Source organism: Streptomyces sp. CB02923 (genome assembly GCF_001905005.1).
Taxonomy (GTDB): domain Bacteria; phylum Actinomycetota; class Actinomycetes; order Streptomycetales; family Streptomycetaceae; genus Streptomyces.
On sequence record NZ_LWKZ01000014.1, the window covers coordinates 1 to 43520 of the forward strand.

Genomic DNA, 43520 nt, shown 5'->3' on the forward strand with positions numbered 1-43520 from the left:
GCTGCCCGCGGTCGCCGTCACCCGCGCCCTCGACGACGTCAACATGAACCCGGACACCCCGATCGTCGTCCGCTTCGCGCGCTGGGCCGGTGACGTCGCCCACGGCGACCTGGGCCGGACCCTCGAAGGCGACTCCGTCAACGACGACTTCGGCCGCCGTGTCGGAGTCAGCACCCGGCTGCTGCTCCTGGCGACCCTCGTCGGCTCGGCCCTCGGCGTCGCCGTCGGCGCGTACGGGGCGATCCGCCAGTACCGGTTCTTCGACCGGTTCTCCACCCTCGCCTCGTTCTTCGTGCTGGCGATGCCGGTGTTCGTGGTCGGCGTCGCGCTGAAGATCGGCGCCACCGCCCTCAACGACGGTACGCAGACCATCAAGGTCCTCGGTGAGTACGACGCGCAGTACGCCGGACGGTGGGACCCCGCCGCCCTCCTCAACCGCGGCCAGCACATGCTGCTGCCCGCCCTCACCCTGATCATCGTGCAGGTGGCCCTCTACAGCCGCTACCAGCGCAACACCATGCTGGACGTGCTCGGCGCCGACTTCCTCCGCACCGCCCGCGCCAAGGGCTTACGCCGCCGGACCGCGCTGGTACGGCACGGACTGCGCACGGCCGTCCTGCCGGTCGTGCCGTTGCTGGTCTACAACGTCGTACTGCTCTTCGCCGGTGCCACCTTCGTCGAGAAGACCTTCGGCTGGCACGGCATGGGCGAACTGCTCGTCGACTCGGTCGCCGGCCAGGACGTCAACGCGGTGGCGGCGGTCGGCCTGTTCACCGCCGTGCTGGTGCTGATCGCGGGACTGCTCTCGGACCTCCTGTACGCGGCCCTGGACCCCCGCGTACGGGTGCGGTGATGCGTACCACGGGCGGCGGCCGCACGCCGGGGAAGAGCCGTACGGCAGACGGTCACACGCCGGGGGAGAGCCGTACGGCGAACGGCCGCACGCCGGGGCAGAGCCGTACGGCAAACGGCCGCACGCCGGGGGAGAGCCGTACGGCGAACCGCCCCCGGACGTCGCGCGCCCGCCTCACCGCCCGCCGCTTCGCGCGCAACCGGCTCGCGCTGGCCGGGCTGGCGCTGCTCCTCCTGCTCTTCCTCGCCGCGTACGCCGGCCCGCTGCTGAGTCCCTGGGACCACCGCACCCACGACTTCCTCAACTTCCTCTCCGGGCCGTCCGCCGACCACTGGTGGGGCACCACCCAGAGCGGCCTGGACCTGTACGCGCTCACCCTGCGCGGACTCCAGAAGTCGCTGGTCATCGGCGTCCTCGTGGGAGTGGTCTCCACCTTCCTGTCGGCCGTGGTGGGCGCCTTCGCCGGTTACTTCGGCGGCTGGACCGACCGTGTGCTGACCGGGCTCGTCGATCTGCTGCTGGTGATGCCCGCCTTCCTGTTCGTCGCCGTCCTGTCGCCGCTCGTCCGCGGCTCCGGCTGGCCGGTCTTCGTCGTGCTGCTGGCCGCCTTCAGCTGGATGATCACCGGCCGGGTGGTCCGCAGCGTGACGCTCACCCTCAAGGAACGCGAGTACGTCAAGGCCGCCCGCTACATGGGCGTACCGGCACCGGTGATCGTCTTCCGGCACATCCTGCCCAACATGGCCTCCCTGCTGATCATCGAGGCGGTCATCCAGGCCGGAGCCGCGGTCATCGGGGAGAGCGGGCTGTCGTACTTCGGGTTCGGCGTGCAGCCGCCGGACGTGTCGCTGGGCACGGTCATCGCCGACAACACCAACATGGCCGCGAGCTACCCGTGGCTGTTCTTCTTCCCCGCCGGATGCCTGGTGCTCATCGGCGTCTCCCTCGCCTTCATCGGCGACGGGCTGCGGGACGCGCTGGACCCCGACGCCGCGGGAGCCCAGGCCCGCGCCGGGCGACGGCCACGCGGGAAGCGCCGGTTCCGTACGGGCGAAAGCACCGGAGCGACGGAAGGCCGCAGGTGACCGGAGAGCACATCAGCCCCGCGGAGACGGCCGGACGCCCCGCGCTCCGAGTGACGGACCTGCACGTCACCTTCCCCGGCGAGACCGGCCCGGTGCACGCCGTACGCGGCCTGAGCTTCGCCGTACGGCCCGGCGAGGTCCTCGGCATCGTCGGGGAGTCCGGTGCGGGCAAGTCAGCCGCCGCGCAGGCCGTCCTGGGGCTGCTGCCGGACGGCGCCGGGGTACGGGGCTCCGTCGAACTGGACGGCCGGGAACTGCTCGGCCTCGGCGACGCCGAGCTGTCCAGGATCCGCGGCAACGGCATCAGCATGGTCTTCCAGGACCCGCTGTCCGCCCTCACACCCGTCTACAGCATCGGCAGCCAGCTCGCCGAAGCGCTCCGCGTCCACCAGGACCTGAGCCGCAAGGCCGCCCGTGCGCGTGCCGTCGAACTCCTCGACCTCGTCGGCATCCCCGACCCGCACCGCCGCGCCGACGCCTTCCCGCACGAGTTCTCCGGCGGTATGCGGCAGCGCGCCGTGATCGCCATGGCCGTCGCCAACGACCCGCGGGTCATCGTCGCGGACGAGCCGACCACCGCCCTCGACGTCACCGTCCAGGCGCAGATCCTGGACGTCCTGAGGACGGCCCGGGAAGCGACCGGCGCCGCGGTCGTCCTGATCACCCACGACCTCGGGGTGGTCGCCGGGGCCGCTGACCGGGTGCAGGTCATGTACGCGGGGCGGCCGGTGGAGGCCGGGACGGTCGACGAGATCTACTACCGGCCCCGGATGCCGTACACGGTCGGCCTGCTGGGCGCGACGCCCCGGCTGGACGGGCCCACGGGGGTGCCGCTGGTGCCCGTACACGGCTCCCCGCCGTCCCTGTCGGCCCTGCCGCCCGGCTGCCCGTTCGCGCCACGCTGCCCTGCCGCCGTGGACCGGTGCCGGGAGGCGGAGCCCGCCCCGGCCCCCGCCGCGGACGACGGGCACTTCGCCGCGTGCCACCGGAGCGAGGAGATCGCGGCGGGGACCTTGCCACGGGCGGAGATCTTCCCTCCCATGGAGGCGAATCGAACGGCCTCGTCCCCCCAGCAGGGGGCTACCCAAGCGGAGCGAGCCGGAACCGCGCCACCCACCCCCACCCCATCCGCCCCAGCACCATCGGCCCCCGCCCCACTCCCACCCCGCCCCTTAGTCCTCGAAGTCGACGGTCTCGTCAAGCACTTCCCGCTCACCCGGGGCACCTTCGTCAAGCGTGCCGTCGGCTCCGTACGGGCCGTGGACGGCATCAGCCTCGCCGTACGGGAAGGGGAGACGCTCGCCCTGGTCGGCGAGTCCGGCTGCGGCAAGACCACCACCCTGATGGAGATCATGGACCTGGCGGCCGGGCAGGCGGGCACCGTCCGCCTCTTCGGCCGGGACGTCCGGGACCTGGACCGCGCCGCGCGCCGGAGCCTGCGCCGCGATCTTCAGATCGTCTTCCAGGACCCGACGGCCGCCCTGGACCCGCGGATGCCGGCCGGCGACATCCTCGCCGAGCCGCTGCGCACCCACCGCTGGACCGCGGACCGCATCGCCGCCCGCGTCCCGGCCCTGCTGGAGACGGTCGGGCTGGCGGCCGCGGACGCGGGCCGCTACCCGCGCGAGTTCAGCGGCGGCCAGCGCCAGCGCATCGCCATCGCGCGCGCCCTGGCCCTGGAGCCGCGCCTGCTGGTGCTGGACGAGCCGGTGTCCGCCCTCGACGTGTCCGTGCAGGCCGGTGTGCTCAACCTGCTGGACGAGCTGAAGGCCCGGCTGGGCCTGAGCTACCTGCTCGTCGCCCACGACCTGTCCGTCGTCCGGCACAGCGCCGACCGGATCGCGGTCATGTACCTGGGCCGCATCGTGGAGTCGGGGGACACCGCGGACGTGTTCGCGGCGCCGTCCCATCCGTACACACAGGCCCTGCTGTCCGCCGTGCCGCTGCCCGATCCGCGCAAGGAGCGGGAACGGAGCCGGACCCGCGTCCTGCTGGGCGGCGACCTGCCGAGCCCCGCGGACGTGCCGTCCGGCTGCCGCTTCCGCGGCCGCTGCCCGCTGTACGCGGCGCTCGGCACCCCGGAGCAGCGACGCTGCCGCGAGGAGGACCCGCAGCCCAGGGCCCTGACGCCCACCCGCGAGGCGGGCCCGCCGTCCAGGGCCCTGATGTCCACCCGTGAGGCGGACCCGCCGTCCAGGGCCCTGACGCCCACCCGGGAGCAGGACCCGCCCCCCACGCCCCTGGCCCCCGCCCACGAGGCGGCCTGCCACTACGCGTCGTACGCCGCGTCCCCGCCAGGAGGAGGCTGAAGAACGCCTCCCGCGCCGCGCCCTCCCTGTGTTTTCGTCAGTCCAGTCGAGAAAGGGAACGTCTCCGCAATGAAGCTCTCCAGAGTTCCGCTCGCCCTCGTCGCCACCGTCGCGGTGTCGGCATCAGCGCTGACCGCTTGCGGCGGGTCGGACGACAACGGCGGCGGCGCCAAGCCGAAGCAGGCACCGAAGACCACCGCGCTGGACATCAACAAGACCGATCCGGGACAGCTGACCCAGGGCGGCACGCTGAACTGGGCGATCGACCAGTTCCCCGTGCAGTTCAACGCGATGGAGGCGGACGGCAACCAGGCCTCCACCAACGTCGTCGTCGAGGCTCTGCTGCCGTCGCTGTGGCACTCGGCGCCGAACGGCGAGCAGGTCCCGAACAAGGCGTTCCTGCTGGACGCCGCCAGCCGTACCGAGGGCGGCAAGCAGGTCGTCACGTACCACCTGAACCCCAAGGCGAAGTGGTCCGACGGCACCCCGGTGACCTACCGGGATCTGGAGGCCAACGTACGGGCGATGAGCAGCAAGGACGAGGCGTACAAGGCCGGTGCTCCGGCCGGGTACGAGGACGTGTCGTCGGTCCGCAGGGGCAAGGACGACCACGAGGCCGTCCTGACCTTCGGCACGCCGTACGCGGACTGGCGCGCACTGTTCGCCGCGCCCAACAACACCCCGCTCTACCCGGCGAAGTACATGGCCGACGCCAAGAGCTTCACCACCGGCTACCTGAACAAGATCCCGGTCACCTCCAACGCGTACAAGCTGGGCGGCATCGACCGGACCGCGCAGACCGTCACCCTCGTCCCCGACCCCGCCTGGTGGGGCGACAAGCCGAAACTCGACAAGATCGTCTTCCATGCGATGACGACCGAGTCGATGCCCGCCGCCTACGCCAACGGCGAGATCGACTACTTCGACCTGAACGCCGGAGTCGCCGCCTACAAGCAGGCGTCCGGCGTCCGGACGGGCGAGATCCGCGAGGCCGGCGGCCCCAACTACCGCCATCTGACCTTCAACGGCAAGAGCCCGAAGCTCAGCGACCCCGCGGTGCGCAAGGCACTGTTCAAGGCCACCGACCGCGAGACGCTCGTGAAGTCCGGCGTCAAGGGCCTCGGCTGGGAGCCCGTACCGCTGAACAACCACTTCCTCGTGCCCAACCAGACGGGCTACCGGAACAACTCCGGAGACCTCGGCACGTACGACCCGAAGGCGGCCGGCCGGATGCTGGACGAGGCCGGATGGAAGCTGGACGGCAAGATCCGCAAGAAGGACGGTGCGGAGCTGAAACTGCGCTTCGTGATCCCCACCGGCCAGCCCGCCTCGAAGAACGAGGCCACCATCCTGACCCAGATGTGGGCCCAGGTCGGCGTCCAGCTGGACATCCGGACGGTGCCCGTCAACGATTTCTTCGACAAGTACCTGATCCCGGGCGAGTTCGACGTGGCGCCCTACAGCTTCTCCCGCACGCCGTTCTCCGCGTCCGGCTCCAAGAACATCTACGCCACCGACGGCGGCAACAACATCTCCAAGACCGGCAGCGCGAAGCAGGACGAACTGCTGGACAAGGCCGGCCGCGCCACCGACCGGACGACGTCCCTGGAGGCCGTCAACGAGGCCGACGCGGAAGTGTGGCGAAGCGCCGGCGTACTGCCCACCTACCAGCTCCCCGAGATCACCGCGGCCAAGAAGAACCTGGCCAACCTCGGCGCCCAGGGCATGGCCGACATCACCTACGAGTGGATCGGCTACACGAAGTAGCCCACCGCGGTGCGCCGCTCTCTCCGCGCGAACCGGCTCACCGCGGAGTCGCACGATGACCGGGCCCGCCGACCGGCCCGGCCGCCGTGCGGGCGGCGGCGCCCGCGTCACCGGGCCCGCCGCCGTCCTCGTCCTCGTCGGAACCGGAGTTGATGCGGGCGAGGACGGCGTCCCGCTCCGGGGTGTCCTCCGGCTTGAGGAAGCCGACCAGGACGTACAGGACCAGCGAGGTGGCCACCGGCGCGACGATCTGCACCTGGAGCTGGACACCGGACAGCCCGTAGTTGGTGAGCCAGAAGGCGAACAGGCCCGCCGCCCAGGACACCAGCGCCGCCGTCGGCCCGGACCTGCGGAAGCGCGGCACCATGCCCAGCAGGAACGGGATGGAGACCGGCCCCACCAGCCCGGCCACCCACTTGATGACGACGGTGATGATGTCCTTGAACGCCGGCGAGTCGACCTGGGTCGCTATGGCCATCGACAGGGCCAGGAAGGCGACGGTGGACAGCCGAGCGGCCAGCAGGCCCGCCCGGTGCGACCAGGTGCGCGCCCGCGCCCCCAGCTTCGGCAGCGCGGGCGCGATGTCACGGGTGAAGACGGCGGAGATGGCGTTGGCGTCGGAAGAGCACATGGCCATCGTGTGCGAGAAGAAGCCGACGATGACCAGGCCCAGCAGGCCGTGCGGCAGCAGGTGTTCGGTGAGCAGCGCGTACGAGTCGGACGCGTCCGGCTTCTCTGCCGTCACCAGGAGCGGCGCCACCCACATGGGGAAGAAGAGCACGGCCGGCCACACGAACCACAGGACGGCGGACAGCCGGGCCGAGCGCCGCGCCTCGCGGGCGTTGCGGGTGGCCATGTAGCGCTGCGCCTGGTTCCACATCCCGCCGCTGTACTCGAAGGTCTTGATGAACAGATACGCCAGCAGGAACGTCAGCGTGTACGGGCCGACCGTGGGCCGGGTGTGGCCGTCGGGCAGCCGGTCCCACACCGTCCACAGCGCGCTGACGCCGCCCAGCTCGGCCAGCACGGTCACCAGCATCGCCACCCCCGCCAGCAGCTGGATGACGAACTGCCCGAGTTCGGTGAGCGCGTCCGCCCACAGGCCGCCGACCGTGCAGTAGACGCCGGTGACCACGCCGGTGATCAGGATGCCCTGGTTGAGGGTGAGGCCGGTGAAGACGGACAGCAGGGTGGCGATGGCCGCCCACTTGGCCCCCACGTCCACGATCTTCAGCAGTACGCCGGACCAGGCGAGCGCCTGCTGGGTGGGCAGGTTGTAGCGGCTCTTGAGGTACTCCAGCGGGGAGGCGACGTGCAGCCGCGAGCGCAGCCGGTTCAGCCGCCCGGCGAACAGGCGGGCCCCGACGGCGATACCGACCGCGATGGGGAAGGACCAGGTGACGTAGGACGTGACGCCGTACTGGTAGGCGATGCCCGCGTACCCGGTGAACATCACGGCGCTGTAGCCCGACATGTGGTGGGAGATGCCGGAGAGCCACCAGGGCATCCGGCCGCCCGCCGTGAAGAAGTCGGAGACGTCGTCCACGCGCTGGTGGGACCACACGCCGATCGCGACCATCACGCCGAAGTAGCCGATGAGCACGGCCCAGTCGAGACTGTTCATGCCCCCTCCAGGGGTCCGCCTTGTGAACGGGGGAACACTTCGCCGTACGTTCCGCGGGGCGGCGCCCCCGTGCGGGAGCGGGGACTTCGGGGATTGAACCGTCCACGGCGAGGGGCGGTCAAGGGTGCCAGCGGTCAAGGATGTGAACCGCTGTCAGCTAAGCGAACGATTTTGCGGCCTCTTGACCCCTGGGGGAGTTGTTGGGCACGTCCGCCGGAACCCAGGATGAGCGCACACTTCGCCGGGGCGGCACGGGTGCGGGAACCCGTGAGGAGGGAGGGGAGGGGGAAAAGGGGAGGGGAGGGGCTGGGGTGGCGGGCCGCTAGCGCATGATCTCGCCGGCGTTCACCAGCAGTGACTGGCCGGTGATCGCCCGCGCCCGGTCGGACGCCAGGAACGCCGCGGTGTGCGCGACATCGGCGTCCGTCGCCATCTCCGGCAGCGCCATCCGCGCGGTGAGCCGGTCCAGCACCTCGCGCTCCGGTACGTCCTCGGTGTGCGCCGCGTACCGTACGTACGCCTCGACCTGCGGGCCCCACATCCAGCCCGGCTGCACGGTGTTGACGCGTATCCGGCGCGGCCCCAGCTCACGCGCGAGCGCGTACATCGCCGAGACCAGCGCGCCCTTGGACGCCGCGTACGCCGCCTGCCGCACCTCCGACGGCGCGGCCACCGACGACTGCGTGCCGATCAGCACGACCGACCCGCCCCCGCCCTCCGTCATCGACGGCAGGCAGGCGCGCGTCATCCGCAGCGTGCCGAAGAGGTTGATGTCCACGACCCGCTGCCAAGCGTCGAAGTCGGCGTCCGCCAGCCCGCCGAAGTGCGAGTCCAGCGCGGCCACCTGGACGACGGCGTCGATACCGCCGAAACGTTCGGCCGCGAGCGCGGCCAGCGCGGCGCACTGCTTCTCGTCCGCGATGTCCGTCACCCGCCAGGCGACGCGTTCGCCCGACGGATCGGCCTGCGCCGCCGTCTCGGCCAGGCGGGACTCCGTACGGGCGCCGAGCACCACCGAAGCGCCGTCCCGTACGCACGCCATCGCCACCTGATGGCCCAGCCCGGCGCCAACGCCCGAAACGACGACGGTCTTGTCCCGCAGTAGCATGCGCGCCTCCAGGCCGGGCCGACCGCCGAGGATATGTGACGGGCCGTCAGGATAGGGGGTGAGGCGGGCGATGACCACCGTTGCGATGGCCGCCGTTGCGATGGCTGCGGCTGCGGTGACTGCGCTACGGCTGCGGTCGCGCGGCCCGCAGAATGCCCGCATGGTGGACGGGCGCGCCGCACCCCTCCTCAACTGACGCCATGTCAGCTACAACCGATGACCATGACCCACGACCCCGGCACGGACGAACATTCCGGCACGGACGACCGCCCCGGCACGGACAACCGCCCCGGCACGGACGACCACCCCGACACCCGCAGCGGGGCCTACGGCGAACTGGCCGCCGTCGGCCCGTACGGCGTACGCCCCGGGCATGCGCTGATCACCATGGTCGAGCCGCACCCCGGCCAGGAGTACGCGTACAACCGCTGGTACGAGGACGACCACTACCTCGCCGGCGCGATGGCGATGCCGTGGATCTTCGCGGGCCGCCGCTGGGTCGCCACCCGCGACCTCCAGCTCCTGCGCTACCCGGCGCGGTCCGCCGTCGCCCGGCCCGTGACCGCTGGCTGCTACCTCTCCACGTACTGGATCACCGAAGGGCGCTACGACGAGCACATGCGATGGACCGTCGCCATCAACCGGCGGCTCAACGCCGACGGCCGCATCCACCACGGCCGTACGCACGTCTTCACGGCCTTCCACGACCACCGGGCCACCGTCTACCGGGACGGCACCCGGGGCCCGCGGGACCTGCACGCCCTGGACCATCCGTACGCCGGGCTGGTCGTCGAGATCATCGACGCGCCGGACGCGCCGGGCCGTGACGCGCTGCTGCGGTGGCTGACCGGCGGGTGGCTGCCGCGCCGGCTGGCGGGCTCGCCCGCGGCCATGGTGACGGTCTTCCGGCCGACGCCGCTGCCGGGCGACCGGATGGCGTACGTGCGGCAGGTGGAGGGCGTGGACACCCGGCTGACGCTGCTGTGGTTCCTCCAGGAGGACCCGCGCGCGTGCTGGGAGCCGTGGTTCACGGGGCTGGACGAGGAGACCGCCGCTTCGGGGCTGGGGAGGGTGGAACTGGTCGCACCGTTCGTCCCCACGGTGCCCGGGACCGACCGGTACGTGGACGAGCTGCGCTGAGGCCCGGGAACGGACGGACCGCCGTCCCGGGGCGCCCGCGGGCAGGGCCGAGCCCCCTCGGCCGGGACGGCGATCCAGTCGAGAGGGCTCTGGGTGCTGCTCTTCATGCGGTCTGCGGATTGCGTTTCGTGCTGTGCGGTCGACCGGACCAGAAGGAGGACCCGGAACGGTGTCCGTACCCCCGGCCGGACCGGAGCCGTCGGGCTCAGGTCAGGTCGTACGCGCCTTTGCCCACGTCCGCCACGAAGGTGCTCCAGGCGGAGGTGTCGAAGGTCAGGCGCGGGCCGTCGGGGTTCTTGGAGTCACGGACCGCGATGGCGGTGGTCGCCGGCACGGCGACCTCGACGCAGGCGCCATTGCCACCGGAGTACGAGGACTTCGTCCAGGAAAATGCGGAATTGGGCTGAATGGCCATGTTCACTCCGACTCACTCTGAGTTGCACCGCGCTGCCGCGGATTCGGTAATCCAGACGCTACGCGCCAACATCACGGAGGGCAGGAGTAGTTCACTCATCCGTATGGCATATTCCTTGATCTCTTTCCAAGTGGGTGGGCCTCGGTGTACGGTGCCGGGCTTCCTTCCGGAATCCTGAATTCGGCCCGGGAATCCGTCATCGGGGGCGTGGCGATCAGGCCATGGTGTCCGCGTGCTTCTTCGCCGCCGCCGCGATGAACTCCCGGCTCTGGTCCGCGCTCAGCGCCTGGGCTCGCAGATGCTCGTACATGATCGTGTACTTGTGTACGTCGTTGGTCTTCTCCAGGTACAGATCGCTGGTGACGCCTTCGATGTAGACCACGCTCGAATCGGCCGCGTCGTCGAACTCCAGGATCGAGAACGTGCCCGACATGCCCGCGTGCGCGCCGGTGTCGTACGGCAGCACCTGCACCGTCACATGCGGCAGGTTGCTGACCTCCACCAGGTGGTCGAGCTGCTCGCGCATGATCAGGTGGCTGCCCACGACCCGGCGCAGCGCGCTCTCGTCCAGGACGGCCCACAACCGCAGCGGACTGTCCGGGTGGTTGACCCGCTCCTGGCGGCGCATGCGCACCTGGATCCGTTTCTCCAGCTGCTCCTGGGTCAGCTCCGGGACGGTGCCGGGAATGACGGCCTCGGCGTACCCGGGCGTCTGCAGCAGGCCCGGTACGAGCAGCGACTCGTACACCCGCAGCGACGCCGCCTCGGTCTCCAGACCGATGTAGACGCTGTACGGGATGTCGCCGAACGCGTGCCACCAGCCCTGCTGGCGGGAATCCTTGGCCATCTGCATCAGCGAATCGACGACCCGGTGGTCGTCGACCTCGTACACCCCGCACAGATCCCGGACGTCGCGCTGGCTGATGCTGCGGCGGCCGTTCTCCAGGCGGCTGATCTTCGACTGCGACACGAGCAGGCGCTCGGCGACCTCCTCGGCCGTCATGCCCTTCAGCTCGCGGAGCCTGCGCAGCTCCTGGCCCAGCCGACGCCGCCGGACGGTGGGATTGATGTTGGACGCCACGGGACGTGCACCTCCGGCTCCGTACTGCTGATTTCTCCTGCTCAGCAGATTGCCATCCCAGGTCCGCACAGCGCAGTGGAATGGACACACAAGGCGAGCGGACGTGCGCGCGGGGTGGCGGGCCCGGCCGTCGTCCGGAACGGCCGGTCCGCCACCCCGCGCTTGCTGCGGCTCCCGAACGGGACTGTGGGGACGGTGGTGCTGTGGTGCGTGCCGTGCGGTGCTGCGGGTGGTGCTCCGGTCCGGATGGTGCTCCGGTACGCGTCGCGCGGTGGTGTCGTGCTGCCCGCGCGCCGGTCGTGGGGTGCGCCGGGTGCACGTGGTGCGCCTGACGCGCACCTCGCGTGGGTGATGCGTGGTGTGTTCGCGCTCTACATGAACTGCCGGTGGTGCGGTGCCGTGCTCCTCGTCAACGCGCGCCGACGCAACGCGTCATCGCGCGCCGACGCGGGCCATGGACCCGTGGTGCCGCGGCTGTGCCGGTACGCCCGCCGGCTCCGCCGCGACGCGGGTCGCGGGCTGTCGGCCCGCTCCCGGCCCGGAGACCGGTCCGGCCGCCGTCACCTGCGCGCGCCTCGGCTGCGCCGCGACGCCGTTCTGCACATCCATGACGGCATGTGCGACCAGCCCGCCCATCGGGTCGTGCCGGATCAGGTCCCGGAGGCGGGAGCGCGAGGAGCGCCCCTCGTTCCCGGGGTACAGGTGCTTGCCGAGGCCGACCGCGTGGGCCAGTGCGGCGAGCGCCGCGGTCCGCGGGTCCGGCGGTACGCCGGTGCGGATCGCACTGTCCAGCCGGTTCTTGATCTCCCGGCTGATGGCCGTGTCCGTCGCCTGGTAGCGAGTCGTCGGCAGCACTCCGCACATCTGGCCCGCCACGGCATGGACCATGCCGCACCGCTCCAGATGCGTGAGATACGTCTGGCGCAGCCCCAGCCGGGGCCCGCCGATCCAGTGGACGGCGCGCACCGGGCTGCCGCGGCGTCGCAGCAACTCGAGCGCGGAGTCCAGAGTCGGATCTCCGGTCGGCCGTGGCAGCACCACGGCGATACGATCCCCGTCAGGGGCTATCCGTCCGGCCAGAGCCAGCTCTACTAGCTGGGCCCCGGCCAGGCCGAGGTCGAGCGACTGCGGCTGCGCTGTGGTTCCCGTTGCCGGGTCCAAAGCGAGCAGCAGAAGCTCCTCCGGAATTGTTCTGCGGCTCCTGCCCATCCATGCCTCCCCGCGTGGATGAATGACAGGGTGACCCCTCTCACATTCATCTGTCGAGAGTGCGTGGGGGGTTAGGCAGGGAACCTGTAGGTATGTCGTTCTCGTCTAGCTCCTTGGCAACGCCTTCTGTGGGGCGGGGCGCCCAGCGTTTCGCGTGGCGGTGCGGACGTGCTTCGTGAACACAGGACACTTGGCAACACTGGGCAAGGCAGAGCGCGACGTATCGCGAACGTGTGAAGGAGACATAGGTGGCGGGCGAGTCCCCCGGCAAGCCGGAGCAGAAGCAGTCGTCGGGGGAGACGGCGGAGAGCGAACGCGATCCGCGACTCGCAGTCTTCCGTGAATCACCGGCCGGCCCGGCGGAGCCTGCCGACAAGGCGGGTAAGACGGGCAAGGCGGAAAAGGCGGGTAAGGCGGGCAAGGCCGATACGGGCGGTAAGACCGACCAGGCTGATACGGCCGACAAGGCCGACCAGGCTGATACGGCCGGTGGGGCCGATGAGGCGGGTAGGGCCGCCGGGTCCGGTGAATCCGGTGAATCCGGCGAGGCCGCTGACGGCGGCAAGGCCGGGGCGAACGGCGAGGGCCGTGACGAACGGCTGCGGGAAGCGGTCGCCGCGTGGGTGGCGGCCGGGGACGACGAGGGCGCGTCCGGCGAGGGTGCGTCCGCCGAGGGCGCGAACGGCGCCTCCGGGGCCGACGCCGACGCCGCGAAGGACACGCGTGCGAAGGATGAGGCGGGTGAGGCGCCGGTGACGAAGGCGTCGGCCGATGCCGGTTCCGACGCCGATGCCGGTTCCGAAGCCGCGGTCAAGGGTGCGGCGTCCGGGAGTGGCTCCGAGGGGGCTGCGAAGAAGGCCCCCAAGAGCGCCGCGAAGGGGGCTCCCAAGGGCGGCGGCAAGAGTTCCGCGGCCAAGGGTGAGGACGCTTCCGGCGGCGGCTCCGAGGGCGCGCCGGAGGCCGTCGACCAGCCGACGGCGATCTTCAAGGCTCCGGCCTTCGAGGAGGGCGGGGACGAGCCCGCCGACGAGTCCACGCGAGTGTTCTCGATCGCAAAGCAGAAGGCTTCGGACGGCGCCGGGAAGGGCGCTGAGAACGGCGCCGAGGCTGACGCGAAGCCTGACGCGAAGGCTGACGTGAAGGCCGACGCGAAGACTGGGAAGCCGGGCGCCGAGTCCGATGCTGAGCCGGAGGCCAAGCCCGACGCCAAGCCTGATTCCAAGCCCGACGCCAAGTCCGGAAAGTCCGACTCCAAGCCGGAAGGCAAGGGTCAGAGCAAGGGTCAAGGCAAGGGCCAGAGCGAGGGCCAGGGCAAGGGCAAGCCGTCGGTCGACCAGCCGACCACCGCGATCAAGGCCGTACGGCCGCCCGGTGCTGCCGAGTCGGACGGTGAGCGCACCAGCCAGTTCGTGGCGCTGAAGTCCACCGACCCGCAGCCGATCAAGCCGCCGCGGCCGGTCGGGGACGATAAGTCCGACAAGCCGGGCAAGGCCGACAAGTCGAGCAAGACCGGTAAGGCGGCGGCAGCCAAGGACGCCGCGAAGACCGACGACGAGCCGGACACCAAGCCGGGCGCTAAGCCGGGTACCCGGGCGGGCGCTAAGCCGGGCACCAAGGCGGCCGCCGAGCCGGACGTCGCCCCGGGCACGAAGTGGGGCGCGAAGGCCGCCGCCGGGTCCGGTGCCGCTTCCGCCACCGCCGCCGGTGCCGCTTCCGGTGCGCAGCCGGACGCGAAGGACCCGGACGCGAAGGGCGGTGCCGCCGAGGCGCCCGCCGCGACCCCGGCCGGTGCCACCGCGCAGCCGGGCGCACAGCCGGGCGCGCTGCCCGACTCCGAGCAGACCAAGCAGCAGCCGCTGCCGCCGCTGGACCTGCTGGCGCAGCTGACCAACACCCCGCCGCCGCCCGAGACCCCGATGCGCACCGTCGCGCGCCGGTTCAAGATCTGGACCCCGCTGGTCATCCTGCTGGCGATCATCTTCATCGTCGTCCAGCAGGTGCGGCCGCTGCCCGATCCGACGCTGGCGGTGGGCGCGAAGTCCTCGTACACCTTCGGGGGCGGCGCGTTCCAGATGCCGTGGCCGGGTGAGGGCCAGGCCGCGTCGCGGGTCGTCGGCGTGGGTGACGTCGGTACGTACGGGCCGCAGAAGCCGGTGCCGACGGCGAGTGTCGCGAAGGTGATGACCGCGCACCTGATCCTCAAGAACCACCCGCTCAAGCCGGGCGAACAGGGCCCCAAGATCACGGTGGACGCCACGGCCGTCAAGGAGTCGGGCGCCGAGGACGAGTCGCGGGTCAAGGTCAAGGAAGGGCAGTCGTTCACGGAGTACCAGATGCTCCAGATGCTGCTGATCCCCTCCGGCAACAACATCGCCCGGCAGCTGGCGCGCTGGGACTCGCCGCAGGACGAGCAGGCGTTCATCGGCAAGATGAACGCCGAAGCCAAGGCCCTGGGCATGACGAACACCACGTACACCGATTCCAGCGGATTCAAGGACTCCACGAAGAGCACGGCGGTCGACCAGCTCAAGCTGGCCGAGGTCGTGATGAACAACGAGGTCATCCGCAAGATCGTCGCCATGCCGAACGCCGACGTACCCGGTCTCGACCAGCGGCTGGAGAACAACAACAGCCGCCTGCTGATCAAGGGCACGGGCGTCCTGGGCATCAAGACGGGGTCGAGCAGCCCGGCCGGCGGAGCGCTGATGTGGGCCGCCCGGCGGACCATCGACGGCAAGCCGCACACGATCGTCGGCGTGACCATGGACCAGCACTTCAAGGGCCTGGACCCGAACGCCGAGAACAGCCTGCAGCTCGTGCTCGACCGGAGCTACAAGATGCTCAGGGCCGTACAGGACGCCATGACGTCCGCGACCGTGGTCAAGAAGGGGGACGTGGTCGGCTACGTCGACGACGGCCTCGGCGGGCAGACGCCCGTGGTCGCCACCAAGAGCCTGAAGGCGGTCGGCTGGCCCGGCTTCAAGGCGCCGTTCGCGATCGACGGCGGCCGGGCTCCGGTGCCGCACGAGGCGAAGGCCGGCACGGTCGTCGGGCAGCTGAGCGTCGGCAGCGGGGACGGCCGGATGACGGTTCCCGTGGCGCTCCAGAAGGACCTGACCGAGCCGACGTTCGGGTCGAAGCTGACGCGGATCGGCTGAGCCGCTCCACCCGCTGCGTCGAGGCCCCGGCAAGCCACCGCTTGCCGGGGCCTCGGCCTTTGGGGCCGGACGCGGGTCTGGATGCGGGGCCGGACGCGGGGCGCACGGGGCCTGTTCGGGGCCTGCTCGGTGCCGGGCGTTACGTCGTGACCTGCCGGAGTTGTTCCCGGGTGTGGGCGCGGGCCGGGTGGTTGGCGCGCACATGACCGTAAGCGGTCGAAAATGGGTATTCGTGATGATCACCGGTGGTGGCGGCAGCATCGACACCGCGGGCTCGTACAACAGCGGCTGGAGCCACTGCGGCTGAACCCGCAGCCCGGCACCGGGTACGGCCGCCCGGCATCGCGTACCGCTGAGCCACCGGGTCACGCTGAGCCACCGCGTACCGCTGAGCCACCGCGTACCGGTGGACCCGCGCCTGCCGGTGGACCCGCGCCTGCCGGTGTGCGGCGGCTGTCGTACGGTCTCAGTGTCCGCACTGTCCCGACAGTCCCGCCCGGCCCGGTGAAGCGGAGTCCGCCATCGACGTAGCGCAGACCGCATATGCGTCCCCCGCGCGCGCCCGGAGCCTCTGGGTGTCGCGGGGGGCTGTCGCGCTGTTCCCGGCCGCGCTGATGCTCGTCCTGGGCCTGTGGGGCATCCGCCGCCAGGACAGCATGTGGCGGGACGAGGCGGTCACGTACGACATGGCACACCGCACCCTGGCGGAGCTGTGGCCCACGCTCCAGACTGTGGACGCGGTGCACGGTCTCTACTACGTGCTCATGCGCGGATGGTTCCTCGTCTTCGACGGGGGCGTGGTGGCCCTGCGGCTGCCGTCCGTGCTTGCGATGGCGGCGGCCGCCGCCGGTGTCACGCTGCTCGGCAGGCAACTGGTGGGCCGGCGGGCGGGGCTCTTCGCGGGCCTCGTCTTCGTGCTGCTGCCGATGGTGCAGCAGTACGCGCAGGAGGGCCGCTCCTACGCACTGGTCTGCGCGCTGGTGGTGTGGTCCACCTACCTGCTGACGCGCGTCACCGCCCGGCCGTGCAAGCGCCTGTGGGCGGGCTACGTGGCGCTGTCGCTGGCCGCCTGCCTGATGCACGAGTTCGCCGTACTGGTCCTGCCCGCGCACGGCGCCGCCGTCGTCCTGTCCGGGCTGCCGCGCGCGGTGCGCCGGGCCTGGTGCGTGGCGGCGGCAGCGGTGATCGCCGGGCTGGTCCCGCTGGCCCTGTTCAGCATGGGGCAGTCGGAGCAGCTCAGCTGGCTCCAGTGGCCCAACCCCGGCCAGCTGGGCACCTTCATCGCCCTGGTGCTGGGCGGCCTGCTCTGCTCCCGTGCCCCGGTCGGCCGCGCGGGCCGGCAGCGGCTGCGCCTGCGGCCGGTCGCGTTTCCCCTGCTGGTGCTGCCCACGGCGCTGCTGGTGCTGCTCTCCCAGCTCAAGCCGATGTACGTGGACCGCTACGTCCTGTACTACGTGGCCGGGTTCGCCCTCCTGGCGGGCGCGGCGCTCGACTGGGTGCTGCGCCCGCCCGGCCACCGTGGCCAGACCCGGCGCAAGGTGCTGTACCGGTCCGCGGCGCTCGTCGTGGTCCTCGCGCTGCTCGTCCCCGTCAACGTCTTCCTGCGCAGCCCGCAGAGCCGTACCGACGACGCCATCGCGGTGACCCACGCCGTCCGGGAACTGTCGTCACCGGGCGACGGGCTGCTCTTCCTGCCCGCCCGGCGCCGGGTATGGGCGGCGGCCGCGCCCCACGAGTTCCACCGCCTGCGGGACCTGGCGCTCGACCGGAGCCCGGTGGCCTCGCACACCCTGTACGGCACTGAGCTGTCCGGCGACCACGTCCACGCGCACATGATGCAGGCCCGCCGCATCGTCGCCGTCGGCGACACAAAGGGGCAGCCGCTCGACGGGACCGATCAGGAGATCGCCAAGCGGACCACCCTGAGTGCTTCGTTCCAGGCGTGCGCGACGAGGGAAGTGAAGGGCGCGAGCATCACGCTGTACGCGCGCCCCGGGCACTGCTGACGCCCCCGTCCAGTTCAGCGAGCGCCCCCCCGTCCCTCTCAGCGGAGTGCCTCCCCGTCCCTCTCAGAGCAGCTCCGCCGCCTCCGCGTCCAGGCCGAGCAGGTCGCGCAGCGCTTTTGCCCCCGCGGGCGTCAGCCGCACGGCCCGGCCGCTGCCGATACGCCGTACCCACGCCCGCTCCAGCAGCCCCGCGCACAGCCGGGCACCCGCCACGCCTGCCAGGTGCTGCCGCCGCTCCGTCCAGTCGACACAGCCGCGGGCCGTCGGGCGGCGGCCCGCGCGCAGCGTGGCGGCGTCGGTGCCGAGGGCCTCGGCGAACCAGGCCCGGCCCGTGCCGGTGAGCGCGAAGCCGCCGTCCTGGTCGATCAGGCCGCGCCCGGTCATCGCGTCCGTGACGGCCACGCCCAGGCGCCCGGCCAGATGGTCGTAACACGTACGCCCACGGGCCAGCGCGGCCGAGGCACCGGCGGCGCGCAGCCCGCGCGGACGCTCGGCGGGCGGGCCGAGATGCGCGGTCAGCCCCTCGATCAGTTCGGCGACGCGCGGGCCCGCGAGCTGTACGTAACGGTGGCGGCCCTGGCGGTGCTCCACGAGCAGCCCGCCCTCGGTCAGCCGCGTCAGATGCTCGCTCGCGCTGGACGGCGCGACCCGCGCGTACGCGGCCAGCTCACCCGCCGTCCAGGCCCGCCCGTCCAGCAGCGCCAGGCAGAACGCGGCCCGGGTGCGGTCCGCGAGGAGACCCGCCAGACGTGCGAGGCCGGTGCTGTACGCCGATGCCGCATCCGGTGACGGTGCCCGAGTGGTCATGGGTCCATTGTGCGCGGGCACGTTTCGGCCGGTCCCGAAACGAGACGGATCTACGGTCCTGCCATGCGGACCTTGGGCGATACGGAAGCCGGCACGGAAGCCGATACGGAAGCCGATACGGAAGCCGGTAGGGAAGCTGGCACGGAAGCCGATACGGAAGCCGACACGGAAGACGGCACGCGGGTGGGGGCCGGTCCGGACATGCTCACGGGGCCGGGGCGCACGCCTTCCCCGGGCATGCTCACCCGCGCCTTCCACGCCCTGCACCACGGCGACGAGCCCCTGCTGCTCCCCAACGCCTGGGACGCCGCCTCCGCCGCCGCTCTCGCCGCCGCGGGCTTCGCCGCGATCGGCACCACGAGCCTGGGCGTCGCGGCCGCCCTGGGCGAACCGGACGGTCAGGGCTCGGCCCGCGTACGCGACGCGACGATCGCCCTCGCGCGGCGGCTGGGGAGGCGCCTGACCTGCCCGTACACGGTGGACATCGAAGGCGGCTTCGGCGGCGGGCCGGAGGAAGTGGGAGCGCTGGCACGTGAGTTGGCGGACGCGGGCGCTTCCGGCGTCAATCTGGAGGACGGGCTGCCGGGGCGCGCGGGGGACGGCCCGCTGGTCCCGGCCGGACGGCAGGCCGAGTTGATCCGCGCGGTCAAGGAGTGCGCGCCGGGCCTTTACGTCAATGCCCGTATCGACACGCACTGGCTCGTGGACGATCCCGCCTCGCGGCCGCTGGACGAGACGCTGGCCCGCGCAGGAACGTATCTGGCGGCCGGGGCGGACGGCATCTTCGTGCCGGGCGTCACCGGAGAGCACGCCGTCGCCACGCTCGTCGCGGGCATCCCGGCGCCGTTGAACGTCCTGTACACGCCGGGCCGGCTCCGCCTCGCCCGCCTGGCCGAGCTGGGCGTACGGCGCGTCAGCACCGGTTCGCTGCTGTTCCGTTCGGCGCTGCACGCGGCCGTGGCGCTCGCCGAGTCCGTACGCGCGGAGGGGCGGGACGGCGGTGACGACGGTGACAGCGGTGACGGCGCTGGGCCCGACCTCGCCGGTGTGCCCGGTTACGGGGAGGTCCAGCGGCTGGCGGAGTGACGCGGCGGGGTGCGGGGGGTGCCGGGGGGAGAGAGGCGCGGAGTGGGGCCGAGGGATGCCGGGGGATGCTGAGGAATGCCGGGGGCCGGTTGGCGCCCCCGGCCGCTCAGGCCTGCTGCGTCTGGCGGCGTCGGTGCACCGCGATGCCCACGCCCGCGGCGCCGAGCACACCGGCCGCGCCCGCGAGGCCGCCCGCCGGAAGCCGGCCGATCCGCTCGGCGATACCGGCGAGCCCGTCCTCAGGCAGCACGGCGGACTTCCGGCCCATCGCGTGCGGGGTGGTGGCGTCGGACGCGTCGGCGGCGAACGCACCGCCCGCCGGAAGGAGCAGGACAGCTGCGACACCGGTCGCGACGGCGGCGGTACGGATCACGGAGCGGCGCTTTGCCCGCATGGAACTACTCCTCGTCGTGGCGGTACCGACCGCCGTACTTCTGCTGGTTCGCTCGTCGTTCGTCGTGCGTCGTGGTGCGTGGATCTGCTGCGGCGTGGTGCCGACAGAAATGAATGTACGAGGCGTCCTTCACGGCGATCCGTAGGTTGTGTAACAGCCTGGGCCCGCTCTGCGGGCAGTGATGTCACGGCATGGGCGCCACCAACCGCACTCGCGTCGCCACTATGGGTAACTTTGTCTCGTTACGTACGTCTGTGTCCGTGCTGACAAGGTCTCGGAAGGTGGTGGTGAGCCGTGCGACGCCGACGCCGATCGCTCTCGGCGGTGCTCCCGCTCATGACGCTGCCGCCACTGGCCCTGGCGGCGGGCTGCGCGGGCGTCGCGGGGCTGCACGACGACGGGCGGGCGCGGGACGTGAAGGCGCCGCTCGCCCTGTGGGCGGACCGTACGCCCGCGCCGCGCGTCCGCGACGAGGACCCCGGTGAACAGCGAGCCGTACCGGGCCTCGCCCGGGTCCCCTCCGGCACCATGAAGGACACCGACCCGATGGCCGTCGTCCGGGCGGACTTCGCCGCCGACGGGGACCGTCCGCCCGCCCCGGACGCCGTACGCAGCCCCGTCTTCCACGACCTCACCGACGACGGCAGCCCCGACCTGATCAGCGCCGTCGACCTCGATGCCCGTGCCAGCCTGCTGCGCGTCTACAGCGTCCGGAAGCAGGTCGTGACCCGCGTCCTGGCGATGCGCGCCGTCCTCGCGGGCGTCGAACTGGCCGCGGGCCACCTGGCCGTACGCGAACCCACCAAGGACCCGCGCTACGTCAGCGTCACCGACTACGTGTGGGACGGCGGCCGGATGGGCCTGTGGGACCTCACCCTGGACGACTACCGGACGCCCCGGAACCCGCTGCCCACGACCGCGTGGAGTACGCCGCCTCCGAGTACGTCACCTCCGAGTACGTCACCTCCGAGTACGCCGCCTCCGAGTGCGCCACCGTCGGGCACTCCGGCGTCGGGCACTCCGGCGCGGGCGGCGCCCCTCCTGGAGGCCGCAACCCGCCCGGAGAGCCCGGAGAGCCCCTGATGACCCGCCCGGCGCTCTCCCTCCGCTGGAAGATCGCGCTCACCGTCACGGCGGTGTGCTGCGCCGTCGCCGCCGTACTGGGCGTGCTCGTCCACAACGCCGTCGCCCGCCAAACCGTCGGCCAGGTACGGAAGGAGACCCTCTCCGACCTCGACGACGCGCTGGACCTGTACGAGTACGGCACCTCCCGCGAGGGCCTCAACTCCGTACTCGACCCCGGCGAACTCCCCGTACCCCTGCGCACGTTGGTCCACCACGACCGGCGCGGCAGCATGGTCGGCATCTACCACGGGCAGCGCGTCATGTGGACGGCGGCGCCGGCCGGCGACCAGGTGATGGCGGTCTGGTCCCCGTACGAGAACACCCGCCGCTCCCTGGAGAACCTCGACACCGCCATCTTCGGCTCCGCCGTCCTCGCCGCCACCGCCGTCGCCCTCGCCGGACTGTTCCTCGCGCACCGCATCAGCCGCCGGCTGAGCACCACGGCGGCCGTCGCGCGCCGCATCACCGCGGGAGACCTGGACGCGCGGGTCGGCACCGAGGGGGAGGGGCGAACCAGGACGGGAGCGACGGACGAGGTGGCGGCGGTCGCCGCGGCACTGGACTCGGTGGCCGGTTCCCTCCAGGGCCGCCTCCAGGCCGAGCAGCGCTTCACCGCCGACGTCGCCCACGAACTCCGTACCCCGCTGACCGGCATCCTGGCCTCGGCCGAGCTGCTGCCCGAAGGCCGCCCCAAGGAGATGATCAACGACCGGCTGCGGGCGCTGCACCGGCTCACCGAGGACCTGCTGGAGATCTCCCGCCTCGACTCCGGCGCCGAACACCCCGACCTGGCCTCGTACGAACTGGGCACGCTCGTCCGGCGCTCCGTCGAGGGCCTGGGGCTCGACACCGAGGTACGCATCGTGCGGGACGGCGTCGTACGGACGGACCGGCGCAGGCTGGACCGCATCCTGTGCAACCTCGTCCTCAACGCCCACCGGCACGGACGGCCACCGGTGGTGGTGACTGTGGATGTACCGGGCGGTGCCGGGCCGGGTGGGGGTGGGGCGCATGACGACGGGCCGGGTGTGGGCGGGTCGGTTGTGGGCGGGCCGATGGTGGGCGGGCCGGTCGGGGGTGGGGCGTTCGCGGGCGGACCCGTCGCGGGTGGGCCGGTTGCGGGTGGGCCCGTCGCGGGTGGGCCGGTTGCGGGCGGGCACTTCCTCGACGAAGGATCGGTGCCGGTCCCCGTCGTGGAAGTGCGCGATCACGGGCCGGGCTTCCCGGACGAGTTGCTGCACCGCGGCCCGCAGCGCTTCCGTACCGACGCGCCGGGCCGCGGCAAGGGGCACGGCCTCGGCCTGACCATCGCCGTCGGCCAAGCCGCCGTCCTGGGCATCGGCCTGCTCTTCACCAACGCGCCGGACGGCGGCGCGCGAGCCGTCCTCCGCCTCACCCCGGCTACCCCGCCGCCGCCCGGCCGAGCCGGATCGCCAGGGCGTACACCCGGGTGATCTGATGCGGGCTGTTGTTGTTGTCCGATACGAGGAAGAGCGGCATCCGCCCCTTGTACGGGCCCGAGGCCAGCGGTGCGGTGCCGAGCGTCATCCCCTCGGCGTTCTCCAGCAGCGGGTTCAACTGCGGCTGTGCGGCCGCCGCGCCGCCCCGCGGGCACGTCACCAGGTCGACCGGCTCCCACTTCTTCGCGAACGCGTCGACCGGTTCGGACTGCAACGACGCGACCTTCGAGACGTCCTTCGCCCGGCTCAGGTCGGCGCCGAACACCCGTACCGCGTTGCCCTGCCCCTCGGCGTGGTTGGTCTCCAGGACGAGCAGCCGGTCACCGCCCAGCGCCACCAGCTCCGACACGCGCAGCCCGGCCGCCGACTGGTAGGCGAACTGCTTGTCCGGTACGTACGCGCCGCCGGGCGTCCCCCTGAAACGCTGGATACGCAGCAGGCTGCGGCCGCGCGCCTTGCCGTCGTGAAAGAGCGGCGCCTCCAGCCCCGCGTACAGGTACCGGCCGTTCGGCGACGCGTCCAGCGCCTCCAGATTCTCCGGACCCGCCCACTCGACCAGGTTGCGCGGCAGCTCCACACGGCCCGTCTGCACACCGTCCGACACCCGGAACCTGCGGATCGACGGGCCCGCCTCCGAGGCGACCAGGACGGTGCGCCCGCCCTTCTCCAGGACCAGTCCCTCGCCGTCGAAACGGCCGCCGCCGGTGGGGCGGAGCGTCCTCAGATGGACGGCGCGGGCGGCCGGCGGCACGGCGCCCGTCGTACCGAGGTCGAGTTCGAAGATCCGCCCCGGGGCGTTGTCGGCCAGCGCCCACGCCCGCGACGGGCCGGACATCGCCAGGCCGGACAGCCCGTCGACCGGCACGGCGGCCTCGTACTCGGCGCCGTCGAGCGCGTCACTGTGGCCGATCAGCGCCACGTCGTCCGAGCAGGGGCCGGAGGACGGTTCGGCGTCCCCCGCCTGCCACCACACGAGCGACGGGATCGCCACCGCCACGACGCACAGAGCGGAGACCACCACACGGCGTCGCACTCTTCGGGCTTTGGCGGCTTCTGGGGAGAGGGGAGTGGGGGTGCGGGGGGCGCCTGGGGAGCCCGGGATTCCCGATGCCCCTGTGGCCCCGGGCGGCCCTCCTGACGCTCCTGGCCCTCCTGGGACTCCGGAGGCTCCTGGCGTTCCCGGGGCTCCTGGGGGGCCGCCGTTCGAGACCTGACCGGCCTGGGCGGCATCGACCCCTCCCGGTGGGGGAACGGGGCGCGCCGCGCGATTCCGCACGAACGGCAGTTTCTCGATGCCGTTCTGGGCCTGCTGCTGGGGGAGCGGTCGGTTCTTTTCGCGCAGTGCCCGGCGGACTTCGCGGTAGATGGCTTCGAGGCTCAGGTGGTTGGGGGGTGGGGCTGGGGGCGGAGCTGGGACCGGGGCCGGGGTTGGGGCCGGGGCCGGGGTTGGGGGAGCGGTTGAGGCCGGGGGGCCGCTCTGCGGCGCGGGAACCGCGGTCGTGTCGTACGGCGCGGCGCCACCCGGCGCTGCTTGATCCGACGCGGCGCCACCCGGGTCCGTACCACCTGGGCTCGTACCACCCGGGTCCGTACCACCTGGGGCTGTGTAGCCCGGGACTGAGCGTCCCGGATCTGAGCGTCCCGGATCTGTGTGTCCAGGAACTGTGTCACCCGGCCCGGCTGTCTGCCCCATCGCGACGTACCCCGGCGAGCGCGGGGCCGGAATCCCCTCCCGCAGCACCCGCAGGAACTCCCCGGTGAACGCGGTGTGCTCCTCACCCTCCGGCGCCAGCGCCTCAACGTTCCAGGGCGTCGAGGTGAGCAGGTACGAGACGCCCTCCAGGCTGTCCATGCCCTCGAACAGGGCCTCCCCGAGCTCGCTGGACGCCTGCTGCGTGGCCGCCGCGGTGGACATGGTCCCGGACATGGACCCCGCGGACATGCCCTTGATCACGCTGCCGCTGTAGCAGCAGTCGAGGATGATGATCCGGCGCTTGGGCGGCGTACGGGTGCCCAGCGCACTGCGCAGCCAGGTGTACGGGATGCCGCTGTGCACCTTGCCGGGTTCCGTGCCGGGCAGCGTGAGGTACAGGCCCTCCCGCCGCGAATCGAGGAAGCCGTGCCCCGCGTAGTACACGATCAGGGTGTCCCGCGCGGCCCGTACCGCCTCTTCGACGGGCCCCAACGCCGCACTGACCGTCCGGGGGTTGGGCACGATCCGGCAGTTCCGCTTGGGCATCCCGCCGATGGTCCGGTCGGTCAGCGCGGCTTTGAGCGCCTTGAGGTTGTTGCGCACCCCGGGCAGCGGTGCCAGGTTGGCGTACCGGTCGACCCCGATGATCACGCAAGCCGACGCCGCGGGGTCGAACTCCGGCCCCGTCTCTCCCCCGACTCCACCCATCCCGTCAGCCCCCGTCCCTTTCCCTGCCCTCACCTACGGCCACCCCACCGACGACCGCCGTACCCGCGCCGGTCACATGTGTGACCGCCGTACCCGCTGCCGCCACACGGGTGACTGCCGTACCTGCGCCGGTCACGTGGGCAACCGCCGTACCTGCGCCCGCCACGAGGGGGTCGCCGTACCCGCGGCCGCCACACGGGGGGCTGCCGCGCCTGTGCCCGCCACGTGGGCAACCGCCGTACCCGTGCCGGTCACGCGCCCGCGCCCCCGCCTGCGCTGTTCCCCGGGCCTGCGCCCCCACCTCCACCTCCACTCCCACTCCCGCCCGTCTCATCCCCGCGCCCGCTCGCCCGCTCCAACTCCTCCAACGCGCGAAGGATGCTCCGGGCACCGTCCGAGTCCGATGTGGCGAAACTGACCCGTACGCCATTGCGTTCGATCGTCATCTTGGGACGCGCCGCGTACGCCCTGCGCCAGCTGTCGATGGCGATGGCCAGACTGCTCAGCTGGAACAGGCTGTCGACGATCAGCTGTACGGCATCGAACGCCAGTCCCATCTCCCCGGGCTTCGTCCCACTCGCCCGCAGCGAGATGTCAGCGCTCCGGCCCACGGCAGGGTCGTCCGCCAGCCACTCGCACAACGACCGCAACTCCAGGTCGCCATCGGCCTCGTCCAGCCTGACCTGAATCTCCATCAGCCCCCCACACTCCGGTCGAGCCTCACACCAACTCTCGCCCCATACCCGTCCGCTCCGCGGCAACTCCCGGAACCGGCGGTTGGCCCCCGAAGGGGGGCCTGCGCCGCGCGCGTGCGCCGTGTGGGCTGCCCCCGGCCCCTCACTCCTCCTCGAACGGCGGCTCCCCCCAGTCCAGCTCGTCGTCCTCCTGCGCCATGCTTCCGGCCGACGGCGACGGCGACGCCGGCGCGGGCACCGGCGTTGCCTGGCCCGACAGCACGGCCAGGATCTGCTCGCCGTACTTCGCCAGCTTGTTCTCGCCCACTCCGCTCACGGAACCGAGCTCGTGCACACTCGACGGTCGCGCCGTGGCGATCTCCCGCAACGTCGCGTCGTGGAAGATCACGTACGCCGGTACGCCCTGCTCCTTGGCTGTACGCCCCCGCCAGGCCCGCAGCTCCTCGAACACCGGTACCGCCTCCTCGGGGAGGTCCACCGGAACCGCACGCTTCCCCTTGGCCGACTTCACGGCCTTGGCCTTCACGGCCTTCTCCGGCTCGCGCCGCATCGACACCTCGCGCTGCCCCCGCAGCACCTCACCACTGGCTCCGGTGAGCACCAGCGTGCCGTAGTCCCCCTCCACCGCAAGAAGCCGTTGCGCGAGCAACTGCCGGACCACGCCCCGCCATTCGGCCTCGCGCAGGTCCTCCCCGATACCGAAGACGCTGAGCCCGTCATGATCGAACTGGATGACCTTCGCGGTCTTCCGCCCCATCAGGATGTCGATGATCTGCCCGGCGCCGAACTTCTGCCCCCGCTCCCGCTGCAGCCGCACCACCGTGGAGAGCAGCTTCTGCGCGGCGACCGTGCCGTCCCAGGTCTGCGGCGGCGTCAGGCACGTGTCGCAGTTGCCGCACGCGCTGCTCTCCTGTCCGAAGTAGGCGAGCAGCCGTACCCGTCGGCACTCCACGGTCTCGCACAGCGCCAGCATCGCGTCGAGGTGGGCTGTCAGCCGCCGCCGGTGGGCGTCGTCCCCGTCCGAGCCGTCGATCATCTTCCGCTGCTGGACGACGTCCTGCAGCCCGTACGCCAGCCACGCCGTGGACGGCTGGCCGTCCCGCCCCGCGCGTCCCGTTTCCTGGTAGTAGCCCTCCACCGATTTCGGCAGGTCCAGGTGGGCCACGAACCGTACGTCGGGCTTGTCGATACCCATCCCGAACGCGATGGTGGCGACGACCACCACTCCGTCCTCCCGCAGGAACCGGGCCTGGTGATCCGCGCGGGTCCGCGCTTCCAGCCCCGCGTGATAGGGAAGCGCCGTAATCCCGTTCTGCACCAGGAATTCTGCGGTCTTTTCCACCGACGCCCGCGAGAGGCAGTACACGATGCCGGCGTCACCGGCGTGCTCGGTCCGCAGCAATTCCAGCAGCTGCTTCTTCGGATCGCTTTTTCCGGCGATCCGGTACTGAATGTTCGGCCGGTCGAAGCTGGATACGAAATGCCGGGCCTTCTCCATGCCCAGCCGTGAGCTGATCTCCTGGTGCGTGGCCTCGGTCGCCGTCGCCGTCAGAGCCATCCGCGGGACGTCCGGCCACCGCTCCCGGAGCATCGACAGGGCGAGGTAGTCCGGCCGGAAGTCGTGGCCCCACTGCGCGACACAGTGGGCCTCGTCGATGGCGAAGAGCGAGATCTTGCCCCGGTCCAGCAGGCTCAGCGTCTGCTCCACCCGCAGCCGCTCCGGCGCCAGATACAGCAGGTCGAGCTCCCCCGAGAGGAACTCGGCCTCCACCAGCCGCCGCTCGTCGAAGTCCTGCGTGGAGTTGAGGAATCCGGCCCGGACCCCCACCGCCCGCAGCGCGTCGACCTGGTCCTGCATCAGCGCGATCAGCGGCGAGACGACCACTCCGACGCCGGGCCGCACCAGTGCCGGAATCTGGTAGCACAGAGATTTTCCGCCGCCGGTCGGCATGAGCACGACCGCGTCGCCGCCCGTTATGACATGTTCAATGATCGACTGCTGTTCCCCGCGGAACGCGTCGTACCCGAATACCCGCTGCAGCACGCCCACCGCGCCACTGGCGTCGTCCTCGGTTTCCCCGGCACCGGAAGCCATCTCCACCTCGCTCATACCAGCAGCGTACGAGCTACCCCGCCACCCGCGCTCAGCCCTGTGGATAACTCCCCGCCGGACCGTCCCCCTCTGCTACTCCCCGTACGGCCCCACGCAGCCCCGAATCGCCGCGTACGACACCGCCGTACAACGAAAACCACCGCCCGGTCGTCTCACCGAACGACGAGAAACATCACAAATCACCCCCACGAACACCACACCTCGCCCCCTCACCTCCCTTCCCCCGGGCCCTCTCCGCTGCCAACCCCTCCAACAGGACGGAGACCCACATGAGCCCCTACAACACCACCCGCCACCACCACAGCCCCCACCAATCCCCCCACCTCCAGTCCCGCACCCGCTTCCGCATTCGCACCCGCTCCCGCCGCCCGGCCGTAACCGCCCTCACCCCCACCCTCCTCACAACCATCACAGCCGCACTGGCAACCCTTTCCATCACCGCTTTCCCCCTCGCCCCCACCGCCTCAGCAAGCACTCCCACCACGAGCACTACAAACCCCTCCACCCCCTCCACCTCCCACTCCACAAACCCCTCCACCACCCCCCTCTGCCCCGAATCCGCCCTGAAGATCAAGGCATCCGCCGCCCACACACCCCAGCGTCCCGACACCCTGAGCATCAGCGTCACCAACCGCACCGCAAAACCCTGCATCGTCGACCGCGTCCCGACCGTCACCTTCGGCGACCTGGACGGCGCCGCCGAACCCGACCCGCCCACCGAGAGCGCTCCGTACCGTCTCGCGCCCGGATCCACCGCGTACGCCACGGTCCACACCGTCACCGGCCGGCCCGCCCCGCCCACCCGTACCGTCGACTTCATCACCGTCGCCGCCGACCCGTCTCACCACGGCCACCGCTTCGACGCCGCGTCCATCGGCGCCCCGCCCACCGGAATCCGCGTCTGGTCCCCGACCACGACATGGTGGCGCCCCACCCCCACCTGACCTCTTCGATAACGCCCCATGGCACTCAAGTGCCAACCATCGGGGGCGGGTTACCCCGAATCTCCCGCCCCCGCCCCCGCCATCCACCAAAGTGAGCGCATGAGTCTCACGACCGCCGGCGAGCCGCCGGGCCCCGTGCGCTTCTTCCTCATGTGCGACCGCTTGGGCTGCGACGCCCGCGCCGTCCTCGACCTGGTCGTCCCCGATCGGCCGCCGGACATCGAGACGGACCTCTTCGGCCACCTCCTCCACAGCGCCAAGACGGCCGCGCCGCTCATCGCCGACATGGGATGGACGTACTGCCAGGGCGACGGCTACTGGTGCCCGCGCTGCTCGACCCCCCGCTCCCAACGCCCCCGAAGAGGCCGCACCCGCTCTTCATAGCCGTCCCCTCGTCCCTCTCGCCCTGCCCCGAACTGGAGCCACCCCCTGCTCGCCCTGCGCGAGGCTCCTGCCCTGCCTGCCCCGCCGACCCAGCCGACCCCGCTGCCCCGGCCGACGCACCCGGGGCCTCCCGCATCCGGCTGCCACCCCGGCTCCCGGCTGCGACTGCTCCCCCTGTCCACCTCCCCTTGTCCGCCTCCTCCTGTCCACCGGTATGGAGCGGGCCCCGACGCGTCGCCGGAGCCCCCCATTCCCCGGTCCCTTCTCCCTGCGCTGCGCAGTCAGCTGCCGCAGGCGCAGCCGGCTTCCACGGCTATGCCTTCCGGGACCTCGGCGGCGCCGACCGTGGCGGTGCAGCAGCCGCCGGTTCCGGCGGGGGCGCCATCGGCGCTCTTGCCGAGCGTTTCGGCATCGGCCTTGACGACATAGACCTCCCAGGGCTCCTTGCCGGGACCGGTCACCCAGACCTTGTCCTGCAGTGCGTAGCAGCAGGAGGTGTCGTTCTCCTCGAAGGTGGCCAGGCCCGCGTCCTTGAGGCGGGAGGTGGCGGCGGTGACCTGGTCGGTGGCCTCGACCTCGACGCCGAGGTGGTCGAGCCGGGTCTCGGTGGTGCCGGTGCCGGTGCCGGTGCCGGTTTCGGTGTCCTGGCCTTCGAGGAGTACGAGCTTCAGCGGCGGCTCGGCGATGGCGAAGTTGGCGTAGCCGGGGCGGCGCTTGGCTGGTTCGGTGTCGAAGAGCTTGGAGTAGAAGGCGATGGACGCCTCCAGGTCAGGGACGCGCAGGGCGAGCTGTACACGCGACATGGCGAACCTCCCAACAGTCTGTATCGATTCCTGTCAATGCAAGCTTGCGCCCTGTATCGAAGCCTGTCAACATAGAAGTATGTCGAATCAGAAGATCGAGGTCTTCGAGCAGGACGGCCTCGCGGTGTGCTGCCCGGCACTGCTGACCGCGCCGCTGGACGAGGATCAGGCCGTGGAGCTGGCCAAGGTGTTCAAGGCGCTGGGGGACCCGGTGCGGCTGCGACTGCTGTCGCTGATCGCCTCCCGCGCCGGGGGCGAGGTGTGCGTATGCGACCTGACCCCGGCCTTCGACCTGTCCCAGCCGACGATCTCCCACCACCTGAAGCTGCTGCGGCAGGCCGGGCTGATCGACTGCGAGCGCCGGGGCACCTGGGTCTACTACTGGCTCGTACCGCAGATGACCGACCGCCTCGCGGGCATCCTCACCCGCCCCGCCGGCGACCCGCTGCCCGCCTCCGCCTGCCGGACCGACGCATGAGCGCCCCCGTACCCACCCCCACCCCGAACCCCGCCTCCGACACGGCGCCGGTGGCGTCCCGGCTGTCGTTCACCGACCGCTGGCTGGCGGTGTGGATCCTCGCCGCGATGGCCGCCGGCCTCGGCCTGGGCCGTCTCGTGCCCGGCTTGGGAGACGTACTGGCGAAGGTCACCGTCACCGGGGTCTCGCTGCCGATCGCGCTGGGACTGCTGGTGATGATGTACCCGGTGCTGGCCAAGGTCCGCTACGACCGCCTGGGCACCGTCACCCGCGACCGCCGCCTGCTCATCCCCTCGCTGGTGCTGAACTGGCTGGTCGGGCCGGCCCTGATGTTCGCCCTCGCCTGGCTCTTCCTGCCGGACCTGCCCGCGTACCGCACCGGACTGATCATCGTCGGGCTGGCCCGCTGCATCGCCATGGTCATCATCTGGAACGACCTGGCCTGCGGCGACCGCGAGGCCGCCGCCGTCCTGGTCGCCCTCAACTCCGTCTTCCAGGTCCTGGCGTTCAGCCTGCTGGGCTGGTTCTACCTGTCCGTCCTGCCGGGCTGGCTCGGCCTGGAGCAGACCGTGCTGGACGTGTCGGTGTGGGAGATCGCCCGCTCGGTGCTGATCTTCCTCGGCGTTCCGCTCGCCGCCGGGTTCCTCACCCGCCGCCTGGGCGAAAAGGCCAAGGGCCGCACCTGGTACGAGACCGAGCTGGTCCCCCGGATCGGGCCCTTCGCCCTGTACGGGCTGCTGTTCACCATCGTGCTGCTCTTCGCCCTCCAGGGCGACGCCATCACCTCCCGGCCGCTGGACGTGGCCCGCATCGCCCTGCCGCTGCTGGTGTACTTCGCGCTCATGTGGGCCGGATCCATGGCCCTGGGGCGCGCGGTCGGGCTGGACTACTCGCGCGCCACCACGCTCGCCTTCACCGCGGCGGGCAACAATTTCGAACTGGCCATCGCGGTCGCCATCGCCACCTTCGGCGCCACCAGCGGCCAGGCCCTCGCCGGCGTCGTCGGCCCCCTCATCGAAGTCCCCGTCCTGATCGCCCTGGTGTACGTCGCCCTCGCCACCCGCCGCCACTTCCCCGACCCCCCTCCAGTGACCGAACCAGCCGTCGCCCCGGAAGGGACCACCCGTGTCTGAGACCCCTGACCCCGCCCACAGGCCGTCGGTACTGTTCGTCTGCGTCCACAACGCCGGACGTTCCCAGATGGCCGCAGCCTTCCTCTCCCACCTCGGCGGCGACCACGTCGAGGTCAGCTCCGCGGGCTCCGCACCTGCCGACGCCGTCAACCCTGCCGTCGTGGAGGCGATGCACGAGGTCGGCATCGACCTCTCCACCGAGACGCCGAAGGCACTCACCACCGAGGCGGTCCGCCTCTCCGACGCGGTCGTCACCATGGGCTGCGGCGACGCCTGCCCGTACTTCCCCGGCAAGCGGTACCTGGACTGGCAACTCGACGATCCGGCCGGCCAAGACCTCGCAGCCATCCGCCCGATCCGCAACGCCATCGAACACCAAGTGCGCGCCCTACTGACCGACTTCAACATCAACCCCACCAGACGAACGCACCACCGCTGAACCTCACCACCACACCGCCGCAACAGCCGAGACAGACAGCACCCCACTCACGACCCGGGAGCCCCGACCCGAACCCGCACTACACGCCCCCTCACGCCCCCTCACGCAAACGGCCCCGGACGAGGAGTCCGGGGCCGAATAGATCGCCTCCCTGGGGAGAAACCCCAGGTCAGCGGCTTTATGCGCTGTGCCCCCGGCAGGATTCGAACCTGCGACACCCGCTTTAGGAGAGCGGTGCTCTATCCCCTGAGCTACGGAGGCGCTTGGAGCTGACAGCTAAGTGTGCTGTCGGCCGACCAAGGACAGGGTAACGGATCGGCGTGGTTCGAGGGTCGCTTGCTGGGGGGAATGGGCGGGGGGATGAGTTTAGGGGCCTGACCTGCGGGTTTTGTGGTGGTTGCGGGAGGGGCAGGGTGGGGGTGATCGCGGTGGGGGTTTGGGTGGGTTTGTCGTTAGTGTGATTTTTTTGGTGGGGTGGGGGGTGTCTGGGGGCGGGGTGTGGCTGTCGGGGTGGTGGATCTTGGTGGGGTGGGGTGCCGGTAGGTGGACCTGGTGAAGGTGTGGTTGGGGGGGCTCAGTAGACTGGTGATTTTGCCACTTCTCTTCCTGCCATCCTCGGGAGATGAAGGGATCAAGGTGGCCATGACCGGAGTCAGGGACGAGGCGGGAAGGCTCCGGCAGTTCGGTCTCGACCGGCGCCCGGGTATCCGGTACGGGCTGTCCGCGAGCGAGCGGCGTTCGGGCATCGGTTACGGGCTGTCCGCGATCACCTGCCCGGTCCTCCGTTCCCACCTGTCCGCGTCCCACCCGCGCCCGCCTGCCCGCGTCCGGCGTCCGGCGTTTGGGCCTTCGTCTGCTCGCGTCCGGCGTCCGGCGTCCGGGTCGTCCGCTGCCCGCGTTCCAGCGCCCGGCCCACGGCCCCGGCCCAGCCAACGGCCCCCGGCCCCCGCGCGCCGTGGAAACAGCCCGCTCCCGCCGGATATGGCCGCTCCCGCCGGATATGGCCGCGCGTGCCGCCGCGAGGTTCGTGGTGGAGGTGATGCGTACGTCGCGTGGGGTCTTGGTCGCGTGGTCGTCTTCGCAAGGCATGCCGAACTGATCCGGTTGGTGCAGGGGTTACTGGCCTGACATCAGCCTGAGGGGGAGAAGAGATGCGCAAGCCGACAGAACCGCCGTTATTCGATGTCCTGCTGGGGCCCGACCACGCGGGCAAGTCCTCCGTGGTGCACGCGCTTGCGGAGGCCGATCCGTCGCGGTGTCTGGTGTCCGCGGACGGTGCTCTGCTGGCGCCGGAGCATTCCTTGATCCGCCGGCTGCGGCGGGACCTGTTCACCGACGTGACCACCGCACTGGGCACGGCCTACTCCCTGGACTTCATGGCCACGGTCATGCAGACCGCCGTGGTGCACCTGCGTGACCAGGTGCTGCGTGCTCCCCGGGGGCGTCCGGTGCTGGTGGATTCCTACTACTACAAGATCCTGGCGAAGTGCCGGCTCGCGGGCCTGGACGACTCCCCCCTCTACGCGTGGTGGCGTTCCTTTCCCCAGCCGCGCAGCGTGGTCTACCTCGACGTTTCTCCGCGTACGGCCTGGCTGCGCAGCGGTGAGGGAGCTGAGGCCAACGACTGGGAGTACTACGGGGACCGGGCCGGGCCCGAGGCTTTCGAGAGCTATCAGAGCGACTTGCACCACGCATTGCTTCAGGAGATCGCGCACCTCCCGGTGAACGTGGTCCACGAACAGGACGGCGTCGCCCAGACCGTCGGCGCCGTACGAAAGGCGCTGCATGATGACGTCAACTGAGACCACAGGCACCGTCGGGCAACTCGGCGGCGGGGAGCGGCTGCGGCGCTACCGTGAGCGGGTCTTCGCGGAACGGGCGCGGCTGATCGACTCCTTCGCGGATGTGGAGGCGGCTCAGCAGGAGGTGCTGCGCGGGCTGCTGGAGTTCAACGCCGATACGGCCTTCGGGCGCCGCCACGGCTTCGGCCGCATCCGTTCCCTGGACGACTTCCGTAAGGCCGTACCCATCCAGGACTACGCGGCGCACGAGCCGTGGATCGAGCGGATGGCCGCGGGCGAGGAAGGGGTGCTGACCGCCGACCGGCCTGCCGTGTACTTCACCAGCAGCGGCAGTACCGGTGCGCACAAGAAGATCCCGGTCACCCCGTCCTTCATGCGCACCACCTTCTTCCCCTTCTACTACGCGGCCTGGGCGCCGCTCGCCGAGCACTTCCCCGACGTTCTCACCCGCCCGGACGCGGTCCTCAACCTCAAGCACGACCCGCTGGCGGCCCCGCCGACCACGGCGTCCGGCGACCCGCACGTCGGCGCCAGCCAGGTCGACTTCGGGACCCGGTTCGGCGAACCGCTGTCGGCGGAGCCCGGCACGGCGGCGCCGTGGGGCGTTCTGCCGGTGCCGGTCGAAGCGGGCGAGCACGTGGAGAAGATGTATCTGCGGCTGCGGCTGGCCGTGGAGAGCGATGTGCGGTGCGTCATCGGCATCAACCCGGCGATGGTCGCGGCCGTTCCGTACCAGCTGAACCTGTGGTGGCCGCGGATCGTCAAGGAGGTCCGCGACGGGACGCTGGGCGGGCACCCGTACGGGCCGGGCGCGCCGGAGCGGGCGGCCCGGCTGGAGCAGCTGACCGACTACTTCGGCACCGTGCGACCGGCTCACATCTGGCCCAACATGCGTGCCATCTTCTGCTGGACGACCGGAGTGGCGTCGCTCTACCTGCCGCGGCTGCGCGAGGACTTCGGGCCGGGAGTGAGTCTCCTGCCGGCGCCGGTCGCCGCTTCGGAGGGGCCCGTCGGCGTGGCGCTGGACCGGCACGCTTCGGGCGGACACCTGGTGGCGACCGCCGCCGTGTACGAATTCGCGGACGCCGAGGCCGATCTGACCCCGGACACCCCGACGGTGGGGCCGGGCGAGCTGGAGGAGGGCCGTGACTACCACGTCGTCTTCAGTCACATCGGTGGGATGTACCGCTATGCGGTGGGGGACGTCGTCCGTGTCGTCGACCACGACCGGGGTGTGCCCCGCCTGGAGTACGGGGGCCGCAACACCCGTTCCGACGCGGCGGGGGAGCGGCTGCGCGACGCGCAGGTGATCCGGGCGCTGTCGGCCGCGGGCGGCACCACGGGCCTGGAGCTGCGCAACGCCGCCTGCCGTGTGGCGTCCGAGGGCGGTGCCGTACCCCGGTACACCTTCGCCGTGGCCGGCGGTGCGCGGTGGAGCCAGGAGGAGAAGGAACGTTTCGCCACGGCGCTGGACGCCGCGCTCGGCCGGGAGTCCTCCGGCTACCGCTCCGCCAGGGCCGCAGGGCGCCTCGACGCGCTGACGGTACGGACGCTCGACGCCGACGCGTTCGCGCGGGACTGGCTGGAGAGCGTCGCGAAGGGCGTGCGCCCCACCCAGGTGAAGGACCGCATGTTCCGCCAGGACCCCGCCATGTGGGACCGGCTCACCGGACCGGCCACCCCCGAGCCCGGAGAAGAAGACACGGCGGCCACCCCCGAGCCCGGAGCGGGAGACAGGCCCGAGCCCGGAGCGGGAGACACGGCGGCATCCGCCGCGCACGGGCACGCGCACGGGTACGCGCACACGCACGGAGACAACGCATGACCAGGCCGGCGACCGCCGCGTACGGAGAAGGAGACAAGGAATGACCGAGTCGCTCGATGCCGTGGAGCGTACGGCCCTGCTCACCGCCGCACTGCGGGCGGCGGAGAGCCGCCGCCCGGACCGGCTGTACCACGACCCCTTCGCGGAGGCCCTGGCCGGCGGCATCGGGCCCGAGCTGCTCGCCGAGGTGCGGGCCGCCACCTTCCCGAAGGACGCCGAACGCACCCTTCCCAGCACCCCCGACTACAACGCCATCCGCACGCGCTTCTTCGACGACTACCTCCAGGAAGCGGCCCGGGACCCGGAGACCACCCAGATCGTGCTGGCGCCCGCGGGCATGGACTCCCGGGCGTACCGCCTCGGCTGGCCCGACCGGATCCGCTACTTCGAGGTCGACCGCCCCGCCGTCGTCGATTTCAAGAAGAGCCGCCTCGGTGACGCCCGGCCGCGTGTCGACCACCGCACCGTCGCCGTCGACCTGACCTCCCCGGACTGGGAGAGCGACCTGGAGGCGGCCGGGTACGACCCGGCCCGCCCCTCCACCTGGCTGCTGGAAGGGCTGCTCTACTACATCGCCGAGGAGGACACCCACCGCATCCTGGAGCGCGTCGGCGCCATCACCGCGCCGGGCAGCCGGATCGCCGCCGACATCGTCAACAGCGCTGCCTTGACCCTGCCCCATATGCGCGGTCTGCTCGACGTGTTCGAGGGCTGGGGCTGTCCGTGGCTCTTCGGTACGGAGGAGCCCGAGGCGCTGTTCGACACGTACGGCTTCACCGCGGAGGCGGTGCAGCCCGGGGAGCCGGGCGCCGACTACGGGCGGTGGCCCGACCCGGTGCCGCCGCGTACCGAGCGCGACGTGCGCCGGGTGTTCTTCGTCCACGGACGGCGGCGATGAGCCCTCAGGCCGTCGTTGTCGGCGGCAGCATCGCCGGTCTGGGCGCCGCTCTCGCGCTGAGCGGCGCCGGTTACCGGGTGCACGTGCTGGAGCGCGGGGCACCTCCCCCCGACGGCCCGCTGGCCAAGGCGGCCCACCTGTGGCCCAGACCGACCGCCCCGCAGGTGGTGCAGGCGCACACCCTGACCTCGCTCGGCGTACGGACCCTGCGGGAACGGGCCCCCAAGGTCCTCGATGCCCTGATCGCCGCCGGTGCCCGCATCTTCCACCTGGTCAACGCCCTGCCGCCCGGTGTCGAGGACCGCGCCGGAGCGGTCGGCGACGACGAGCTGGTCGCTCTGGCCTGCCGCCGTACGGTCCTGGAACTCGTCCTCCACCGGTTCGTACGGGAACTGCCGGAGGTACGGATCTCCTACGGGACCAAGGTCGCCGGGCTGATGACGGACGCCGGGAGCGACCGGGTCCGCGGTGTGGTGACCGAGGACGGTTCCCGTCTGACGGCCGATGCCGTGGTCGACGCCACGGGCCGCCGGTCGGAGTCCCGGGCCTGGCTGGCCGCCGCCGGGGTCCCGCTGGCGGACGACGTGCACGCCCCTTCGGGTGTCAGCGCCTACACCCGCTTCTACCGGCTCACGTCCCGGGAGCTGCCGACCCCGTTGAACCGGGGCCACGCGGTGGGCAACATCTGGGGCCACTACGCCGGTGTGCTGCACCCCGAGGACAACGACATCTTCTCCGTCTGCGTGGGAGCGCTGCCGGGGGACCGCGAGCTGAGTGCGCTGCGCGAGCCGGAGACGTTCGACGCCGTGTCCCGCGCGACCCCCGGCCTTGCTCCCTGGCTCGCCGACGGGGTCAGCGAGCCGGTCTCGCCCGTACACGCGATCACCTGTCCCCCCAACACCCTGCGGGGTTCGGCGAGCACCCGGCAGCGGCCGGTCGCCGGGCTGTTCGCGGTGGGCGACGCGGCCTGCGTCACCAACCCGCTGTTCGGACGCGGTATCTCGCTCGCGCTCACCCACGCCTTCCAGCTCGCGGACCTGCTCACGGAGATCCCGGAACCCGGAGTGGCCCAGAGCCGCGCCGCGGCCCGTGCCGCCGAGCGGCTGTACCAGCCGTGGTTCCGGCATGCCGCGGAGAGCGACCGGGCCCGCATCGCCCAGTGGCGGGCCGCCGTGAACGGCACCCCGCTGCCCGCCCGGCCCGCCGCCACCGGGCAGCCGAGCATGGCGGACGTGGTGGTCGCGGCCCGTACGGACGGTGTGGTGTGGCGGGCGTTGGAGCGCGTCCTCATGGGGCTGAGCACCCCGGCCGAGGCCCTCGGTGACGAGAAGATCGTGCTGCGGGTCCAGCAGGCCGACGCTTCGTACCGCGATACGGAGGAACCCCCGCCCAGCCGGGCCGAGTTGCTGCGCGTCGTACGGGCCGTCGCCGCCGGCCGGGGGGCGCGGAGATGAGCCTGCTCACCACGGAGCCGGCCGCCGGTGCCGGGCCCGGCACCGGGCGGCGCCGGGTGCTGCTGGCCCCGGTCACCGTCACCCCCTGCAAGCCCTTGACGCACAGCCACCTCAAGGGCCTGCTGTGGACCGATGTCATGTACCGGGCCACCTCGCACCTCGCCGATGTGACGTACCGCTACAGCCACACGACGTATGACTGCACCGAGCAGACGGCCGGATTCTGGGAGTACCTCGACCGCGTCCAGGGCGACATCGACTACTCCGGCCTGTCCGAGAACGCCATCGGTGAGCTCTACGTCCGCTACCGCGCCGAGGGCGGCCCGGTGACACCGGACGCCCTGCGGCCCTACCGCGAAGCCGTCGAACACCACGGCTGGACCCACCCCGCCGCCGTACGGATTCTGGAGCACTGGACGTCGCAGTACGCCGCACTCGGGCTGCACGACCCCGGTCTCGACCGCCACCAGCCGCCCGCCTTCGGCCTGGACCAAGCACTCACGCGCCTGGACGGCCTGGGGTTCTGCCTCGACCTGCGCCCCGACGGCGGCCCGGTCTACCTGGACGCGACCCGGTACGGCATGCCGTTGCGGCAGATCGTCTCGGCCGACGGGCAGCCCAACTACCTGGCCTGCGCGCTCCGCGAACTGCTCCCCCTCGCCCCGGAGTACGACGAGGTGGTGCTGCTCTTCGACCAGGACCTGGACCCCGACTACCAGCTCCTGCAACGGGTGCTGTCGTCCGCCGGACCCGACGTCCACCGCGTCGCCCTCGGCCGGGTGCCCATCGACGGCCGGATACGTTCCTCCCGGCACGGCGAATGGCGTGGCCACACCGTCGCCGACCTGATCGACGGCATCGCCACGGAACACGACCGGGCGGTGACCAGCCTCGGCGTACGGCTGTACTTCATCGCGACCCTCGGCCCGGGGCAGCGCCAGTCCTTCCGGGACGACCTGCTGCGCGGCTGTCTGGACCGGGCGCGGCGGCTGCTGGACCGGGGGCCCGCCGGGTACGGCACGCCCGCGGAGGCCGCCGCGGCGGTCGCCGACGCCCTGGCCGGGCACCGGGGCCGCGACCACCTCCACGTCGATCCGTACCGGCTCACGTCGGGTCTGCTCGCCAGGCGGCGCAGGGTTCCGGTGTCCGAACTGGCGACGGCGGTGTTCACATGACGCTCTCGCAGAGCCTGTTACGGAGCCGGGCCGCGGAGCGCGTCCGGGCCGCCCACCCCGCGCTGGCCGCGAAGTTCGACCTGGAGGACGCGGACGGCCTCCTGGCGGCCCAGTCGGAGATCGCCTCCCTGGCGGAGTCCTCCGACACCCAGGCCGTGGTCGTGCTGCGCCGCTTCTCCCTCGCGGCGTGGGTGCGCGCCACCTGCGGCTTCGCGGCCGGGGTGAGCCCGGACCGCGCGGTGCGGTGGCGGCAGGCGTTCACCCGTACGGTCTTCCTGGCCGGGAACCCGGACCAGCTGCGGGAACGGTTCGCCTTCGATCACATCAGCGAGGACGGGTCGGCTGCCTGGCGCGGCCCGGAGCCGGCCTCCGCGTCGGCCGCCCTGCGGCGGCTGCTGAAACGCTTCGACAGTGAGCGTGCGCTGCCGATCGGGCCCGCCGTACGGATTCCGCTCGCGGGCCCGGACCACGGGTCGCACGCACGGCACCCCGTACGCCGGGACCTCTACGTCGCCACGTCCGGTATGGCCCTCTCGGCGTACCTGGTCCACGTCAACCACCTGCTCGTCGAAGCCGTCATGGACGGACTGATCGCGCCCGGCGACGAGTTGACGGTCCGTGAGCTGCCGAGTCTGGTGGGCGCGTCCGTCCCCTTCGCGTCCCTGCGCATCGGCGTGGATGCCTGTCGCCCCGACCGGCTCAGGGCCTACGCCGCCCTGACAGAGGAGATCACCCGTGTCTGAATCAGACGTGCCCGTACCGCCCTCGGCGGCCATCGGGAGGGCCGGCCGCCACAGCTCCGGCGCGGCCGCCACCCGCCGCGTCCGCTTCGGCTATCACGGCTCCACCGCGGTCGCCGACTTGATCATCCGTGCCGCGGGCCGGGACACCGCCGATGTCGACCTGATCCAGTACGACGTCGCCGACCCGTTCGCCGAGCTGCGCGCGGGCCGCCTGGACGTGATGATCGGCAAGTTCGCCGTCCGCGAGCCCGACCTCCGCTGCAGCACGGTGCTGACCAGCGAACCCCGCGTGGCGGCCGTGAGCACGGCGCACCCCTTGGCGCGTCGGGAGACGGTTTCCGTGGAGGAGATCGCCGATTACGAAACCTTCGACCGGCCGGGAACACTGCCCGGGTACATCTGGGACCAGGTCGTCCCGCCGGTGACCCCGGCGGGTCGCGGGCTCCGGCGCGTTCACCCGTTCCTCTCGCCCCGGCAGCTGATGGCGCTGGTCGCCGAAGGGCGGGCGGTGCACATGTCCGTCGGCTCCATCGGCGATGTCACCCCGCCCGGTGTCATCGTCATTCCGGTCCACGACCTGGCTCCCGCCCCGGTCTGCCTGGTCTGGCGTGCGGAGGGGCAGCTTCCGGACCACGTCGGACGGTTCGTCGCCGACGCGCAGGCCGGGGCGCAAGCTGAGGCGCAGGCCGGAGCGCAGGCCGGGGCGCAAGCCGATGTACGAGCCGGGGTGCAAGCCGGAGCGCGGTGTGACGCGGCGGCCGGGTCCGGCACGACGCCGGAGGCCGTCCGATGACGGCCGCGCGCCCCATGCCCGTGGTCCTGCTGCACGCTCTGGCCCTCGACTCCTCGATGTGGTCGGCGCAGGCGGCGGCCCTGCGCCGACGGGGCCACCACGTCCTCGTGCCGGACCAGAGGGGTTTCGGCCGCTCCCCGCTCGGCGGCACCGGAGCCCCCTCCCACACCCACGCCCACCCCGCCCCCTCCCTGGACGTGGTGGCCGACGACCTGGCCCGCCTGCTCGACGAGCAGGGCGTGGACCGCTTCGGGCTGGCCGGCTGTTCGATGGGCGGATACGTGGCGATGGCCTTCCTCCGGCGCCACCCCGGGCGCGTACGGGCCCTCGCCCTGCTGTCCACCAAGGCCGGACCGGACCCGGACGCCGCACGAGCCGACCGGGAGAAGTTCGCCCGTCTGGTCACCGATCCGGGCACCGGGCCCGGCCTTGTCGAAGCCACCACCCCGCTGCTGGTCGGCGCGACCAGCCGTGGCCGCTCCGGGCTCGTGGCGCGGCTGCTGTCCGACGCCCGCGCGGCGCCCCCGGCATCCCTGGCGTGGGCCCAGCGGGCCATCGCCGCCCGCCCCGACTCCCTGCCCCTGCTGCGGTCCACGGACATTCCGGCCCTGGTGATCGCGGGGGCGGAGGACGAACTCGTCCCTCTGCCCGAGGCCCGCTCCATGGCACGGGCGCTGCCCCAAGGGCGCCTGCTGACCGTCCCGGAAGCCGGGCACCTGCCGCCTCTGGAAGCCCCCGAAGTGATCAGCGAGGCGCTCGCCGCCCTGTTCGCCGCCCCGGCACCGTCGCCGGTGGTCACGCCCGCTACGCCCGCCGGCCAGGTGACCGAGCCCACCGATCCGCCCGAGCCGACCGAATCAACCGAACCGCCCGAGCCCGCCACTCCCGGGAGCCACCATGCTCACTGACGACCACGCCGCCTGGGGCTATGCCTCCTCCACCGGGCTGGGCTTCACCCACCACACCATCGTCGACGCCCACTTCGCGGCCTGCCGCGACCCCTACCTCGAACTGCTGGTGAGGGCCGGCATCCAGCCCGGCTGGCGCGTACTCGACGTGGGCTGCGGCAGCGGCGAGTTCCTGCCGCATCTCGCCCGCATCACGGGGGAGGGCGGCCACCTGTCGGCCGTCGACCTCGCCGACGAACATGTGGCTCTGGTGGAGCAGCGGTCCCAGGAGTGGGACCTGCCCTGCTCCTTCGACGTCCGGCAGGGCAGTGCGCTCCGGCTTCCGTACGCCGACGACTCCTTCGACGCCGTATGGTGCGCCAACACCGTGCAGTATCTGGACGACGACCAACTCGCGACCGCGCTGAGCGAAATGCGCCGAGTGGTACGTGCCGGAGGCATCGTCGCCGTCAAGGAGCTGGACGCGAGCCTGATCACGGCACGCCCGGCACCTCCGTACCTCTTCAGCGACTTCTTCCGCGCCGCCGCGGCGGCGCCCGGCTACGCGCGACAGCTGCTGCGGACCCGTGACCTGCACCGGTGGCTGCGCGAAGCCGGGCTGAGCGACGTCCGGCAGCAGACGGCGCTGATCGAACACCATGCGCCGCTCAGCACCGCCGCCAGGGAGTTCTACGGCCTGGCCTGCGCGCGACTGGCCGACCAGGCCAGGACCGCGGCCACGGCTGCGCACGAGGGGGCAGGGGCAGATGCGAATGCGGTTGCGGATGTGGTCGCGAGGGAAGCGTGGGATGCCTTCGCCGACCCCAACGGACCGGAGCACCCGCTCGACGCCCCGTACGCCTACATCAGCGAGGGAAACGCACTCGCCGTCGGCATCGTGCCGTCCGACGACGCCTCTTCCCGGCCGCCCGCCGGCGCGGACCCCGGCCTGTGAGAGGAGAACGCCTTGCCGGTCGTTTCCGTTCACGGCACACCGGTCCACTACACCGCCGAGGGAACCGGCCCCGGGCTGCTGCTGGTGCACGCCGCGGGCATGGACTCGGAGACGGCCTTCGGGGAGCTGCGGGGTGAGTTCACCGGACGGCACACCGTCATCACGCCCGACTTCTCGGGCAGCGGGAAGACGCCCGTCGGCGAGGGCCCGCTGACGGTCGGCAGGCTGGCCGGTCAGGTGGTCGGGGCCGCCTGCGACGTGACCGACGAGCCGTTCGACGTGGTGGGCTTCTCGCTGGGCGCGGTCGTCGCGGCGGCTGCCGCGGCGGACCACCCCGGCCGCGTACGCCGTCTGGTCCTGGTCTGCGGCTGGTACCGCGGTGACGATCCGCGCCAACGGGTGCAGATGGACCTGTGGCAGCGGCTCGCCACGCTCGACGAGGAGGCGTACGCGCAGTTCACCGCCCTGATGGTGTTCTCGCCCCGCTACCTGTCGGAGGTGGGCGCCGACGGGATCAGGGCAGGCATGGACCTGATCACCGTGGAGACCGGTCTCCGGCGGCAGATGGAACTGGTCGCCGCCGCGGACCTGCGCGACCGGATCGCGTCGGTCGCTGCGCCCACGCTCGTGGTGGGCGCGGCACACGATCACTGGATACCGGTCGAGCACGCCCGCGCCACACACCGGGCGATCACCGCGAGCCGTTACGCCGAAATCGACAGCGGCCACCTGGCGATCTTCGAGAAGCCGCGTGAACTGTGCGGTCTGGTGAAGGATTTCATCGAGGAGTGAGTCCCGGCCCCAGCCCCTGTCTCAGCCCCTGTCCCAGCCCCGGTCCCAGTCCCGCGGACGGGCGCGGGCCGGGCGCACCCGGGCCCCGGAAGCTGTCCACAGCTTCCGGGGCCCGGCGAGCAACTGGTTCAGCGGCCTTGCTCAGGAGCCGAAGCCGTTCCTAGGCGCTGTTTCTCGGA

At 71.9% G+C, this 43520-nt stretch carries 36 protein-coding genes and 1 tRNA gene; 25 read left to right on the plus strand and 12 right to left on the minus strand.

All coding sequences use genetic code 11. The features are described 5' to 3' along the window. The 4 genes from A6A06_RS17710 to A6A06_RS17725 all read left to right on the plus strand — a co-directional run. On the plus strand, positions 1-853 hold an 853-nt coding region (locus tag A6A06_RS17710; RefSeq protein WP_073762276.1), incomplete at its 5' end, for an ABC transporter permease. Then, on the plus strand, positions 853-1938 hold the full coding sequence (locus A6A06_RS17715) for an ABC transporter permease (RefSeq protein WP_242440795.1): 1086 nt from the start codon (positions 853-855) through the stop codon (positions 1936-1938). The genes A6A06_RS17710 and A6A06_RS17715, both read left to right, overlap by 1 nt. Then, positions 1935-4247, plus strand: a complete 2313-nt coding sequence (locus A6A06_RS17720) for a dipeptide ABC transporter ATP-binding protein (RefSeq protein ID WP_073762277.1) — start codon at positions 1935-1937, stop codon at positions 4245-4247. Before A6A06_RS17715 ends, A6A06_RS17720 begins: the two co-directional genes overlap by 4 nt. 69 nt (positions 4248-4316) lie before the next feature. Then, positions 4317-6014 (plus strand): ABC transporter family substrate-binding protein, encoded by a 1698-nt coding sequence (locus A6A06_RS17725; protein ID WP_073762278.1) that lies wholly within the window; start codon positions 4317-4319, stop codon positions 6012-6014. Positions 6015-6051: 37 nt separating this feature from the next. Here A6A06_RS17725 and A6A06_RS17730 read toward each other — a convergent pair whose 3' ends face one another. Both A6A06_RS17730 and A6A06_RS17735 read right to left on the minus strand, forming a co-directional pair. Beyond that, a complete protein-coding gene (locus tag A6A06_RS17730; protein ID WP_073762279.1) occupies positions 6052-7638 on the minus strand; it encodes a sodium:solute symporter family protein in 1587 nt (528 codons plus the stop codon). 322 nt (positions 7639-7960) lie between these two features. Continuing rightward, positions 7961-8746 (minus strand): SDR family oxidoreductase, encoded by a 786-nt coding sequence (locus A6A06_RS17735; RefSeq protein ID WP_073762280.1) that lies wholly within the window; start codon positions 8744-8746, stop codon positions 7961-7963. 222 nt (positions 8747-8968) lie between these two features. Here A6A06_RS17735 and A6A06_RS17740 point away from each other — a divergent pair, with 222 nt between their 5' ends. Next, positions 8969-9886, plus strand: a complete 918-nt coding sequence (locus A6A06_RS17740; RefSeq protein ID WP_242440796.1) for a hypothetical protein — start codon at positions 8969-8971, stop codon at positions 9884-9886. A 205-nt stretch (positions 9887-10091) separates the two neighbouring features. On the opposite strand, the gene A6A06_RS17745 is transcribed toward A6A06_RS17740, so the two are convergent. The 3 genes from A6A06_RS17745 to A6A06_RS17755 form a co-directional block, all read right to left on the minus strand. Further along, entirely contained in the window at positions 10092-10301 is a 210-nt protein-coding gene (locus tag A6A06_RS17745) for a DUF397 domain-containing protein (protein ID WP_073762303.1), read from the minus strand. Between the two features lie 214 nt (positions 10302-10515). Then, positions 10516-11382: a helix-turn-helix domain-containing protein gene (locus A6A06_RS17750; protein ID WP_073762281.1), complete on the minus strand. Its 867-nt coding sequence runs from the start codon at positions 11380-11382 to the stop codon at positions 10516-10518. A gap of 432 nt (positions 11383-11814) precedes the next feature. Next, complete coding sequence (locus A6A06_RS17755; RefSeq protein WP_073762282.1) at positions 11815-12591, minus strand: GOLPH3/VPS74 family protein; 777 nt, start codon at positions 12589-12591, stop codon at positions 11815-11817. Between the two features lie 248 nt (positions 12592-12839). On the opposite strand from A6A06_RS17755, the gene A6A06_RS17760 reads away from it, so the two are divergent. Both A6A06_RS17760 and A6A06_RS17765 read left to right on the plus strand, forming a co-directional pair. Continuing rightward, positions 12840-15749, plus strand: a complete 2910-nt coding sequence (locus A6A06_RS17760; protein ID WP_073762283.1) for a hypothetical protein — start codon at positions 12840-12842, stop codon at positions 15747-15749. A gap of 575 nt (positions 15750-16324) precedes the next feature. Then, positions 16325-17755, plus strand: a complete 1431-nt coding sequence (locus tag A6A06_RS17765) for a glycosyltransferase family 39 protein (RefSeq protein WP_242440797.1) — start codon at positions 16325-16327, stop codon at positions 17753-17755. 63 nt (positions 17756-17818) lie between these two features. Here the strand turns inward: A6A06_RS17765 and A6A06_RS17770 are convergent, their stop codons facing one another. Continuing rightward, complete coding sequence (locus A6A06_RS17770) at positions 17819-18562, minus strand: ArsR/SmtB family transcription factor (protein ID WP_073762285.1); 744 nt, start codon at positions 18560-18562, stop codon at positions 17819-17821. Between the two features lie 201 nt (positions 18563-18763). Here A6A06_RS17770 and A6A06_RS17775 point away from each other — a divergent pair, with 201 nt between their 5' ends. Further along, entirely contained in the window at positions 18764-19648 is an 885-nt protein-coding gene (locus A6A06_RS17775) for an isocitrate lyase/PEP mutase family protein (RefSeq protein ID WP_073762304.1), read from the plus strand. 106 nt (positions 19649-19754) lie between these two features. Here the strand turns inward: A6A06_RS17775 and A6A06_RS17780 are convergent, their stop codons facing one another. Beyond that, a complete protein-coding gene (locus A6A06_RS17780) occupies positions 19755-20042 on the minus strand; it encodes a hypothetical protein (protein WP_073762286.1) in 288 nt (95 codons plus the stop codon). A gap of 336 nt (positions 20043-20378) precedes the next feature. Here A6A06_RS17780 and A6A06_RS17785 point away from each other — a divergent pair, with 336 nt between their 5' ends. After that, positions 20379-21125: a hypothetical protein gene (locus A6A06_RS17785; protein ID WP_242440798.1), complete on the plus strand. Its 747-nt coding sequence runs from the start codon at positions 20379-20381 to the stop codon at positions 21123-21125. Beyond that, a complete protein-coding gene (locus A6A06_RS17790; protein ID WP_073762287.1) occupies positions 21125-22621 on the plus strand; it encodes a sensor histidine kinase in 1497 nt (498 codons plus the stop codon). Before A6A06_RS17785 ends, A6A06_RS17790 begins: the two co-directional genes overlap by 1 nt. On the opposite strand, the gene A6A06_RS40905 is transcribed toward A6A06_RS17790, so the two are convergent. The 3 genes from A6A06_RS40905 to recQ all read right to left on the minus strand — a co-directional run bounded on the left by A6A06_RS40905 (position 22569) and on the right by recQ (position 27818). Then, positions 22569-25028 (minus strand): esterase-like activity of phytase family protein, encoded by a 2460-nt coding sequence (locus A6A06_RS40905; RefSeq protein WP_079194099.1) that lies wholly within the window; start codon positions 25026-25028, stop codon positions 22569-22571. The genes A6A06_RS17790 and A6A06_RS40905 overlap by 53 nt on opposite strands. A gap of 251 nt (positions 25029-25279) precedes the next feature. Continuing rightward, a complete protein-coding gene (locus A6A06_RS17805; RefSeq protein ID WP_073762288.1) occupies positions 25280-25723 on the minus strand; it encodes an effector-associated constant component EACC1 in 444 nt (147 codons plus the stop codon). Between the two features lie 142 nt (positions 25724-25865). Continuing rightward, on the minus strand, positions 25866-27818 hold the full coding sequence (gene recQ, locus A6A06_RS17810; RefSeq protein ID WP_242440800.1) for a DNA helicase RecQ: 1953 nt from the start codon (positions 27816-27818) through the stop codon (positions 25866-25868). A 287-nt stretch (positions 27819-28105) separates the two neighbouring features. Here recQ and A6A06_RS17815 point away from each other — a divergent pair, with 287 nt between their 5' ends. Both A6A06_RS17815 and A6A06_RS17820 read left to right on the plus strand, forming a co-directional pair. After that, positions 28106-28780: a DUF4232 domain-containing protein gene (locus A6A06_RS17815; RefSeq protein ID WP_079194101.1), complete on the plus strand. Its 675-nt coding sequence runs from the start codon at positions 28106-28108 to the stop codon at positions 28778-28780. 99 nt (positions 28781-28879) lie between these two features. Then, a complete protein-coding gene (locus A6A06_RS17820) occupies positions 28880-29164 on the plus strand; it encodes a hypothetical protein (protein WP_073762289.1) in 285 nt (94 codons plus the stop codon). Positions 29165-29445: 281 nt separating this feature from the next. Here A6A06_RS17820 and A6A06_RS17825 read toward each other — a convergent pair whose 3' ends face one another. Then, positions 29446-29967: an ArsI/CadI family heavy metal resistance metalloenzyme gene (locus tag A6A06_RS17825; RefSeq protein ID WP_199930953.1), complete on the minus strand. Its 522-nt coding sequence runs from the start codon at positions 29965-29967 to the stop codon at positions 29446-29448. A gap of 79 nt (positions 29968-30046) precedes the next feature. Here A6A06_RS17825 and A6A06_RS17830 point away from each other — a divergent pair, with 79 nt between their 5' ends. The 3 genes from A6A06_RS17830 to A6A06_RS17840 are packed head-to-tail and all read left to right on the plus strand — an operon-like array spanning position 30047 to position 32017. Further along, positions 30047-30445, plus strand: coding sequence for an ArsR/SmtB family transcription factor (locus tag A6A06_RS17830; RefSeq protein ID WP_073762290.1), 399 nt, complete (start codon positions 30047-30049; stop codon positions 30443-30445). Beyond that, positions 30442-31578, plus strand: coding sequence for an ACR3 family arsenite efflux transporter (gene arsB, locus A6A06_RS17835; protein WP_073762291.1), 1137 nt, complete (start codon positions 30442-30444; stop codon positions 31576-31578). Before A6A06_RS17830 ends, arsB begins: the two co-directional genes overlap by 4 nt. Continuing rightward, a complete protein-coding gene (locus tag A6A06_RS17840; RefSeq protein WP_073762292.1) occupies positions 31571-32017 on the plus strand; it encodes an arsenate reductase ArsC in 447 nt (148 codons plus the stop codon). The genes arsB and A6A06_RS17840 overlap by 8 nt, the downstream gene beginning before the upstream one ends. 188 nt (positions 32018-32205) lie before the next feature. Here A6A06_RS17840 and A6A06_RS17845 read toward each other — a convergent pair. Then, positions 32206-32278, minus strand: a tRNA-Arg gene (locus A6A06_RS17845). An 890-nt stretch (positions 32279-33168) separates the two neighbouring features. Here A6A06_RS17845 and A6A06_RS17850 point away from each other — a divergent pair. The 10 genes from A6A06_RS17850 to A6A06_RS17895 are packed head-to-tail and all read left to right on the plus strand — an operon-like array spanning position 33169 to position 43341. Continuing rightward, the gene (locus tag A6A06_RS17850; RefSeq protein ID WP_073762293.1) at positions 33169-33819 is read left to right on the plus strand and encodes a hypothetical protein; all 651 of its coding nucleotides are present in this window, start codon (positions 33169-33171) and stop codon (positions 33817-33819) included. Then, positions 33806-35644 carry a GH3 auxin-responsive promoter family protein gene (locus A6A06_RS17855; RefSeq protein WP_199930956.1) on the plus strand — a complete coding sequence of 613 codons (1839 nt, stop codon included), beginning with the start codon at positions 33806-33808 and terminating at the stop codon, positions 35642-35644. Before A6A06_RS17850 ends, A6A06_RS17855 begins: the two co-directional genes overlap by 14 nt. A gap of 40 nt (positions 35645-35684) precedes the next feature. After that, complete coding sequence (locus A6A06_RS17860; protein ID WP_073762294.1) at positions 35685-36542, plus strand: class I SAM-dependent methyltransferase; 858 nt, start codon at positions 35685-35687, stop codon at positions 36540-36542. Beyond that, positions 36539-37996, plus strand: coding sequence for an FAD-dependent oxidoreductase (locus A6A06_RS17865; RefSeq protein ID WP_073762295.1), 1458 nt, complete (start codon positions 36539-36541; stop codon positions 37994-37996). Before A6A06_RS17860 ends, A6A06_RS17865 begins: the two co-directional genes overlap by 4 nt. Next, positions 37993-39171: a hypothetical protein gene (locus tag A6A06_RS17870; RefSeq protein ID WP_073762296.1), complete on the plus strand. Its 1179-nt coding sequence runs from the start codon at positions 37993-37995 to the stop codon at positions 39169-39171. Before A6A06_RS17865 ends, A6A06_RS17870 begins: the two co-directional genes overlap by 4 nt. Continuing rightward, positions 39168-39914 (plus strand): DUF6182 family protein, encoded by a 747-nt coding sequence (locus A6A06_RS17875; protein WP_073762297.1) that lies wholly within the window; start codon positions 39168-39170, stop codon positions 39912-39914. Before A6A06_RS17870 ends, A6A06_RS17875 begins: the two co-directional genes overlap by 4 nt. Then, a complete protein-coding gene (locus tag A6A06_RS17880; RefSeq protein WP_242440799.1) occupies positions 39907-40707 on the plus strand; it encodes a LysR substrate-binding domain-containing protein in 801 nt (266 codons plus the stop codon). The genes A6A06_RS17875 and A6A06_RS17880 overlap by 8 nt, the downstream gene beginning before the upstream one ends. Beyond that, on the plus strand, positions 40704-41615 hold the full coding sequence (locus A6A06_RS17885) for an alpha/beta fold hydrolase (RefSeq protein WP_073762299.1): 912 nt from the start codon (positions 40704-40706) through the stop codon (positions 41613-41615). The genes A6A06_RS17880 and A6A06_RS17885 overlap by 4 nt, the downstream gene beginning before the upstream one ends. After that, the gene (locus tag A6A06_RS17890; protein ID WP_073762300.1) at positions 41605-42549 is read left to right on the plus strand and encodes a class I SAM-dependent methyltransferase; all 945 of its coding nucleotides are present in this window, start codon (positions 41605-41607) and stop codon (positions 42547-42549) included. Before A6A06_RS17885 ends, A6A06_RS17890 begins: the two co-directional genes overlap by 11 nt. 12 nt (positions 42550-42561) lie before the next feature. Then, a complete protein-coding gene (locus A6A06_RS17895) occupies positions 42562-43341 on the plus strand; it encodes an alpha/beta fold hydrolase (RefSeq protein WP_073762301.1) in 780 nt (259 codons plus the stop codon). The last annotated feature ends 179 nt before the right edge of the window (positions 43342-43520 follow it).

What these genes read in the sequence shown, in the direction of transcription:
- A6A06_RS17715 (WP_242440795.1), top strand. Translation starts at nt 853, where the DNA reads ATGCGTACCACGGGCGGCGGCCGCACGCCGGGGAAGAGCCGTACGGCA.
- A6A06_RS17725 (WP_073762278.1), top strand. Translation starts at nt 4,317, where the DNA reads ATGAAGCTCTCCAGAGTTCCGCTCGCCCTCGTCGCCACCGTCGCGGTG.
- A6A06_RS17730 (WP_073762279.1), bottom strand. Translation starts at nt 7,638, where the DNA reads ATGAACAGTCTCGACTGGGCCGTGCTCATCGGCTACTTCGGCGTGATG.
- A6A06_RS17735 (WP_073762280.1), bottom strand. Translation starts at nt 8,746, where the DNA reads ATGCTACTGCGGGACAAGACCGTCGTCGTTTCGGGCGTTGGCGCCGGG.
- A6A06_RS17740 (WP_242440796.1), top strand. Translation starts at nt 8,969, where the DNA reads ATGACCCACGACCCCGGCACGGACGAACATTCCGGCACGGACGACCGC.
- A6A06_RS17745 (WP_073762303.1), bottom strand. Translation starts at nt 10,301, where the DNA reads ATGGCCATTCAGCCCAATTCCGCATTTTCCTGGACGAAGTCCTCGTAC.
- A6A06_RS17755 (WP_073762282.1), bottom strand. Translation starts at nt 12,591, where the DNA reads ATGGGCAGGAGCCGCAGAACAATTCCGGAGGAGCTTCTGCTGCTCGCT.
- A6A06_RS17770 (WP_073762285.1), bottom strand. Translation starts at nt 18,562, where the DNA reads ATGACCACTCGGGCACCGTCACCGGATGCGGCATCGGCGTACAGCACC.
- A6A06_RS17775 (WP_073762304.1), top strand. Translation starts at nt 18,764, where the DNA reads ATGCTCACGGGGCCGGGGCGCACGCCTTCCCCGGGCATGCTCACCCGC.
- A6A06_RS17780 (WP_073762286.1), bottom strand. Translation starts at nt 20,042, where the DNA reads ATGCGGGCAAAGCGCCGCTCCGTGATCCGTACCGCCGCCGTCGCGACC.
- A6A06_RS17785 (WP_242440798.1), top strand. Translation starts at nt 20,379, where the DNA reads ATGACGCTGCCGCCACTGGCCCTGGCGGCGGGCTGCGCGGGCGTCGCG.
- A6A06_RS17790 (WP_073762287.1), top strand. Translation starts at nt 21,125, where the DNA reads ATGACCCGCCCGGCGCTCTCCCTCCGCTGGAAGATCGCGCTCACCGTC.
- A6A06_RS40905 (WP_079194099.1), bottom strand. Translation starts at nt 25,028, where the DNA reads ATGGGTGGAGTCGGGGGAGAGACGGGGCCGGAGTTCGACCCCGCGGCG.
- A6A06_RS17805 (WP_073762288.1), bottom strand. Translation starts at nt 25,723, where the DNA reads ATGGAGATTCAGGTCAGGCTGGACGAGGCCGATGGCGACCTGGAGTTG.
- recQ (WP_242440800.1), bottom strand. Translation starts at nt 27,818, where the DNA reads ATGGCTTCCGGTGCCGGGGAAACCGAGGACGACGCCAGTGGCGCGGTG.
- A6A06_RS17815 (WP_079194101.1), top strand. Translation starts at nt 28,106, where the DNA reads ATGAGCCCCTACAACACCACCCGCCACCACCACAGCCCCCACCAATCC.
- A6A06_RS17820 (WP_073762289.1), top strand. Translation starts at nt 28,880, where the DNA reads ATGAGTCTCACGACCGCCGGCGAGCCGCCGGGCCCCGTGCGCTTCTTC.
- A6A06_RS17825 (WP_199930953.1), bottom strand. Translation starts at nt 29,967, where the DNA reads ATGTCGCGTGTACAGCTCGCCCTGCGCGTCCCTGACCTGGAGGCGTCC.
- A6A06_RS17830 (WP_073762290.1), top strand. Translation starts at nt 30,047, where the DNA reads ATGTCGAATCAGAAGATCGAGGTCTTCGAGCAGGACGGCCTCGCGGTG.
- arsB (WP_073762291.1), top strand. Translation starts at nt 30,442, where the DNA reads ATGAGCGCCCCCGTACCCACCCCCACCCCGAACCCCGCCTCCGACACG.
- A6A06_RS17850 (WP_073762293.1), top strand. Translation starts at nt 33,169, where the DNA reads ATGCGCAAGCCGACAGAACCGCCGTTATTCGATGTCCTGCTGGGGCCC.
- A6A06_RS17855 (WP_199930956.1), top strand. Translation starts at nt 33,806, where the DNA reads ATGACGTCAACTGAGACCACAGGCACCGTCGGGCAACTCGGCGGCGGG.
- A6A06_RS17860 (WP_073762294.1), top strand. Translation starts at nt 35,685, where the DNA reads ATGACCGAGTCGCTCGATGCCGTGGAGCGTACGGCCCTGCTCACCGCC.
- A6A06_RS17865 (WP_073762295.1), top strand. Translation starts at nt 36,539, where the DNA reads ATGAGCCCTCAGGCCGTCGTTGTCGGCGGCAGCATCGCCGGTCTGGGC.
- A6A06_RS17870 (WP_073762296.1), top strand. Translation starts at nt 37,993, where the DNA reads ATGAGCCTGCTCACCACGGAGCCGGCCGCCGGTGCCGGGCCCGGCACC.
- A6A06_RS17875 (WP_073762297.1), top strand. Translation starts at nt 39,168, where the DNA reads ATGACGCTCTCGCAGAGCCTGTTACGGAGCCGGGCCGCGGAGCGCGTC.
- A6A06_RS17885 (WP_073762299.1), top strand. Translation starts at nt 40,704, where the DNA reads ATGACGGCCGCGCGCCCCATGCCCGTGGTCCTGCTGCACGCTCTGGCC.
- A6A06_RS17890 (WP_073762300.1), top strand. Translation starts at nt 41,605, where the DNA reads ATGCTCACTGACGACCACGCCGCCTGGGGCTATGCCTCCTCCACCGGG.